At 58.5% G+C, this 56,680-nt stretch carries 56 protein-coding genes and 1 riboswitch (2 of these 57 running past the window's edge); of the genes, 38 read left to right on the plus strand and 18 right to left on the minus strand.

Annotated elements, in window-relative coordinates:
* Positions 1-584 carry the 3' portion of a ribokinase gene (locus ACR0J4_RS16860; RefSeq protein WP_170643424.1) on the plus strand. The gene continues 289 nt to the left of window position 1, outside the view, so only the last 584 of its 873 coding nucleotides appear in the window; its start codon lies beyond the left edge, outside the window; the stop codon is at positions 582-584.
* Here the strand turns inward: ACR0J4_RS16860 and msrA are convergent.
* Together msrA and ACR0J4_RS16870 are read right to left on the minus strand one after the other, a co-directional pair.
* Complete coding sequence (gene msrA, locus ACR0J4_RS16865) at positions 581-1,252, minus strand: peptide-methionine (S)-S-oxide reductase MsrA (RefSeq protein ID WP_170643425.1); 672 nt, start codon at positions 1,250-1,252, stop codon at positions 581-583. The genes ACR0J4_RS16860 and msrA overlap by 4 nt on opposite strands.
* A gap of 168 nt (positions 1,253-1,420) precedes the next feature.
* Positions 1,421-2,191, minus strand: coding sequence for a transporter substrate-binding domain-containing protein (locus tag ACR0J4_RS16870; RefSeq protein WP_170380216.1), 771 nt, complete (start codon positions 2,189-2,191; stop codon positions 1,421-1,423).
* A gap of 122 nt (positions 2,192-2,313) precedes the next feature.
* Here ACR0J4_RS16870 and ACR0J4_RS16875 point away from each other — a divergent pair, with 122 nt between their 5' ends.
* From ACR0J4_RS16875 to ACR0J4_RS16885, 3 genes are read left to right on the plus strand one after another with little or no spacing between them, the layout of a single operon-like run.
* Complete coding sequence (locus tag ACR0J4_RS16875; protein WP_170643426.1) at positions 2,314-3,054, plus strand: amino acid ABC transporter ATP-binding protein; 741 nt, start codon at positions 2,314-2,316, stop codon at positions 3,052-3,054.
* Between the two features lie 9 nt (positions 3,055-3,063).
* Entirely contained in the window at positions 3,064-3,822 is a 759-nt protein-coding gene (locus tag ACR0J4_RS16880; protein WP_170380218.1) for an amino acid ABC transporter permease, read from the plus strand.
* A gap of 11 nt (positions 3,823-3,833) precedes the next feature.
* On the plus strand, positions 3,834-4,175 hold the full coding sequence (locus ACR0J4_RS16885; RefSeq protein WP_170380219.1) for a carboxymuconolactone decarboxylase family protein: 342 nt from the start codon (positions 3,834-3,836) through the stop codon (positions 4,173-4,175).
* On the opposite strand, the gene ACR0J4_RS16890 is transcribed toward ACR0J4_RS16885, so the two are convergent.
* Together ACR0J4_RS16890 and ACR0J4_RS16895 are read right to left on the minus strand one after the other, a co-directional pair.
* Positions 4,172-4,453 carry an SCP2 sterol-binding domain-containing protein gene (locus ACR0J4_RS16890; protein WP_170550796.1) on the minus strand — a complete coding sequence of 94 codons (282 nt, stop codon included), beginning with the start codon at positions 4,451-4,453 and terminating at the stop codon, positions 4,172-4,174. The genes ACR0J4_RS16885 and ACR0J4_RS16890 overlap by 4 nt on opposite strands.
* A gap of 139 nt (positions 4,454-4,592) precedes the next feature.
* On the minus strand, positions 4,593-5,819 hold the full coding sequence (locus ACR0J4_RS16895) for an argininosuccinate synthase (protein ID WP_170550793.1): 1,227 nt from the start codon (positions 5,817-5,819) through the stop codon (positions 4,593-4,595).
* Between the two features lie 142 nt (positions 5,820-5,961).
* Between ACR0J4_RS16895 and ACR0J4_RS16900 the strand changes: the two genes are divergently transcribed.
* Positions 5,962-6,729, plus strand: a complete 768-nt coding sequence (locus ACR0J4_RS16900; RefSeq protein WP_170643427.1) for a hypothetical protein — start codon at positions 5,962-5,964, stop codon at positions 6,727-6,729.
* 56 nt (positions 6,730-6,785) lie between these two features.
* The gene (gene ilvA, locus ACR0J4_RS16905) at positions 6,786-8,012 is read left to right on the plus strand and encodes a threonine ammonia-lyase IlvA (protein WP_170643428.1); all 1,227 of its coding nucleotides are present in this window, start codon (positions 6,786-6,788) and stop codon (positions 8,010-8,012) included.
* On the opposite strand, the gene ACR0J4_RS16910 is transcribed toward ilvA, so the two are convergent.
* Positions 8,009-8,338, minus strand: a complete 330-nt coding sequence (locus ACR0J4_RS16910) for an Hpt domain-containing protein (RefSeq protein ID WP_170643429.1) — start codon at positions 8,336-8,338, stop codon at positions 8,009-8,011. The genes ilvA and ACR0J4_RS16910 overlap by 4 nt on opposite strands.
* Positions 8,339-8,495: 157 nt before the next feature.
* On the opposite strand from ACR0J4_RS16910, the gene ACR0J4_RS16915 reads away from it, so the two are divergent.
* The gene (locus tag ACR0J4_RS16915) at positions 8,496-9,767 is read left to right on the plus strand and encodes a SpoIIE family protein phosphatase (protein WP_170643430.1); all 1,272 of its coding nucleotides are present in this window, start codon (positions 8,496-8,498) and stop codon (positions 9,765-9,767) included.
* 99 nt (positions 9,768-9,866) lie between these two features.
* On the opposite strand, the gene ACR0J4_RS16920 is transcribed toward ACR0J4_RS16915, so the two are convergent.
* Positions 9,867-10,310: an NUDIX hydrolase gene (locus ACR0J4_RS16920; RefSeq protein ID WP_170643431.1), complete on the minus strand. Its 444-nt coding sequence runs from the start codon at positions 10,308-10,310 to the stop codon at positions 9,867-9,869.
* Between the two features lie 76 nt (positions 10,311-10,386).
* Here ACR0J4_RS16920 and hslO point away from each other — a divergent pair, with 76 nt between their 5' ends.
* The 8 genes from hslO to ACR0J4_RS16960 all read left to right on the plus strand — a co-directional run bounded on the left by hslO (position 10,387) and on the right by ACR0J4_RS16960 (position 19,617).
* The gene (gene hslO, locus ACR0J4_RS16925; protein ID WP_170643432.1) at positions 10,387-11,373 is read left to right on the plus strand and encodes an Hsp33 family molecular chaperone HslO; all 987 of its coding nucleotides are present in this window, start codon (positions 10,387-10,389) and stop codon (positions 11,371-11,373) included.
* Positions 11,366-11,962, plus strand: a complete 597-nt coding sequence (locus tag ACR0J4_RS16930; protein WP_170643433.1) for a CoA pyrophosphatase — start codon at positions 11,366-11,368, stop codon at positions 11,960-11,962. Before hslO ends, ACR0J4_RS16930 begins: the two co-directional genes overlap by 8 nt.
* The gene (locus ACR0J4_RS16935) at positions 11,959-13,113 is read left to right on the plus strand and encodes a CCA tRNA nucleotidyltransferase (protein WP_170643434.1); all 1,155 of its coding nucleotides are present in this window, start codon (positions 11,959-11,961) and stop codon (positions 13,111-13,113) included. Before ACR0J4_RS16930 ends, ACR0J4_RS16935 begins: the two co-directional genes overlap by 4 nt.
* Before the next feature lie 192 nt (positions 13,114-13,305).
* Positions 13,306-15,144: an ABC transporter ATP-binding protein gene (locus ACR0J4_RS16940; RefSeq protein ID WP_170643435.1), complete on the plus strand. Its 1,839-nt coding sequence runs from the start codon at positions 13,306-13,308 to the stop codon at positions 15,142-15,144.
* Entirely contained in the window at positions 15,141-16,973 is a 1,833-nt protein-coding gene (locus tag ACR0J4_RS16945; RefSeq protein WP_170643436.1) for an ABC transporter ATP-binding protein, read from the plus strand. Before ACR0J4_RS16940 ends, ACR0J4_RS16945 begins: the two co-directional genes overlap by 4 nt.
* 38 nt (positions 16,974-17,011) lie before the next feature.
* On the plus strand, positions 17,012-18,241 hold the full coding sequence (locus tag ACR0J4_RS16950) for a class I SAM-dependent RNA methyltransferase (RefSeq protein ID WP_170643437.1): 1,230 nt from the start codon (positions 17,012-17,014) through the stop codon (positions 18,239-18,241).
* A 14-nt stretch (positions 18,242-18,255) separates the two neighbouring features.
* Positions 18,256-19,041: an ion transporter gene (locus ACR0J4_RS16955; RefSeq protein ID WP_170550765.1), complete on the plus strand. Its 786-nt coding sequence runs from the start codon at positions 18,256-18,258 to the stop codon at positions 19,039-19,041.
* A gap of 57 nt (positions 19,042-19,098) precedes the next feature.
* The gene (locus ACR0J4_RS16960; protein WP_170643438.1) at positions 19,099-19,617 is read left to right on the plus strand and encodes a L,D-transpeptidase family protein; all 519 of its coding nucleotides are present in this window, start codon (positions 19,099-19,101) and stop codon (positions 19,615-19,617) included.
* On the opposite strand, the gene ACR0J4_RS16965 is transcribed toward ACR0J4_RS16960, so the two are convergent.
* The 7 genes from ACR0J4_RS16965 to cysQ all read right to left on the minus strand — a co-directional run bounded on the left by ACR0J4_RS16965 (position 19,614) and on the right by cysQ (position 27,596).
* Positions 19,614-21,035, minus strand: coding sequence for a nodulation protein NodH (locus ACR0J4_RS16965; protein WP_170643439.1), 1,422 nt, complete (start codon positions 21,033-21,035; stop codon positions 19,614-19,616). The genes ACR0J4_RS16960 and ACR0J4_RS16965 overlap by 4 nt on opposite strands.
* 6 nt (positions 21,036-21,041) lie before the next feature.
* Positions 21,042-22,742 carry a DUF5927 domain-containing protein gene (locus ACR0J4_RS16970; protein WP_170643440.1) on the minus strand — a complete coding sequence of 567 codons (1,701 nt, stop codon included), beginning with the start codon at positions 22,740-22,742 and terminating at the stop codon, positions 21,042-21,044.
* Positions 22,739-23,725: a glycosyltransferase family 2 protein gene (locus ACR0J4_RS16975; protein ID WP_170643441.1), complete on the minus strand. Its 987-nt coding sequence runs from the start codon at positions 23,723-23,725 to the stop codon at positions 22,739-22,741. The genes ACR0J4_RS16970 and ACR0J4_RS16975 overlap by 4 nt, the downstream gene beginning before the upstream one ends.
* Before the next feature lie 160 nt (positions 23,726-23,885).
* Positions 23,886-24,938, minus strand: a complete 1,053-nt coding sequence (locus ACR0J4_RS16980; protein ID WP_170643442.1) for a glycosyltransferase family 2 protein — start codon at positions 24,936-24,938, stop codon at positions 23,886-23,888.
* Between the two features lie 7 nt (positions 24,939-24,945).
* Positions 24,946-25,929 carry a UDP-glucose 4-epimerase GalE gene (galE, locus tag ACR0J4_RS16985; protein ID WP_170643493.1) on the minus strand — a complete coding sequence of 328 codons (984 nt, stop codon included), beginning with the start codon at positions 25,927-25,929 and terminating at the stop codon, positions 24,946-24,948.
* 69 nt (positions 25,930-25,998) lie between these two features.
* Positions 25,999-26,799, minus strand: coding sequence for a 3-deoxy-manno-octulosonate cytidylyltransferase family protein (locus ACR0J4_RS16990; protein WP_170643443.1), 801 nt, complete (start codon positions 26,797-26,799; stop codon positions 25,999-26,001).
* Positions 26,799-27,596, minus strand: a complete 798-nt coding sequence (cysQ, locus tag ACR0J4_RS16995; RefSeq protein WP_170643444.1) for a 3'(2'),5'-bisphosphate nucleotidase CysQ — start codon at positions 27,594-27,596, stop codon at positions 26,799-26,801. The genes ACR0J4_RS16990 and cysQ overlap by 1 nt, the downstream gene beginning before the upstream one ends.
* Positions 27,597-27,718: 122 nt before the next feature.
* Here cysQ and ACR0J4_RS17000 point away from each other — a divergent pair, with 122 nt between their 5' ends.
* Positions 27,719-28,540, plus strand: a complete 822-nt coding sequence (locus ACR0J4_RS17000; RefSeq protein WP_170643445.1) for an ABC-2 transporter permease — start codon at positions 27,719-27,721, stop codon at positions 28,538-28,540.
* Here the strand turns inward: ACR0J4_RS17000 and ACR0J4_RS17005 are convergent.
* On the minus strand, positions 28,537-29,139 hold the full coding sequence (locus tag ACR0J4_RS17005; RefSeq protein WP_170550739.1) for an alpha-ketoglutarate-dependent dioxygenase AlkB: 603 nt from the start codon (positions 29,137-29,139) through the stop codon (positions 28,537-28,539). The genes ACR0J4_RS17000 and ACR0J4_RS17005 overlap by 4 nt on opposite strands.
* Before the next feature lie 214 nt (positions 29,140-29,353).
* Between ACR0J4_RS17005 and dnaK the strand changes: the two genes are divergently transcribed.
* The 13 genes from dnaK to radC all read left to right on the plus strand — a co-directional run bounded on the left by dnaK (position 29,354) and on the right by radC (position 41,034).
* Positions 29,354-31,261 carry a molecular chaperone DnaK gene (gene dnaK / locus ACR0J4_RS17010; protein WP_170640934.1) on the plus strand — a complete coding sequence of 636 codons (1,908 nt, stop codon included), beginning with the start codon at positions 29,354-29,356 and terminating at the stop codon, positions 31,259-31,261.
* Positions 31,262-31,335: 74 nt separating this feature from the next.
* The gene (dnaJ, locus tag ACR0J4_RS17015) at positions 31,336-32,484 is read left to right on the plus strand and encodes a molecular chaperone DnaJ (RefSeq protein ID WP_170380244.1); all 1,149 of its coding nucleotides are present in this window, start codon (positions 31,336-31,338) and stop codon (positions 32,482-32,484) included.
* A 253-nt stretch (positions 32,485-32,737) separates the two neighbouring features.
* Positions 32,738-32,842, plus strand: a riboswitch (TPP riboswitch).
* 45 nt (positions 32,843-32,887) lie between these two features.
* Positions 32,888-33,691, plus strand: coding sequence for a bifunctional hydroxymethylpyrimidine kinase/phosphomethylpyrimidine kinase (thiD, locus tag ACR0J4_RS17020; protein WP_170643446.1), 804 nt, complete (start codon positions 32,888-32,890; stop codon positions 33,689-33,691).
* Positions 33,688-34,665, plus strand: a complete 978-nt coding sequence (locus tag ACR0J4_RS17025) for an FAD-dependent oxidoreductase (RefSeq protein ID WP_170643447.1) — start codon at positions 33,688-33,690, stop codon at positions 34,663-34,665. The genes thiD and ACR0J4_RS17025 overlap by 4 nt, the downstream gene beginning before the upstream one ends.
* Positions 34,649-34,843 (plus strand): sulfur carrier protein ThiS, encoded by a 195-nt coding sequence (gene thiS, locus ACR0J4_RS17030; RefSeq protein WP_170479983.1) that lies wholly within the window; start codon positions 34,649-34,651, stop codon positions 34,841-34,843. Before ACR0J4_RS17025 ends, thiS begins: the two co-directional genes overlap by 17 nt.
* A 2-nt stretch (positions 34,844-34,845) precedes the next feature.
* The gene (locus ACR0J4_RS17035) at positions 34,846-35,610 is read left to right on the plus strand and encodes a thiazole synthase (RefSeq protein ID WP_170643448.1); all 765 of its coding nucleotides are present in this window, start codon (positions 34,846-34,848) and stop codon (positions 35,608-35,610) included.
* Entirely contained in the window at positions 35,607-36,203 is a 597-nt protein-coding gene (locus ACR0J4_RS17040) for a thiamine phosphate synthase (RefSeq protein ID WP_170643449.1), read from the plus strand. Before ACR0J4_RS17035 ends, ACR0J4_RS17040 begins: the two co-directional genes overlap by 4 nt.
* Positions 36,200-37,162 carry a HesA/MoeB/ThiF family protein gene (locus ACR0J4_RS17045; protein ID WP_170643450.1) on the plus strand — a complete coding sequence of 321 codons (963 nt, stop codon included), beginning with the start codon at positions 36,200-36,202 and terminating at the stop codon, positions 37,160-37,162. The genes ACR0J4_RS17040 and ACR0J4_RS17045 overlap by 4 nt, the downstream gene beginning before the upstream one ends.
* A 20-nt stretch (positions 37,163-37,182) precedes the next feature.
* Complete coding sequence (locus tag ACR0J4_RS17050) at positions 37,183-38,118, plus strand: ABC transporter substrate-binding protein (protein ID WP_170643451.1); 936 nt, start codon at positions 37,183-37,185, stop codon at positions 38,116-38,118.
* Positions 38,115-38,789 (plus strand): thiaminase II, encoded by a 675-nt coding sequence (gene tenA / locus ACR0J4_RS17055; RefSeq protein ID WP_170643452.1) that lies wholly within the window; start codon positions 38,115-38,117, stop codon positions 38,787-38,789. Before ACR0J4_RS17050 ends, tenA begins: the two co-directional genes overlap by 4 nt.
* Positions 38,786-39,511 carry an ATP-binding cassette domain-containing protein gene (locus ACR0J4_RS17060; RefSeq protein WP_170643453.1) on the plus strand — a complete coding sequence of 242 codons (726 nt, stop codon included), beginning with the start codon at positions 38,786-38,788 and terminating at the stop codon, positions 39,509-39,511. The genes tenA and ACR0J4_RS17060 overlap by 4 nt, the downstream gene beginning before the upstream one ends.
* Positions 39,508-40,242 carry an ABC transporter permease gene (locus ACR0J4_RS17065; RefSeq protein ID WP_170643454.1) on the plus strand — a complete coding sequence of 245 codons (735 nt, stop codon included), beginning with the start codon at positions 39,508-39,510 and terminating at the stop codon, positions 40,240-40,242. Before ACR0J4_RS17060 ends, ACR0J4_RS17065 begins: the two co-directional genes overlap by 4 nt.
* Positions 40,243-40,278: 36 nt before the next feature.
* Positions 40,279-41,034: a RadC family protein gene (gene radC / locus ACR0J4_RS17070; protein WP_170380255.1), complete on the plus strand. Its 756-nt coding sequence runs from the start codon at positions 40,279-40,281 to the stop codon at positions 41,032-41,034.
* Positions 41,035-41,311: 277 nt separating this feature from the next.
* On the opposite strand, the gene ACR0J4_RS17075 is transcribed toward radC, so the two are convergent.
* From ACR0J4_RS17075 to secA, 3 genes are all read right to left on the minus strand, one after another.
* Positions 41,312-42,868: a phosphate ABC transporter substrate-binding/OmpA family protein gene (locus tag ACR0J4_RS17075; protein WP_170643455.1), complete on the minus strand. Its 1,557-nt coding sequence runs from the start codon at positions 42,866-42,868 to the stop codon at positions 41,312-41,314.
* Positions 42,869-42,892: 24 nt separating this feature from the next.
* Positions 42,893-43,801: a hypothetical protein gene (locus tag ACR0J4_RS17080; protein WP_170380257.1), complete on the minus strand. Its 909-nt coding sequence runs from the start codon at positions 43,799-43,801 to the stop codon at positions 42,893-42,895.
* Between the two features lie 100 nt (positions 43,802-43,901).
* Complete coding sequence (secA, locus tag ACR0J4_RS17085; protein WP_170643456.1) at positions 43,902-46,619, minus strand: preprotein translocase subunit SecA; 2,718 nt, start codon at positions 46,617-46,619, stop codon at positions 43,902-43,904.
* A 176-nt stretch (positions 46,620-46,795) separates the two neighbouring features.
* On the opposite strand from secA, the gene ACR0J4_RS17090 reads away from it, so the two are divergent.
* The 3 genes from ACR0J4_RS17090 to mutT are packed head-to-tail and all read left to right on the plus strand — an operon-like array spanning position 46,796 to position 49,272.
* Positions 46,796-47,644: a peptidylprolyl isomerase gene (locus ACR0J4_RS17090; RefSeq protein WP_170643457.1), complete on the plus strand. Its 849-nt coding sequence runs from the start codon at positions 46,796-46,798 to the stop codon at positions 47,642-47,644.
* 6 nt (positions 47,645-47,650) lie between these two features.
* A complete protein-coding gene (gene argJ, locus ACR0J4_RS17095) occupies positions 47,651-48,877 on the plus strand; it encodes a bifunctional glutamate N-acetyltransferase/amino-acid acetyltransferase ArgJ (protein WP_170643458.1) in 1,227 nt (408 codons plus the stop codon).
* Positions 48,874-49,272, plus strand: a complete 399-nt coding sequence (gene mutT, locus ACR0J4_RS17100; RefSeq protein WP_170550674.1) for an 8-oxo-dGTP diphosphatase MutT — start codon at positions 48,874-48,876, stop codon at positions 49,270-49,272. The genes argJ and mutT overlap by 4 nt, the downstream gene beginning before the upstream one ends.
* A gap of 91 nt (positions 49,273-49,363) precedes the next feature.
* On the opposite strand, the gene ACR0J4_RS17105 is transcribed toward mutT, so the two are convergent.
* Positions 49,364-49,774, minus strand: coding sequence for a nuclear transport factor 2 family protein (locus tag ACR0J4_RS17105; protein ID WP_170550672.1), 411 nt, complete (start codon positions 49,772-49,774; stop codon positions 49,364-49,366).
* 388 nt (positions 49,775-50,162) lie between these two features.
* On the opposite strand from ACR0J4_RS17105, the gene ACR0J4_RS17110 reads away from it, so the two are divergent.
* The 6 genes from ACR0J4_RS17110 to ACR0J4_RS17135 all read left to right on the plus strand — a co-directional run.
* The gene (locus ACR0J4_RS17110; RefSeq protein WP_170643494.1) at positions 50,163-52,106 is read left to right on the plus strand and encodes an AMP-binding protein; all 1,944 of its coding nucleotides are present in this window, start codon (positions 50,163-50,165) and stop codon (positions 52,104-52,106) included.
* A gap of 79 nt (positions 52,107-52,185) precedes the next feature.
* Complete coding sequence (locus ACR0J4_RS17115; RefSeq protein WP_170380262.1) at positions 52,186-53,004, plus strand: ABC transporter ATP-binding protein; 819 nt, start codon at positions 52,186-52,188, stop codon at positions 53,002-53,004.
* Positions 53,005-53,033: 29 nt separating this feature from the next.
* A complete protein-coding gene (locus ACR0J4_RS17120; protein WP_170462900.1) occupies positions 53,034-54,020 on the plus strand; it encodes a branched-chain amino acid ABC transporter permease in 987 nt (328 codons plus the stop codon).
* Between the two features lie 2 nt (positions 54,021-54,022).
* Positions 54,023-54,280 (plus strand): hypothetical protein, encoded by a 258-nt coding sequence (locus ACR0J4_RS17125; protein WP_170380264.1) that lies wholly within the window; start codon positions 54,023-54,025, stop codon positions 54,278-54,280.
* 3 nt (positions 54,281-54,283) lie between these two features.
* Entirely contained in the window at positions 54,284-55,360 is a 1,077-nt protein-coding gene (locus ACR0J4_RS17130) for a branched-chain amino acid ABC transporter permease (RefSeq protein WP_170380265.1), read from the plus strand.
* A 75-nt stretch (positions 55,361-55,435) separates the two neighbouring features.
* On the plus strand, positions 55,436-56,680 hold the 5' portion of the coding sequence (locus ACR0J4_RS17135; protein WP_170380266.1) for an ABC transporter substrate-binding protein. The gene runs 39 nt beyond the window's last position; only the first 1,245 of its 1,284 coding nucleotides appear in the window; the start codon lies at positions 55,436-55,438; its stop codon lies beyond the right edge, outside the window.

Below are 56,680 nucleotides of genomic sequence, written 5' to 3' on the forward strand. Positions count from 1 at the left end.
CGCAGGGTGAGAACCTGATCATCCTTTACCCCGGTGCCAACCACGCGTTGGATAGAGCGCAGATCGGGCAGGCGCTGGCCTCGGCCAACACCGGGGATATTCTGGTTTTGCAGAATGAAACCAACGCTCAGGTCGAAGCGGCCCGTCTGGGGCATGAGCTTGGCCTGACCGTTTGCTACGCCGCCGCGCCGTTTCAGGCGCAATCGGTGCAAGAGGTTCTGCCTTATCTGGATTTCCTGATCCTCAACGAGGTCGAGGCCGAGCAATTGCGGCAGGAAACCGGGTTGGATGCAGCGGAACTGCCGGTGCGCCATGTGATCGTTACGCTTGGGTCGAGGGGCGCGCGGTATCTGCAGCAGGGTTGTGATCCCGTGGATTTCGCCGCGCATAAGGTGCAGGCGGTGGATACAACGGGCGCAGGGGATACGTTTACCGGCTACGTTCTGGCCGGGATGGACCGTGGCATGCCGATGGAGCAGGCCATTCTACAAGCGAACCGCGCCGCGGCCCTGATGGTCACGCGGCACGGCACTGCAGATGTCATTCCGGATCTGAGGGAAGTCCGTGACGCGCAGTTGGATTAAGATCCGGCAAAGGGCGCGTCACTTCCCCAAAGCTGCTTCACCCGTGCATCCCGACCGCAGGCATTGCGGTAGGCTTTATAGGCGTTCTTCTGGCGTTTGGGGCCAAAGCGGGTGAACACCAGCTTGTCGCCTTTGTAGTAGTCCTGATGGTATGCCTCGGCCGGATAAAACGCGCCCTCCTGCAGGATCGGGGTTACGACCGTTTGGCCAAGCGCTCGTTGCGCGTTGGTCTTTGCCTGTTGCGCAAGCGCTTTTTCCCCTGCGTTAGACACGAAAATTGCCGTTCGGTAGCTCTCTCCACGATCGCAAAACTGACCGCCTGCATCTGTGGGGTCGACCGAGCGGAAGAACATGTTCAGAAGCGTTTCACGTGAGACGCGCGCGGGATCAAACGTGATCTGAACCGCCTCGTAGTGGCCCGTGCCGCCTTTGGTCACCTGATCATATGTCGGGTTCGAGACAGAACCACCCGTGAACCCGGACACAGCGCCTATGACGCCGGGTACGGATTCGAAATCGGATTCAACACACCAGAAGCATCCGCCGGCAACCGTCAGGGTCTCGGTCCCTGCAGCCGGGGCCGGAACGGCGCGCAAGGTTGCGGCCAGTGCAATCAAGGTGAACAACAGGGCAGGTTTGAGGTAGTCGAGATATGCAGTCCGGGTCATGGTATGTCTCCTTCCGAGACTCAAGGTGACCGGTGTTCTAACAAGTTGCAATTACCTGACATGGAATGTCACGCGCTGGTGACCTGAGTTTATTGACCGACCTGTTTACCCACTTACCCCCGCGACCGGCAAGAAAACGCCCGGCCGTGGGGCCGGGCGTTGGCAGGATCACAGACCCCATTTCTTTTGGTTTTCCTCAAAGAAGCCCTGGGCTTTCTTCACCTCGATCCAGTTGTTCACATAGTTGATCCAGACCTGATCGTCCTGCGGCAGGATCATTGCGATGGGTGAAGGGGAACGTGGTCCGGCGTTCTTCACACGCTCGATCGGGAACTTCTCTTCCAGGGTGGAGCCTTCGATGTTCGATGTGATGAACACATCGGCCCGTCCGGCGATCACCTCTTGAAAACCACGTGCGGGGGCTTCGACAACTTTGATCTCGGCATTCGGGAACCACTCGCGGACGCGCTTTTCAAAGGTGGTGCCCAGCGTTGTTGCGACCGTCACACCCGGCTGGTTGATCGACTCGTACCCGTCGAATTTGTCGGCCTTGTCCTTGGTCGTGTAAGGGAACAGCTCAACCGAGATATAACTGTCCGAGAATCCGGCGACCTTCATGCGCGGCGGCGAGATCGAGGCCGAGCCAGTCAGGTGGTATTTCTTCGCCACAACGCCATTCACTAGAGTTTTCCAATCGGTCGGGACGTATTCGACCTCAACCCCCAAATCGGCGGCGAGTTCGTTCATGATGTCGATGTCATAGCCTTTGTAGCTGTTCGTGGCCGGATCCCGCAGGGACATCGGGTTCCAATCACCGGTCGTGCCGACCTTCAACACACCGGAATCCAGGATTTCGTTCAGTGCCGATTGCGCCTGGGCTGCGCCTGACAAGACCAGACCAAGCGCAGCGGCTGCGGCTGCTCTCCAGATTGTGTTCATTTAATTCTCCTGTTGGTGGCAGCTGGGACTTGCTGCCATATATAGTTCGTTGTTTTAAGCGGGATAGGGGGCGCAGGCCCAATAAATCAATCCACCCGCGCAAACTAGGGACAGATCGACCAATGCCAGACCCCGCCATCGAGCTTGTCGATGTGAACAAGTGGTTCGATACGTTCCATGTCCTCAAGAATATCAACCTTACGGTCAATAGTGGTGAAAAGGTTGTGATCTGCGGGCCATCTGGCTCGGGCAAATCCACGGTCGTGCGCTGTATCAACCAGCTAGAGAAACACCAGAAAGGCACCATCCGCATTGACGGCGTCGAGCTGAAGGATGACGCCAGATCCGCAGCCACGATCCGGTCCGAGGTCGGCATGGTGTTTCAGCAGTTCAACCTGTTCCCGCATCTGAGCGTTCTAGACAACTTGACACTTGGCCCCATCAAGGCGAGGGGCCTGAGCCGAGCGCAGGCCGAAGAGCGCGCGCGCCATTATCTTGAGCGTGTTCACATCCCCGATCAGGCCGACAAACGCCCCATCCAACTGTCCGGCGGTCAGCAACAACGCGTCGCCATTGCCCGATCCCTTTGCATGGAGCCGAAAGTTCTTTTGTTTGATGAGCCGACTTCGGCCCTCGATCCAGAAATGATCGCCGAGGTGCTGGACGTTATGGTTGAGCTGGCGCATGAAGGCATGACCATGGTCGTGGTCACTCATGAAATGGGGTTTGCCCGCAAGGTCGCGGACAAGATGATCTTCATGGATGAGGGCGAGATCGTGGAGCAGGGCAAGCCGGAGCATTTCTTCACCAATCCAACCTCGGAGCGGTGCCGCAAGTTCCTCAGCCAGATATTGCAGCACTGAGTGGGTATGATGAAAAAAGCACTTCTCCTCATACCGCTTCTGCTGCTGGCAGGCTGTTCCTCATCCCAGACATGGGGCTGGTATGTCATCGACCCGCGAACTGACTCGGGCTGGACCAATGTGAAATTCCTGATCTCAGGCATGGGCGCGACGATCCTGATCTCTCTGATCGCGGCGGCGCTGTCGATTGTGATCGGCCTGTTGGTTGCCTTGCCCGGACTGTCCGAGAAACGCGGCTGGCGGCTTCTGAACAGGGTCTATGTCGAGTTCATTCGCGCGATTCCACTGCTGCCCATGCTGTTCTGGGTGTTCTACGGACTGCCGATCGTGTTCCAGTCGATGGGCCTGAACATCCCGATTGACCCATTCTGGGGCGCGATCATCACCCTGGCGATTTCCGACAGTGCCTTCACGGCCGAGATCTACCGCGCCGGCATCCAATCCATCGCGCGCGGCCAGCGCGAGGCGGCCCAGACCATCGGGCTGAACTACGTGCAAACGATGCGCTACGTGATCTTGCCGCAAGCGATCCGGCGCATCCTGCCGCCTTTGGCCAACCAGTTCATCTACATCGTCAAGATGAGTGCCTTTGCCAGTGTCATCGGCATGCAGGAACTGACCCGCCGCGCGAATGAGCTGGTGGTGACGGAATACCGCCCGCTGGAAATCTACACCTTGCTGATATTTGAATACCTGATCCTGGTTTTGATCATCAGCGCAGGGGTACGCTGGCTGGAACGCCGCATGGGCGCGGACGAACGCGGATAAGGAGGCACAGTATGGACTGGAAAGACTTCATGGCCGAGACCGAGGCCAATATCGGCACCTTCTCGAAAGAGGTCCCCGAAACGGTGCGCGGCTTCGGGATGATGGGCAAAGCGGCCAAAACCGATGGCGCCCTGAGCGAAAAAACCAAGGAGTTCATCGCGCTGGGCATTGCCATCGCCACACGTTGCGACAGCTGCATCGGGTTTCACGTGAAATCACTAGTGCGTCTTGGCGCCACTCGCGAGGAGTTGTGCGAGGCGCTCTCAATGGCGACCTATATGGGCGGCGGTCCGTCTTTTGCCTACAGCGCAAAGGCGCTGAAGGCGTTTGATGTGTTCTCGGAAGGCGATTAACCCAGCAACTGCCCCAGCTTCATCGCCACACCCATATTGCCCGAGATCTTGAGCTTTCCCAAAGCAACGCCTGTCATCGGGTTCAGCTTGCCGGTGAGCAGCTTGGTCAGGTTGTCCTGCGAGATGCGGATGGTGCAATCGGTATCCTGATCCTGCGTGGTAGCCTGATTGTCGGCCAGCACGATCACACCCGCGTCGCCGCAATCGAACTTGAGCGATCCGTCAAAGTTTTTGCCATTCAGCCCTTTTTGAATTCCGTCGGCGATCTCTTGCAGCATGGTCTGTCCTTTCAAACTTGACGTATGCGTAAAGACATGGCCCCACATTCGGCAAGCATGACGCTGGGTCCGGTGGGCAAAAGAAAACCCCGGCAACCGCGTGATTGCCGGGGTTTCGAATTCTAAGCTGTTGGCCAGGTTACTTGGACAGACGCTTGTCGCGCGCCGCCAGCAGTTTCAAACGCAGCGCGTTCAGCTGGATAAAGCCTGCGGCGTCGGTTTGATCATAGGCACCGGCGTCTTCCTCGAAGGTCACATGCGCCTCGGAATACAGCGAGTGATCGGACCAGCGGCCCACGGTCGAGGCAAGACCTTTATACAGTTTCACCCGCACGGTGCCGGTCACGTGTTCCTGCGATTTGTCGATGGCGGCCTGTAGCATCTCGCGTTCGGGCGAGTACCAGAAACCGTTGTAGATCAGCTCGGCATACTGCGGCATCAGCTGGTCTTTTAGGTGCATCGCGCCACGGTCCATGGTGATGGATTCAATACCACGGTGTGCTTCCAGCAGGATGGTGCCGCCCGGAGTTTCGTAGATGCCGCGCGATTTCATGCCGACGAACCGGCCTTCGACCAGGTCAAGACGACCGATGCCGTGCTTGCCGCCATATTCGTTCAGCTTGGTCAGGATGGTGGCCGGGCTCATTGTTTCGCCATTGATGCTGACCGCGTCGCCCTTTTCGAAACCGATCTCGATGAATTCGGGCTGATCGGGCGCGTCCTCAGGGTGGACGGTGCGCTGATACACATAGTCGGGGGCCATATCGGCGGGGTCTTCCAGAACCTTGCCTTCTGAGGAGGTGTGCAGCAGGTTGGCATCGACCGAGAACGGGGCCTCACCACGTTTGTCCTTGGCGATCGGAATCTGATGCGCTTCGGCCCATTCGATCAGACGGGTACGGCTGGTCAAATCCCACTCGCGCCACGGGGCGATGACCTTGATTTCGGGGTTCAGTGCGTAGGCAGCCAATTCAAAGCGAACCTGATCGTTGCCCTTGCCGGTCGCGCCATGTGCTACGGCATCGGCACCAGTTTCCCGAGCGATCTCTACCAGACGTTTCGAGATCAAGGGGCGCGCGATCGAGGTGCCCAGCAGGTACAGACCTTCATACTGCGCATTTGCACGGAACATCGGGAAAACGAAGTCGCGCACGAACTCTTCGCGGATGTCCTCGATATAGATATTTTCGGGCTTGATCCCCAGCATCTCAGCCTTTTGGCGGGCGGGTTCCAGTTCCTCACCCTGACCCAGATCAGCGGTGAAGGTGACGACCTCACAGCCATACTCGGTCTGCAACCATTTCAGAATGATCGAGGTATCTAGGCCACCGGAATAGGCCAGAACAACTTTCTTTGGCGCGGACATCTGACTTCCCCTTATTCGCAAGACGATTGGCCCCTAACGGGTTTTGTGGGCGGGGGCAAGCTGTGTGGATTGACGCAGGCTGGGAATTGGGGTGAAACGGCCGGGCAAAGAACAAGAAATAGTTGAGCAGGGGCATTTCCAGATGTTGGCGTTCGAGATTTTCATACATTCGATCAAGATGGTTTTGCGGAACCTGAAACAGGCGATTCAGATCACGCTGATCCCCGCACTGATCGGCGGTTTGGCCATCATCGCATTCAGCCTTCTTTTTGGTATTTCGTTCGAAGATATCTCGACCGAGCCAAACGGTCTGCCGGATGCAGCATCGCCAGGCGCGGTCACAGCGTTCCTGTTCTGCGTGCTGGCATCCCTGTTTGCGATCATGGTTTGGATTGTCGTGTCCTGGCATCGCTTTGTGCTGCTCGAAGAATACCCGGCCGGTTTTCTGCCCGCGTTCAGATCGGATCGAATGCTCGCTTATATTGGGCGGATGGTGATGCTGGCTTTGTTGGGTGTGGTCTTCCTGATCCCGGCAATGCTTGTCATCGGATTTTTGACGCAGGCCTCGGCTTCGATGGGCATTTTGGCGTGGCTTCTGGTTGTTGTGGGCCTATCCGTGGCCTTTTACCGGGTGTCCCCGATCATGCCCGCCGCAGCAATAGGCGAACCGTTGAAACTGTCGGATGCGTGGCGGGCAACTGACGGAGCGAACGGCACCATAGTGGCGCTGGTTGTGTTACTGGTGTTGTTCCAGATGGGGCTTCAGCTTCTGTTCGCGGCGCTTCTAATCATCCCGGTGATTGGCGCTTTGGTGGTGGTTTTTGCCAGCATGCTGATCGTGCCCCTAATCAATGTCAGCATCCTGACAACGTTCTACGGCGTCTTCATCGAAAAACGCGCACTGTCGTAGTTCGTACACACATGTATTCCTTGCCCTTTTGCCTAGGATAAGCCACTGAAATCGGCATGAGCGATTTCATGACCCGTGCCCGCGCTGCCGAACAGGCGATGCGCTCTGTGTTTCCGGCAACGCCTTTGCAGCGGAATGCCCATCTGTCTGACCGCTACGGTGCTGATATCTGGCTCAAGCGAGAGGACCTCAGCCCGGTCCGCTCCTACAAGATCCGGGGCGCGTTCAACGCCATGCGCAAACAGCAAGGGCAGGATTTGTTCGTCTGTGCCAGCGCGGGAAACCATGCGCAGGGTGTGGCCTTCATGTGCAAGCATCTGGATGTGAAGGGGGTGATCTTCATGCCGGTCACCACGCCTCAGCAGAAGATCCAGAAGACCCGTATTTTCGGCGGCGACAATATCGAGGTTCACCTCAGCGGTGACTACTTCGACGACACGCTTGCGGCGGCACAAGCTTGGTGCGCAAAGGAGGGCGGGCATTTCCTGTCGCCGTTCGATGATGAGGATGTGATCGAAGGCCAGGCCTCACTTGCGGTCGAAATTGAGGAACAGCTTGGCCGCATGCCCGACCATGTCATCCTGCCGGTCGGCGGAGGTGGCATGTCGTCCGGCGTGGCAACTTGGTTTGGCGATCGGACTCATTGTCTGTTTGTCGAACCCAAGGGTGGGGCCTGTTTGCATGCCGCGATGGCTACGGGGCATCCGGTTGCCTTGGATCACGTAGATAATTTCGTCGATGGCGCGGCGGTCGGCAAGATCGGTGCAAAGCCGTTTGAGCTGTTGAAAGACCGTCACCTGTCGGATGTGCTGGTCCTGTCTGAGGATCGTATCTGCACCACAATGATCGAGATGCTTAATGTGGAAGGCATTGTGCTGGAACCCGCTGGCGCATTGGCGATTGAGGCGGTAGCTGATGTGCAAAGCTTTATCCGTGGCAAGACGGTTGTCTGCGTCACCTCTGGCGGCAATTTCGATTTTGAGCGTCTGCCCGAGGTCAAGGAGCGCGCGCAGCGCTATTCCGGGGTCAAGAAATACTTCATCTTGCGCCTGCCGCAGCGCCCCGGCGCGTTGAAAGAGTTCTTGAACATCCTCGGACCCGAAGACGATATCGCCCGGTTCGAATACATGAAGAAATCGGCGCGCAATTTCGGCTCGGTATTGATCGGGATCGAGACTCGCAAGCCTGAGAACTTCGCCCGCCTCTTTGCGCACCTAGATGAGGCCGGGTTCACCTATACCGACATCACCGAGGATGAGACGCTGGCACAGTTTGTGATCTAGTGCAGATTGTCTTTAAGTTCGGTTTGAAACACTGATTTCGACGCAGCAAACACGGCGAGGATTTCGGATAGATCGACTTTTGCCGCCTCACCTGAGGCGGCCAGCCTTTCGCCATCCTGACAGAGCTTCGAGAACACCTCGAACCCAAGGCTTAAGGCGCTGCCTTTCAGGAAATGCAGGTTCTGTTCAAGATCCTGACGCGCGGTGTCTGCGTGCAGGCGGGCGATGACCTCTTGCACCTCATCCAGAAAGATCTCGACAACCTCATTGAACTCATCAGCGCCAACCTCGTCGCGTAGCTGTCGAACTCGGGGCCAGTGGATCATGGGTGGTGTCCTGCATCGGAATTGAATGGATCCGTGGTAGCCCGGCTTGAGTAAATGTCAGGTTAAGCGTCGGCCCCAATTGGCCTTCACTCGATGTTAAGCCCCGGACGCGTAGGGTCGCACCATCCCGATAAAAGGAAGCGTATGGGGTTGCAGAGTGCCAGCGGCAAGTCTTGAGGAAACCAGATCCGATCTGGACTTCGGTGCAATCCGGAGGGTGCTGGTTGTGGATGACAGCCGCCTGCAACGGCGCATTTTGGTGGCCTCGCTCAAGAAATGGGGTTTTGAGGTACTTGAGGCCGACAATGGCGAGGCGGCGATAGATATCTGCACCGAAGCCGCGCCTGACCTTGTTCTCAGCGATTGGGTCATGCCGGGGATGAGCGGGCTTGAGTTCTGCCGCGCTTTCCGTGCGCTTGAGGCGGAACATTACAGCTATTTCATCCTGCTCACCTCCAAAAGCGAAAAGCAGGAGGTGGCGCGGGGTCTGGACGCAGGCGCGGATGACTTCCTGATCAAACCGCTTGAGGCGGATGAGCTGCGCGCGCGTATCTCGGCCGGGGCGCGGATTCTGGATATGCAGCGTGAGTTGTCACAGAAAAATCGCCTGATCGAATCTGCCCTGCAAGAGTTGAAACTGGCGCATGAGGCCATCGACAAGGACCTGATCCAAGCCCGCAAGATACAGGAATCGCTGGTGCCGGACCTTACGCAAGAATTCGGTAAATCGCGTGTCAGTCTGTTGTTGAAACCCTGCGGGCATATCGGGGGCGATCTGGTGGGGATGTTCTCACCCGGTCCCAACCGCCTTGGGTTCTACAGTATTGATGTGTCCGGGCACGGCATCACTTCGGCGATGATGACAGCACGGTTGGGCGGCTATCTGTCCAGCAAACATTTCGATCAGAACGTCGCCATGGAGAAGCGGTTTGATAAATTCTACGCCCTGCTTCCCCCGGAAGATGTTGCGGGAATGCTGAATTGCCGATTGCTGGCGGATGCCGGGATCGAAGAATATTTTACGATGGTCTATGCCATTGTCGATCTGCGCAACGGGCATATCAGGATGGTTCAGGCGGGGCACCCACATCCGTTGATGGTCCGACGCGATGGCACGACTGAGTTCCTGGGCGAAGGCGGGCTGCCCATCGGGTTGATCCCGGATGTGAAGTTTCAGCAGATTGAGACGAAGATGGAGCCGGGCGACCGGTTGTTGCTGCATTCAGACGGGTTCACGGAATGCGCGTTGGCTGAAGGCGGAATGCTGGATGACGACGGCTTGCGGGACATGGCGCTCGACTGTGCGGCGGGTCGCGGTGGGCCTGAGTTTTTGGACGATCTGTTCTGGCGCCTGACACAGGTGATGTCACCTGAAAGCGGTATGGGCGACGATGTCTCGGCCGTGTTCTTCGAATATAATGGGGCCTAAAGCGTTTTGGATTTTACCTGAATCATCAAGTGAAACAAATGTCCCGAAAACGCTGAAAGCGTGGCAGGGTTTCGTGTCGCAGGTTTAACCCGAAACGATCTAAAGCCCGCGAAGATGCAACGTCGCGAAATGGCGATCGCCATCGTTGCCCAGCGTTTCAACCGCATCGGCGGCGTGCATCCAGAGCGCTTCGTGGAACGGCTCGGTTGGTGGCCCCAAACGACGTACCGGACGCGCTTGATAGATCAGGCAGATCTTCTCGGCCCAAAGGTCATATTCCGGCATATAGGTGAACCGACGGAACGCGCCGACTCGACGGGGTGCAGCGATCAGCCAGCCTGTTTCCTCGAACACTTCCCGGTGCAGAGCGGTTGTAGGCGATTCGCCCGGATCAATTCCACCACCAGGCAATTGCAGATCCGGCCCCGGTTCGGTCTGGCAGGTCAGAAGAAGGTGCCCGGCGCGGGGCAGCAAAGCGTAGACTCCGACCCGCCGAGTATACTTGCGCCCGGGTTCAGGGCTTTCGCCGAACCGTCTGATCATGTATGGCCCCTTACAACCCAATCTCTGCGACCTATATGGTGCCGGTATGCCAACCCTTGGCGTGTAAGGAAACCCCATGTCTCTTGGAACAAAAATCGCGTGGGACGATACCGTCCTGCCCTTTCAACTCGATGTATCGGACATGCGCGGGCGCGTGGCCCGTCTGGATGGCGTGTTGGACGGCATCCTGAAACAGCATGACTATCCGGAAAAGGTTGAGGCCCTGGTGGCCGAGATGGCCCTGCTGACCGCGTTGATCGGCCAGACTGTCTCGCTTCGCTGGAAGTTGTCGTTGCAGGTGCAATCCAAGGGTCCGGTGCGCATGATTGCCACCGACTACTACGCGCCACAGCAAGAGGGCGAACCGGCCCGCATCCGCGCTTACGCTAGTTTCGACCGCGATCGTTTGACTGATGGCGCGCCCTTCGATCAGGTGGGCGAGGGCTATTTCGCGATCATGATCGACCAGGGCGAAGGCACGCAGCCCTATCAGGGCATCACTCCGCTGGCCGGAGGCTCGATCAGTGCTTGTGCCGAAGCCTATTTTGCGCAGTCCGAGCAGTTGCCGACCCGGTTCTCGCTGAGCTTCGGCAAATCGACTGAACCGGGTGTGGGTGAGCATTGGCGCGCAGGCGGCATCATGTTGCAACATATGCCCAAAGCCTCGCCTTTTGCGGCGTCCAGCGAAGGCACCGGAGAGATCCTGACCGCCACTGATCTGGTAGATGGCAAAGAAGGTGAGAACTGGGGCCGTGTCAATATACTGCTGGACACGGTCGAGGATCTTGAACTGATCGGCCCCTCGATTGCGCCAACCGATCTGCTGGTCCGTCTGTTCCACGAGGAAAACCCACGGGTCTATGACGCGCAGCAGGTACAGTTCGGCTGTACCTGCTCGGAAGAGCGTGTGCGCCAAAGCCTGTCGATCTATTCGGCCAAGGACATTGAAAAGATGACCACGTCTGAGGGTCAGGTTACGGCCGATTGTCAGTTCTGCGGCGCGCATTACGTGCTGGATCCTGCCACTGTGGGTTTTGACGCCGAAGACAGCAAAAGTGTCTAAGTTAGAGACGCAACTCCGGACGGCTTTGGCTCGTCCGGGCCATGGGTCCAGTGATTTTGACCTGAACCCAGACACCGTGCTGCCGCCGGGGCGAAAACTGCGCCCGGCGGGAGTGCTGGTGCCGATCACGGTCGCGGACGAGATACCGCGGCTGATCCTGACCAAACGCTCCTCGGCGTTGAAGCACCATCCCGGCCAGATCGCCTTTCCCGGCGGCAAGCAGGATGAAGGTGACGCGGATGTCACCGCCGCTGCCCTTCGCGAGGCGCGGGAAGAGGTCGGTCTGCCCAGCGATCTTCTCGAGGTTCTGGGCTTTTTGCCCAAGCATGAAACCGTGACGTCCTTCTCTGTGACTCCGGTGGTGGCGATCATCCGGCAGGGCTTCGATCCGATGCCTGAGCCCGGCGAAGTCGACGAAATTTTCTCGGTCCCTCTTGCACATGTGCTGAACCCTGCGAATTATGTGATTGAGTCGCGCCGTTGGCAGGGGACAAGACGGAAGTATTTCGCCGTGCCCTATGGCCCTTATTACATATGGGGCGCGACCGCCCGCATATTGCGCGGGCTTGCAGCACGGGTGAGTGAATGAAGCAAATCAGCGCAGCTTGGGTTTCGGACCCTGCGACACAAAAAGTATGCGCGGCCCTAACGGATGGCGGCGCGCAAGCGCTGTTTGTGGGGGGATGCGTGCGCAACGCACTTTTGGGCGCGCCGGTGTCGGACATTGATATCGCAACGGATGCGCATCCCAAAAAGGTGCTGGAGATGGCGCAGAGCGCGGGGCTCAAGGCGATCCCTACTGGGATTGATCACGGAACGATAACTGTGGTCTGCAATCACATCCCGCATGAGATCACCACCTTTCGCCGTGACGTGGAAACCGATGGCCGCCGCGCGGTCGTGGCCTTCTCGGACAAGGTGGAAGAGGATGCAGCCCGGCGCGATTTCACCATGAACGCGATCTACGCAAAGCCAAATGGCGCCGTGTTAGACCCGCTTTTGGGCCTGCCGGACCTTCAGGCGCGCCGTGTGCGGTTTATCGGGACCGCAGAAAACCGCATCCGCGAAGACTACCTGCGATCCCTGCGCTATTTTCGGTTTCATGCCTGGTACGGAGATGTCGAGGCCGGGTTCGATCCGGATGCTCTAGCCGCGATAGCAGCGAATCTGAACGGTTTGTCCACCTTGTCGCGGGAACGTGTCGGGGCCGAGCTGTTGAAGCTTTTGGGTGCGCCCGACCCGGCCCCTTCCGTTGCCGCAATGCGCAGCACAGGGGTGTTGGCGCAGCTTCTGCCGGGCGCGGATGATCGCGCCCTTGCGCCTTTGGTTGCGATCGAGCAGGCCGCAGGTGCCGAACCGGACGCAGTGCGCCGGTTGGCCGCCATTGCTACGCCCGAGGACGCGGAGACGCTGCGCCTGAGCCGCAACCAACTGCAACGTCTGACCCGGATGCGGGAGGAGGCGCAGGCCTCGACCAGTGTGGCGGAACTGGGCTATCGCTACGGCGACGAGGGCGGCTTGCACGAAACACTACTGCGATGCGCACTCCTGGAGCGCCCCTGGTCAGAGGATCTGCGGATAGCACTGCATTCAGGGGCCGCGGCGCAGTTCCCGATCAAGGCAACCGACCTGATCCCCAATTTCTCTGGCCCTGCGCTTGGCAAGAAACTGGCCGATCTTGAGGCAAGCTGGATCGCATCCGGGTTTACCCTGACGCGCGAGGATTTGCTGGCAGGGTAGCGCTAAGTCTCAAAAGGGGATGACAAATCAGAACGTTTGTGCTTACGTGCGCCTGTCACATAGATGGAGGACTGCGAATGTATTACGGGATCTGGTTCGGCTAAAGCCGGGACGCTTACCCCGTATAGGGTGGTGTTCAGGCGCCATTCTTCTTCGCATGTCTAATTTTCTGCTCAATCGGAGCACTCCTCTATGTTTCGCTATTTCGAAAACCTCGTTGACCCTTTTGGCCCCTATAAAGAAGCCGACACCCCACCAACCAAGCTGTGGCCGTTCATGCTGGACTATTCGCGGCCCTTCTATCGTGTGTTTGCCTGGGCGGCGCTGATCTCGATCATCGTTGCCGGGGTTGAGATCGGGTTGATCGCCTACATGGGTCGCGTGGTTGACCTGCTGGGCGGAACCCCGGCCGAGGTCTGGCAGAATCACGGGACTGAGCTGTTGCTTATGGCTGCGTTTGTCCTGCTGCTGCGTCCGTTGCTGCATTTGATCGACGTACTGCTGCTCAACAACACGATCCTCCCGAATTTTGGCACGCTGATCCGCTGGCGGGCGCATAAGCACGTTCTGCGTCAGTCGGTTGGCTGGTTCGAGAATGACTTTGCCGGGCGGATTGCCAACCGGATCATGCAGACCCCTCCTGCCGCGGGCGAGGTGGTGTTTCAGGTCTTTGACGCGATTTCGTTCTCGCTGGCTTATCTGATCGGCGCGGCGATTCTGCTCTATGCGGCAGACCCGCGATTGCTGATCCCGCTGCTGATCTGGTTCGCGCTTTATGCGCTGTTGGTGCGCTGGACGATCCAGCGCGTTGGCCCGGCGTCCAAGGCGGCATCCGATGCGCGCTCGACCGTGACGGGGCGTGTGGTGGACAGCTATACCAATATCCATTCGGTCAAGATGTTCGCCCATGGCCGGCAAGAGATGGACTATGCCCGCGAAGCTATCGAAGAGACGCGCCGCACCTTCCAGATCGAAATGCGGATCTTCACCATCATGGACGCGGTTCTGGTCACTCTGAACGGTCTGCTGATCGTGGGCGTCGTGGGATGGGCGATTTCTCTGTGGATGCAAGGCACAGCTTCGGTTGGTGTTGTTGCTGCGGCGACTGCCTTGACCCTGCGCCTGAACGCGATGACCGGGTGGATCATGTGGGCGCTGACCAGCTTCTTCCGCCAGCTTGGCATCGTCGCTGAGGGGATGGAGACCATCGCCCAACCCATCGACCTGCTGGATGCGCCGACGGCGAAGCCATTGCAACTGAGCGAGGGTAAGATCGAAATCAACGATCTGTCGCACCACTATGGCCGCGAGGCCGGAGGTTTGGACCACATCAACCTGACCATTCAACCGGGTGAGAAGATTGGTCTGATCGGGCGCTCCGGGGCCGGAAAATCGACCCTAGTAAAGCTTCTTTTGCGGTTTTATGACGTTGAACGAGGGGCCATTCTGATCGACGATCAGAACATAGCGCAGGTCACGCAGGACAGTTTGCGCAGCCGTATCGGCATGGTCCAGCAGGACAGCGCCTTGCTGCATCGATCAGTCCGCGACAACATCCTCTATGGCCGCCCGGACGCGACCGAGGATCAGATGATCGCCGCCGCTAAACAGGCCGAAGCGCATGAGTTCATCCTCGACCTGCAGGACCCGCAGGGCAGAACCGGGTATGACGCGCATGTGGGTGAGCGTGGCGTGAAGCTATCAGGAGGTCAGCGGCAGCGGGTGACGCTGGCGCGGGTCATTCTGAAAGACGCGCCGATTTTGCTGTTGGATGAGGCGACATCCGCCCTAGATTCCGAGGTCGAAGCGTCCATTCAGGAAACCCTTTACGGTATGATGCAAGGAAAAACCGTTATCGCCATTGCCCACAGGCTCAGCACCATCGCGCAGATGGACCGTATTTTGGTGATAGATGCGGGTCGGATCGTGGAAGAGGGCGCGCATGCCGATCTTTTGGCGCAGGGTGGCCTTTACGCGCAGTTCTGGGCGCGGCAATCTGGCGGCTTCATGAATCCGGAGGCCGCTGAATGAGGGTTGCCGACCTCATCAACCCGTTCAAAAACATCGAGACGCCCCCACCACAAACGCTGGGGGCGTTCATTCGTTGGAGTCTGTCAGGCGCCTGGCCCATGCTGTTTGTCGCGGCGGCGTTCTCGGCGATCGCTGGCGCGATGGAGGCGGCCACCGCCTGGATTCTGGGCCGGGTGATCGACGTCGCCACCTCGGGCGGGCCCGAGCGTTTTCTGGCCGCTGAGAATATCTGGATGATTGTCGGCGCGGCAGCGTTCTTCATGGTGATCCGCCCAATCCTGTTCGGCCTGTCCTCGGTGTCGAACAACTACATCGTCATGCCGAACATCCCGCCCTTGGTTCTGGCCAAGCTGAACCGTTGGACACTGGGTCAGTCAGTCACCTATTTCGACGACGATTTTGCCGGTCGGATTGCGCAGAAACAGATGCAAACCTCGAACGCGATGGCCTCGGTCGTGTCGGAAACGATCAGTGCGATTGTCTTCGCTTTGGCGTCTCTTGTTGGATCTTTGCTTTTGTTAGGGTCTATTCACCCGTTGGTGATGCTGCCCTTTGCGGGTTGGCTGGTGGTCTATTTCATGCTGGTCCGCTGGTATCTGCCCCGCATTCGCAAACGCTCGGCCGCGCGGGCGGGCGCACGGGCGATGGTGTCGGGGCAGGTGGTGGATACGATCACCAATATCAAAACCGTCAAGCTGTTCGCCCACTCCGCTTATGAAGATCAGACAGCGCGAAACGCGATGGTCGACCTGCGCGAAAGGTCTCTGGATTTCGGCAAACTCTCTGCCGCGTTCCGGTTCATCCTCATGGTTCTGGCAGGGGTCCTGCCAGTGATGTTACTTGGTGCAACGCTATGGCTTTGGCAACTGGGCATGGCAACGGCCGGGGATATCGTGGCGTCAGGTGCGGTTGCGATCCGCATTTCCCAGATGACGGGCTGGGTCAGCTTTACGCTGATGGGTCTCTACGCCAATGTTGGCGAGATCGAAAACGGCATGAAAACGCTGGCCAAGCGGGATCGGGTTGAGGATGCCGCAGCAGCCAAGGACTTGGTTGTGTCTCTGGGCAACATCGCTTTTGAGGCGGTCAGCTTTGCCTATGGTCGGGATATTGGCGGGGTTTCTGATCTGAACCTGACGATCGCACCGGGCGAAAAGCTGGGCATCGTTGGGGCGTCAGGTGCGGGCAAATCCACCCTCGTTTCGCTGTTGTTGCGGCTCTATGACGGGGAAAAAGGCGCGATTTCGATTGACGGGCAGGATGTGTCGCAAGTAACCCAAGACAGCCTGCGCCGTCAGATCGGGATGGTCACGCAGGAAACCGCCATGTTCAACCGTTCAGCGCGCGAGAACATTCTGTATGGCCGCCCCGATGCGTCCGAGGCCGAGATGATCGAGGCCGCCGAGAAAGCTGAAGCGCATGAGTTCATCCTGAGCCTCGAAGACGCGCAGGGCCGGAAAGGCTACGACGCGCATCTGGGTGAGCGGGGCGTGAAACTCAGCGGCGGACAACGGCAGCGGATCGCTCTGGCCCGTGCCATTCTGAAGGACGCGCCTATCCTTGTATTGGATGAGGCGACTTCAGCGCTCGACTCCGAGGTCGAGGCCTCGATCCAGACTGCGCTGCATCGGGTGATGGAGGGTAAAACCGTGCTTGCCATCGCGCATCGCCTGTCGACCCTCAGCGAGATGGACCGGATTGTCGTGCTGGATCAGGGGCGGATCGTTGAGGCCGGCACGCATGAGGCGCTTTTGGATCAGGGCGGGCTGTATGCGCGGTTTTGGCATCGCCAGTCGGGTGGTTTCATTCAGGCCGAGGCCGCAGAATAAGGGTTTTGTTGCAGGCAAAGCCCGGCTATCAGGCCCCCATGACGCAGCAATTCACCATCAACCGCCTTGGTCATCAGGGTGACGGCATCGCAGACGGCCCTGTCTATATTCCCCGGACTTTGCCGGGCGAAGTGGTCAGCGGAACTTTGGTCGGCCAGCTACTGGAAGACATGCGGGTGGAAACCCCTTCAGATCAACGGGTTAAAGCCCCGTGCCGCCACTACAAAGCCTGCGGAGGCTGCCAGTTGCAGCACGCCTCGGACGCGTTTGTGGCGGATTGGAAGGTGGAAATCGTGCGCACAGCACTGTCAGCACAGGGCCTTGAGGCCCCGATGCGGCCGATCCACACTTCGCCCGAGCGGTCTCGTCGGCGGGCAACGATTGCCGTGCGGCGGACGAAGAAAGGCACGCTGGCCGGATTTCACGGTCGCGCGTCCGATACGATCACCGAAATCCCAGATTGCCATCTCCTGGACCCGGCCCTGATCGCCGCGATCCCGGTCGCCGAGGCGCTGGCGCTGCTGGGTGGCAGCCGCAAAGGTGTACTGGCGGTTACGCTGACCCTGTCCGAGGGCGGTCTGGATATCGCGGTGTCAGGCGGCAAGCCCTTGGACGGCCCGCTGGAGCTTGCCTTGGCACAAGCGACCGAGAAACACGGGTTGGCGCGCCTCAGCTGGGATGGTGAGGTGATCGCGATGCGGCAACCGCCTGTCCAGCGTTTTGGAACCGCCGGGGTCATCCCGCCACCGGGGGCCTTTCTGCAGGCGACAAAGGACGGAGAACAGGCTCTAACACAGGCTGTTTTGGAAGCCACGCAAGGTGCAAAGCGGATTGTGGACTTGTTTGCTGGCAGTGGAACCTTCTCTCTACCGCTCGCGCACGAAGCTGAGGTTCACGCGGTCGAAGGTGAATCCGCTATGACGCAGGCACTTGATCAGGGATGGCGCAAGGCGACGGGGCTGAAACGCGTCACATGTGAGGCCCGTGATCTGTTCTGGCGCCCGCTGATGCCGGATGAGTTCAAGGACTTCGATGCCGTGGTCCTTGACCCGCCGCGTGCAGGGGCCGAAGCGCAGGTGGCGGAACTGGCGCAGGCGCAGCCGTCGGTGATCGCCTATGTCTCGTGCAATCCGATAACCTTTGCGCGGGATGCAAAAACGCTGGTTGACGCAGGCTACACCCTTGAATGGGTGCAGGTCGTTGACCAATTTCGGTGGTCATCCCATACGGAACTGGCCGCGCGGTTTGTGCTGAACCCCGCACGTTAAGGAGACAGCAACCCATGGCGTTCAAACAGCGCTTGCAGAGCATCATCGAAGCCCCCCTCTTCGGGCAGTTCATCACGGCTGTGATCATTTTCAACGCAATTCTGCTGGGGATGGAGACCTCACCCACGCTGATGGATGCGGCGGGGCCACTGATCGTCATTCTCGATAAGCTATGCCTTGCGGTTTTCGTGGTCGAGATCGCGATGAAGCTCATCGTCTCTGGTCGCAACTTCTTCAAGAGTGGTTGGAATCTATTCGATTTCACGATCGTCGGCATCGCTCTGGTCCCAAGCGCGGGCGGTTTGTCGGTGCTGCGGGCCCTGCGAATCCTGCGGGTCTTGCGCGTGATCTCGGTTGCACCGCGCCTGCGCCGCGTGGTCGAGGGCTTTATCTCGGCCCTTCCGGGCATGGCCAGCGTGTTCCTGCTGATGGCGATCCTGTTTTATATTGGCGCGGTGATATCGACCAAGCTGTTCTCTTATTCCTTCCCGGCTTGGTTTGGGGATCTGGGCCTGTCAGCCTATACGCTGTTCCAGATCATGACGCTGGAAAGCTGGTCCATGGGCATCGTGCGCCCGGTGATGGAGGTTTACCCCTACGCCTGGCTGTTCTTTGTGCCTTTCATCATGGTCACCACCTTCGCGGTTGTGAACTTGCTGGTCGGTCTGATCGTGAATTCGATGCAGGATGCGCACCACGCCGAGGACGAAGTGAAGACCGATGCCTACCGAGATGAGGTGCTAGAGCGGTTGGAAGCAATAGAACGCCGTCTAATTGAGCAATCAAACATCAAAAAGTGATTTCAGTTTTTTCAGTTTTTGGCATAATACCCAAAAAAAAGCAGCAGGCAGTGAATCATGGATCGTCGAGCATTTGGATTGGGTGCAATGGCAACGCTGAGCCTTTCGGCTTGTGCCTCAGCCGGCCCCAGATTTCTGACATATGATGGACCCGAGGTGACCTCGCTGGTCGTCAACAAGAGCGCGCGCAAGATGTACCTTTTGCATCATGAGCATGTTTTGCGGGAATATGATGTTGATCTGGGCTTTGCGCCCAATGGCACCAAAACCAAGCGTGGTGATGGTCGGACCCCCGAGGGGAGCTATCTGATCGACCGACGCAACCCGAGAAGCCGCTATCATCTGTCTTTGGGCATTTCCTATCCCAACTCACAGGATGTAGCTCAGGCCAAGGCGGCGGGCGTTGATCCGGGTGGTGATATCTTTATCCACGGTCAGCCCAATCTGCGCTCTGAGTTGAAGCGCGCCAAGAAGACCCCGGACTGGACCGCCGGATGCATCGCCGTCAAGAATAACGAGATCGAAGAGATCTATGCGATGGTCAATCAAGGTACGCTGATCACCTTGCGCCCCTAACGCCAGGCATCAAACCCGAATTTCACATAGTCGCGCTGGTAGGCTTTTGCTGCCAGCGCCTCGAGTTGTGAGTCGTAGATCTTTTCCAATCCGTACGGCGTATCCGCGGTGCGACTTTCTGGCGTAGGCGGGTTTGTATGCCCCATACTTATGGCGAGATCGGGCAGAGCAGTCTGCAGGTCATCCTCTCGTAGGATCAGATCGGGCAGGGCGATGGGCGTCATGGCCTCAATCACCTTTGACTGGCTGCACCACATCGCATCGACCCGGATCGGGGTTTGGCCCTTTAAATTGTGATGCAGAAAGGTCAGGAAAGCCGCAAACGCCGCATGGTGCTGATCCTTCGAGTAGTTCTTTTCACGCAACTGTCCGGGGATCGGCAGTTTGAACCGATTGCGCAGCATGTGGCGGATATCGGCATAGTCGTCATGGTCCTTGGCCAGAACATAGTCGCAAAACGCAGTATGTGCGCGGGCGATCGGATGTTGCAGAACGGTGAATTTGCGGTGCCCGGGGTGGGTTTGCATCCAGCTTGCGACCGCGTCGGGGATGTCGTGCAATGCGCCCTTGTCGCACCCATCCAACCGGGTCAGCCACTGGGTAACAACAGGCTCTAACCCGCCAGGAACAGGTAAAAATACCAGTGGTGTTGTTGGGGCCGCGATGAGCTTTTGCAGCTTTGGCGCGCGTCGTGGTTCCAGATCTGGCGTGCGGTGCAGGGCGAAACGGTCCATCCCTGACACTGCACGCGCCATCTCGTCCGGGTTGGTCACTTTGGTCACGGCGGCTGACGGGTTCTGCGGCTTGAGCGTATCGTCCAGCGCATCCAACCGCCCATCGACTCCCAGCCACTTGGCGAGACCGTTCAAAACCTCAAGATCGCTCAGGTCATCATAGTTGATGTAAAAGGCGGTCTGGCCCGATCTTTGCAGGTGGTTAAGCAGAGACGTCTGGAAAGAGGCGAGGGTGTCGACGTAGTCCGAGAACTCAGCCGCGTCGAATGCGACTGTTTCCTCCAAACGACGCTTGATGTTCTTCAACTGCCATTGCTTGGTTTTTCGGACGATCTTCAGCGACAGATAGCTGTCCAGCGGATTGCGACTGAGGATGATCTTGGCGCAGAGCGGGTCGTTCAGGACCTCAGGCAGGACGCGCGGGTCGTGTTCCTGAAAATACCGAAACCCGTGCAACCCGTCCGGGGCTGCGCGTATGGCTGACAGAAGCCTGCCCGGATCTTTGTCCCTTTCGTCTAGTGTTAGACCCAGAATTTGGTCGGATTTCACCCGACCGATGAAATGCGGATTGAAGGCCTCGCCATGGCAGGTGAGGCCGTCGATCCGGTTCAGGTTGGCCTCTAGCAGGTTTGATCCGGTGCGCATCGCACCCAGGATCACGAACGATTCAAAGAGACTGGCCATCGGGGATCACTGCACCAGATAAGGTTTGCGGAAAGGCTTGGTGCGGGTTCCAAACACATCATCGACGGGGAAATCGCCCATCAGTTGCGGATGCATGCCCTGGTTTTTGAGGTTCTGAAGGAACTGCCCAAAGCCCGCCAGATCGACCATCAGCGGGGCCTCGGTCAGGTGGCGGGCCGTCTGCGGTGCGATCTCGTCCAGAATGGTTTGCAGAGGCTCCATCGGAGCCTCAATGAAATCTGCCAGTGTCCAGCTCCGTACACGCGCTTTTGTCCAAACCGAGCTCAGCACTTCAAGCTGTTTGCTCTCGATCTGTTGCAAACGGGCGGCTTCGCAACGGATATCGGCGAAGTTCATGTTTGACCGGAACAGCGGGATTGCCCACGCCCCGGTAATCACCGAGATCTGCGCGTTCTTGTCCCGCGCCAGAAACCAGTTGATGTCCTGCGTGTCTCGCGGGCCGAACTGGAAACACTGGCGCTGACCGCGTGTGTTCCAGATCAGGTTCGACAGGAACGCCTTGGGGTTATAGTCGCGCAACGTGGCACTGTCGCTGAGTGCGCCATTGGTGACCGTCTCACCCTGCGCGAATTCGGCGCGGTTCGGGGCAAAGAGGTGCCCGTGAACCCGCGTGTTGGTCGCTGTTTCCAGCCAGGTTTCGAACTCTTCAAACAGGTCCGAGAAGCCCTGAAACACCGAATAACCCGCAGCTGTCAGACCGTTCTCGCTGCCGTGGCGGGGAAAGCGGCTTTGCATATAGAGGCCATCGCGCCCATGAGTGCGCCGCTCGACCGCTTTAGAAAAGACACGGTCGATCTTGCCCGGGTTAGGCTCGGCCGGCCGCATCGCGCTGGACTGGTCGGTCAGGAAAGAGTGATAAAGTCTCTCGGCACGGGGCCAGATTTTACGGGCAACAAAGCAGTCCGACCGGCGCAGCAGTTGCAGATGATCATCGTAAAAGATGTGAGGCCGCCCCTGATAGTCGAATTTCGACAGGGTCAGGGACCGGCTTTCGATATGCGTGGAATAGAGCCGCGCAAGGGTCTGAAAATAGCTTTCATCCGGTATCCAGACATGGCGGAAATAGCGGTCATAGACCTTACGCCTGGGGTCCTGCAAAATGGCCGAGAGGGTCTGCCGCGTCAGGCACCACCATTGGCTGCCCATATGCGGAGTCAAACCGTCCGGGATGCGGCGGCGCATGCCGGTCGCCCGTTGCAGTTTCACATAGGCGTCAAACAGTTTGCGCTGATTGCGCCAGGAAAACGGGAACCGCAGGGTAAAGCGTTCGTGGTCCAGCCCTCCGATTGTCCAACTGACATCAGCGGTTGTGGCGCTTTCGATGAAATCGACGCGGGGACGGTCGGACAGGTAGTCGATCAGCTCTCGCACCGGGCGCAGAGGCAGACACGCGCCGGACGACAGGAAGACATGCCGCACATCCGGGTAGGACTCCAGCATCTGCTCGGATGCGGATTGAGACGCCGCAACGATACCCCAACGGCCCCAATCGCACGTATGACGATCCGAGAAACTGATCAGGGGATTGTCCGCGCAGGAGGCGACAAAGTTGGAATACGTCTTTTCGGCGACCTTGCTGTCCACATGGATCACAACCGGGCAGCCCGCAGCAGTCCAGTGGCGGGCGACCTGCTCGGCCCGGTCCAGAGCCGTGTGAACCAGCATGACGACACCCAGCGAACTCATGCCCAGTTGCCTTTCGACATGAGGCCCAGAATCTCAAGCTGTCGCCAGTTGATATATTGTTCGGACCAACCGCAGCTGAAAATGGGCTGCTCCTCCAGCTGTTTGGCGTAGGCCTTGTACTCACCGGATCCGCGATAGTGCTGCCTGCGCTGCATCTCTTCGCGCGCCTTGTCGCCCAGTGTGTTGATCAGCTTGGCATGCAGCAGCGCGCCACTGGTCTTTTCCCCACCCCATTCGTCATACACTTGGTTCAAACCCCTCGGCAGCAGTGAATGGGTCGAGCTGATGTAGACATAGCGCCGATCCCACTTCACCAAGGGTATCTTGTTCAGCGCCGGGGCCTTCCATGGGTTGTCCTGAAAGAAAACACGGGCCCTTGGGCCACCCTGAATCCAAAGGTTCTTGTATTCGGGGTTCTTGGAAATCATGTAATTCCCGGCATCGAACCAACGCGCGATTTCAAACGGATCCTGACCCTCGTGATAGGGTTCGTCGTCTACTGGACCCTCGGGATACATGTCGATCAGCATGGTGCCGAAACTTCGCACCGCACAGCTGTCCAGCCAATCCGTCAGCGCGCTGATCGGGCGAGTGTCGCAGTACGGATAGATGAAGAACTCATCAGGATCGACGGTCAGAACCCAATGGCCATGCGCGTATTTGCGCAGCAGATAGTTGGACCAGTCCAACCCGAACCCCGCCTTTTTGTAGCTGGTTTTCGTCTGCCAGACCGAGACATCGGGCTGCGCGCGCAGAAACTCGAGACTGCCGTCGTCGCTGTCATTGTCGACAACCAGAAAATGGTTCACGCCCAGCTTGCGGTAGTAGTCCAGAAAGAAGTGCAGGCGGATCTTCTCGTTGCGAACAACGCTCATCAGTAACACATCGTCCGGGCGGATGGCGGCGGTATTGGTGCTGATGGGCTTCAGCTCACGCCGTCTTTTGACGCAGCGCACGATACGGCGCTTGCGCCGCAACCTCATGCGATAAGACTCCAAAAGGCCCACGCGACTGCCCAACCCTTGTTATTGACGCGAGCTTCCCCGGATTGCTTGCTGAGTGTCCAACACCCGGGTTTTGCTGACTATGCCATTTTTTCATCTTGAGAGGCAATGCATTTACAACAGGTTAGTGATATGTGTCTCAGTCCTGCTGATCCGACCAGCCCCCTGCATTCATCAGCCCCAGCTGCTGTAGTTTTGGCCAGCCAGTATATGCCTCGGACTGGTCGGTCCACATATCCGGCTGCGCGATGATCCCATCATAGTATGTCTGGAATTGGTCGGGATCATGAAAATGCTGGCGGCGCTGTTTCTCGATTTGCGACTTTGTGGTGATCTCGGGCAGGAACTTCGTGTGCAAAAGCACGCCCGACGGCGCGGCTCCGTTCGGCCCATCATAAAGCGCATTCAGGCAACGCGGCAGCGCGGAATGGGTCGAGTTTACATAAGCATAGCGCCGAGACCACTTGACCAGAGGGATCTTGTTCAAAGTCGGTGAGCGCTGGCGTATATTGGCGAAAAACACCCGCTCGCGCGCGCCGCCCTGGACCCATAGATTGCCCATCGGGGTTTGCCGCTGCGCGCGATAGGGGCTGGCGTCGAAGCAGTTCAGGGTTTTGGTCGGATCACTTTCCGGGTCATGGGTTTGCGACCCCAGCGGGCCTTTCGGGTAGAGATCCAGCATCAAAGCACCGAACCCGACGCGGCCTTGCTCTTCCAGCCAGCGGGTCAGGTCCTGCAAAACTCGGGTATCGTGATGCGCGTAGATCAGCAGCTCATCCGCGTCGACAGTCAGGCACCAGTGACCGTGGCCATACTGGATTTGCAGAGAGGTCAGCCAATCCAGCCCAAAGCGTGCGGCGCGGTAGCTGGCCTGCGTGTGCCAGAGCGATACGTCAGATTGCTGCGCCAGAAACTCGGTCGATCCGTCGTCGCTGCCATTGTCCACGATCAGAAAATGGTCGACGCCCAAGGCGCGGTAGTGCCGGAAAAACCACGGTAGACGTTCCAACTCGTTGCGCAGGGTGACGAAGGCCAGAATATCTCCGCGCTGGATATCCAAGGTTCTGTTCTGCAAACAGGCCAACTGGTGCCGGCTGCGCCAGGATTGCCACAGCAGCCTGCGCCGTTTCCAGCGCAGCCGGTATTTCTGGGCCGGGCTGATGCGAGGAAGTTGGGCGCTGACGGGGGTCAACGGCGGCTCATTTCTCGTAGGCGCCGGTTTGATGCCAGCGCCACGCGTCAGTGATCATCGTCTCTAACGTTGAGCGTTTTGGCTTCCATCCCAGCTCATCTTCGGCGCGGAGTGAGCCTGACACCAGTTTGGTACAATCCCCTGCGCGGCGCGGTCCGACGGTGTAGGGAACGGCGCGATTGGTGACGGTTTTGGACTGCTCGATAACCTCAAGAACCGAGAACCCCGACCCGGTGCCCAGATTGAACACACGGCTGTCTTTACCCTGCCGCAGCCAGTTCAGGCCCAGAACATGCGCATCAACCAGATCGCAGACATGCACATAGTCGCGGATGCAGGTACCGTCCGGCGTGTCGTAGTCGGTGCCAAACACAGTCAGGCCATCCCGCTTGCCATCAATCGCATCCAGCATCAGCGGGATCAGATGGGTCTCAGGCCGGTGGAACTCTCCAACCTGGCCTTCGGGATCGGCACCGGCCACGTTGAAATAGCGGAAGATCACATGGCGCAGGCCATGAGCGGCCTCGAAATCCCGCAAGATATCCTCAATCGCCCGTTTCGAGGCGCCATAAGCGTTTATCGGGTGCTGAGGTGTGCTCTCGTCCAGCACAACATTGTCCTGATCGCCATAGGTCGCGCAGGTTGAGGAAAATACGAAATCCAGACAGCCTGCGGCCACTGCAGCTTCGATCAGAGTCAGCGAGCCAGTCACATTGTTCGACCAATAACGCGAGGGCTCTTTCATGGCCTCGCCAACCTGGCTGAGCGCGGCGAAATGCATCACGGCCTGAGGCTGATACTTGGCAAAAACCTCGTCCAGCCGCGCGCGGTCAAGCAGGTCGCCCTGTTCAAACGGGCCAAACTTGACCGCATCCTGCCAGCCGGTGACTAGGTTGTCGTAGGTCACCGGTACAAAGCCCGCTTGCGCCAACGCCTTGCAAGCGTGAGAGCCGATGTAGCCTGCGCCACCCGTGACAAGGATCGTTTTCATATCAGGTCCATTGGTCATATTTGGGCGCTTCTACGCCAGATTCGCAGGTTTGGTCAGGGGGAAAAGGGATCACTCCAGCCCCATATCCGCCATCATCGCTTCGATCTTGGGCACGTCCTGAGGGTTGTTCAGCTCCCAGAACTGGCGACCTTTGGCTTCGACCTCGACGCATAGAACCTTGCGGCCGTTTTCCATGAAGCGCAGCTGTTCCAGACCTTCCAACTGCTCCAGCGGGCCGGTAGGCCAGCTGGGGTAGGCGGACAACGCATCTGGGCGGTAGGCGTATACACCTACATGGTGAAACACCGGGGTTGGATCCGTTCCTGCATAGCTGTCAGACGTGAAGGGCACCACTTCTTTCGAGAAATACATCGCGCTGTTATCGCTTGCAAAAACGGCAGTCGTGCCGCCGACGCGCCCGTGTTTGCGATCATTGAGCAAGCTGTTCAGCGCATCCCCGTCGCAACGCAGAACGGGCGTCGCGACACCGGCCTCGGGCGCGTCGCGCAGGCCGGAGATCAGGTCCTCGACAAACCAATGCGGTGTCAGCGGCGCGTCGCCTTGCAAGTTTACGATGATCTCGTAGCCACCACTCAAAACCTCATGTGCCTCGGCACAGCGTTCGGTGCCGTTCTGGCAGGTTTCCGAGGTCATCACGACCTCGGCCCCGAACCCCTCGGCGGCGTCCCGGATGCGGTCGTCATCTGTGGCGACAACGACCTTGTCCACGCCTGACACAGACTTGGCCGCTCGCCATGAGCGCTCGATCAGTGTCATGGCTTTGCCCGTTGCGCCAGTCAGCGGCACCAAAGGCTTGCCCGGATAGCGGGATGAGGCGTAGCGGGCGGGAATGGCGATCAGAACGGACATCAGGCTTCCTTCAACTCAACACCCGGAGCGTAGGCGATGAAGAACGGGTTTGCATAGCCGTCCTTGCCATAGGTCAACGGTGTGTGGTCGTCGAACCGGACCACCTGACCACCAGCCCCTGCCAGTACAGCGTGCCCGGCGGCGGTGTCCCACTCCATCGTGCGTCCGACCCGTGGGTAGAGATCCGCCTCACCCGTTGCGACCAGACAGAACTTGAGGGACGAGCCCGCGCTCTTGCTGTCCTGCACCTGATATTTGTTGATGTAATCCTCGGTTGCCTGATCCCGGTGCGATTTGGAGGCGACGATCAAAAGGGCGGAATTGTCCGGATTAGAGACTGAAATCGGCGCGATCTCACCGGCGTGGGCCTTGTCCAATGCGCCTGTTTCCTCGACCGATTGCCCATCGGCTTGGGTGTAGAACATGCGACCGCGCGCAGGGGCATAGACGACGCCGCGCGTGGGGGTACCGTTTTCGACCAGAGCGATATTGACCGTGAAATCCCCGCGCCGATTGATGAACTCCTTGGTGCCATCCAGCGGATCAACGATAAGGAATGTCTCGCCCTTCTCGGAATGCGAGGCGGCCTGTTCTTCTGTCACCAGCAGGATGTCGGGGAAGGCCGCGCGCAGTCCTTCTGAGATCAACGCATCGGCGGCCTCATCGGCCTCGGTCACGGGGCTTTCGTCGGACTTGACCTTCACATCGAAGGTGTCCGAGTTGTAGATCTCCATGATCTTGTCACCGGCTTCCAGTGCCAGACGTCGGATGACGGGGATAAGGGCGTCGTAGGTCACAAAAAAGCTCCGATTTGGTGGTTTGTTGATCGAATGTGGTGACGGACTTATGATGTGCTGGTTACCGAACGGCAAGGTATTCGTGAAAGACTGAGGTCAACAGAGCAGGAAAGACCCGACACGTGTTCTATTTCAGGAATAACAAGACCCTGCTGGGTGGTGCCTTCACCACGGCGGAGCTGATCTTTCATGCGGTTGTGCGTGACATCCGGACCCAACACGCAAACGCGGTGGTCGCGATTATCCGAAGTGTTGTTCAAGTCCTTGCGATGGTTCTCGTGTTCTACCTGATCATGTCCTTTATGGGCACACGGGTGGCCAAGGTGCGAGGCGACATTGTTTTGTACCTCTTGTCGGGTGTGTTCCTGTTCATGTTGCACATCAAATCGGTAAAAAAGGTCGCGGGTGTCGGGGCGGGTAACAACCCAATGATGCTGCATTCACCTATGAATATGGTGATCACGATTTTGGCCACGGCTTTTGGGACGCTCTACACCATGATGGTGACGATGTTTGTCATCCTGTTCATCTACCATGCCGCGGTAAATCCATTGGTAATCGAACAGCCCGGGCCTGCCTTTGCTATGGTCCTTTTGTCATGGTTCACCGGATGTGCGGTGGGGCTGGTTTTGATGGCGCTGCGGCCTTGGTTTCCAATGACGGCAGGCATTCTGACCACGGTGTACCGACGGTTGCAAATGATCTTCTCGGGCAAGATGTTTCTGGCCAATGCACTGGGCGGATACATGTTGATGTTGTTCGCTTGGAACCCGCTTTTTCATTTGATTGACCAGTGTCGCGGTTATGTTTTCCGCAATTATTACCCGCGCAACACAAGCTGGGAATATGCGGTCTGGGTTGGCGTCGCGTTGGTGATGATCGGTCTGTTGGGCGTCTTCTTTACCAAAAAACACGTCTCACAAAGCTGGAGTGCGCGCCGCTAGAGCGCAACGCGCAGGGTTAGGTTGATCCGCCCGCCCTTGGGCAGCAGTTTGGATGATTTGAACCGGATGCGATCTACGCCATGATAGGTCAATCGCGCTGGGCCGCCCATGATCACCACATCGCCCGAGTTCAGCCAGATGGATTCCGTTTTGCCTCCGCGTGTTGTGTTGCCGATGCGGAACAGCGCATCATCGCCGAGCGAGACCGACAACACAGGCCACGAGAAATCGGCCTCATCTTTGTCCTGATGCAGGCCCATCTTCGCGTCTTCGCCATAATAGTTGATCAGGCAGCAATCCGGTGCGCGCTCTGGGCCCACCAGATCTTGCCAGATCGCAAGGACAAGTTCGGGGATCTTGGGCCAGTTCATGCCCCCGGGATGCTGGCCCTGATAGCGGTAGCCCGCCTTGTCCGTCACCCAACCCAAATCCCCGGCAGAGGTCATGCGCACCGACATCTCTTTGCCCGATGGTGTCACGGGGCGGAACAGGGGCGCAGATTTCAGAATCGGGCGCAGCGCATCGATCAGCCGGCTTTGGGCGGCACTGTTCAGATAGCCCTTCCTGATCTCGAATCCCCGTAAAAGCAGCCTAGCCATGCCGGATTCCCCATTCCTTACCTAATCCTTGCCAAAAAAGGCCGCAGATTCCCGAAAACCTGCAATTCAGAATGCTTGCAGGCCTCTGGTCCGGCCCTTATATACGCCGAGACGCGCGATGGTGTAGTGCTGTCGCGCACATCAGATCGGGGACGGGATGCCATAACGGGTCCGGCCCTCGGGACATCGCCTTGAAGAGAAAGGGATTGAAAATATGGGAAAAGTAATCGGGATTGACCTCGGCACCACCAACTCGTGTGTTGCGATCATGGATGGCTCGCAGCCGAAGGTCATCGAAAACGCCGAAGGGGCGCGGACCACGCCCTCGATCGTCGCCTTCACCGAAGATGAGCGACTGGTCGGTCAGCCTGCAAAACGTCAGGCGGTCACCAACCCCGACAACACGATCTTTGGCGTCAAGCGTCTGATCGGTCGTCGTGTGGATGATGCAGAAGTCGAAAAAGATAAGAAAATGGTGCCATATGCCATCGTAAATGGCGGCAATGGCGACGCATGGGTTGAAGCTCGCGGTGAAAAGTACTCCCCAAGCCAGATCTCGGCCTTCACTCTGGGCAAGATGAAGGAAACCGCAGAAAGCTATCTGGGTGAGGAAGTCACGCAGGCGGTTATCACCGTTCCGGCATATTTCAACGATGCTCAGCGTCAGGCCACCAAAGACGCCGGTAAAATCGCCGGTCTGGAAGTGCTGCGCATCATCAACGAACCGACAGCGGCTGCTCTGGCCTATGGTCTGGATAAAGAAGAAACCCAAACCATCGCGGTCTATGACCTTGGTGGCGGTACCTTCGACGTGACCATCCTGGAAATCGACGACGGCCTGTTCGAAGTTAAGTCGACCAACGGTGACACCTTCCTGGGTGGTGAAGACTTTGACATGCGCATCGTCAATTACCTGGCGGACGAGTTCAAAAAGGAACACGGTGTCGACCTGTCGCAAGACAAGATGGCCCTGCAGCGTCTGAAAGAAGCCGCTGAAAAAGCCAAGATCGAGCTGTCCTCGACCTCGCAGACCGAAATCAACCAGCCGTTCATCTCAATGGGTTCGAACGGTCAGCCGCTGCACATGGTCATGAAACTGACCCGTGCCAAGCTGGAATCGCTGGTTTCGGACCTGATCAAAAAGTCGATGAAGCCTTGCGCCGCCGCTTTGAAAGACGCCGGTCTGTCGGCTGCTGACGTGGACGAAGTTGTTCTGGTCGGTGGTATGACCCGGATGCCGAAAGTGATCGAAGAGGTCACCAAATTCTTCGGTAAAGAGCCGCATAAAGGTGTGAACCCGGACGAAGTGGTTGCCATGGGCGCGGCTATCCAAGCAGGTGTTCTGCAGGGCGACGTTAAAGACGTGGTTCTGCTAGACGTTACCCCGCTGTCGCTGGGTATTGAGACGCTGGGTGGCGTGTTCACCCGCCTGATCGACCGTAACACCACGATCCCGACCAAGAAGTCTCAGGTCTTCTCGACTGCCGAAGACAACCAGAACGCCGTAACCATCCGCGTGTTCCAGGGTGAGCGTGAAATGGCTGCGGACAACAAGATCCTGGGTCAGTTCAACCTCGAAGACATCCCACCGGCACCGCGCGGTATGCCTCAGATCGAGGTGACTTTTGATATCGACGCCAACGGCATTGTCTCGGTTTCGGCCAAAGACAAAGGCACTGGCAAAGAGCAGAAGATCACTATCCAGGCTTCGGGCGGTCTGTCCGATGAGGACATCGAAAAGATGGTCAAGGACGCCGAAGAGAACGCGGAAGCCGACAAGGAACGCCGCGAGCTGGTCGACGCCAAGAACCAGGCGGAAAGCCTCATCCACTCAACCGAGAAGTCGATGGAAGAGCACTCCGACAAGGTCGATCCGACCACCATCGAAGCCATTGAGCTGGCAATTGCCGCGCTGAAGGACGAGCTGGAAACCGAGAACGCCGACAAGATCAAGTCCGGCATCCAGAACGTCACCGAAGCCGCTATGAAGCTGGGCGAAGCCATCTACAAGGCGCAAGCCGAAGAGGGCGAGGAAGAGCCTGCAGCGGCAGATGCGGGTCCTGTGGATGATGACATTGTCGACGCCGAGTTCGAAGATCTGGACGACGACAAGCGTAAGTAACCGGTAACCGGGCCAATCTGGGCCGGTCCGCTTGCCGGGCCGGCCCGATTACGTTGAGGCAGAAGGGAAAACTGATGTCAAAACGCGACTACTATGATGTGCTTGGTGTCACCAAGGGCGCATCTGCGGATGAGATCAAGAAAGGTTTTCGCAAGAAAGCCAAGGAATTGCATCCCGACCGCAACAAAGACAACCCGGATGCCGAGGCGCAGTTCAAAGAAGCGAACGAAGCCTATGACGTGCTGCGCGATGCTGACAAAAAAGCAGCCTACGACCGTTTTGGTCATGCCGCTTTTGAAAATGGCATGGGCGGTGGTGGCCGTCCGGGCGGTGGCTTTGGTCAGGGTGACTTTTCCAGCGCGTTCTCGGATGTGTTCGACGATCTGTTTGGCGATTTCATGGGCGGCCAACGCGGTGGCGGCGGCGGACGTCGCGCGGCACGCGGGTCCGACCTGCGCTATAACCTGCGCGTAACGCTGGAAGAGGCTTTCTCGGGCCTGCAGAAAACCATCAACGTTCCTGCTGCCGTGGCTTGTTCGGCCTGTGATGGCTCGGGCGCTGAAGGTGGCGTTGAACCTACGACATGTCCAACCTGCTCCGGCATGGGTAAGGTCCGGGCGCAGCAAGGGTTCTTTACCGTTGAACGCACCTGCCCGACCTGTTCGGGCTTGGGACAGATCATCAAAAATCCCTGTAAATCCTGCAATGGCGCGGGCCGTGTGGAAAAAGAACGCGCCCTGTCGGTCAATATCCCTGCCGGTGTTGAGACCGGTACACGCATCCGCCTGGCGGGTGAGGGTGAGGCCGGTATGCGCGGTGGCCCTCCGGGTGACCTCTATATCTTTGTTGAGGTCTCGGACCACAAACTGTTCGAACGTGACAGCGTGAATCTCTATTGCCGCGTGCCTGTCAGCATGGCCAAAGCCGCGCTGGGCGGGTCCATCGAGGTGCCTACCATTGATGGCGGGCGCGGACGGGTGCAGATCCCGGCGGGCAGCCAGTCGGGTCGCCAAATGCGCCTGCGCGGAAAGGGCATGCCTGCTTTGCGGGGTGGTGGCATCGGTGACATGTTCATCGAACTGGCTGTGGAAACTCCGGTCAACCTCACCTCTCGCCAGAAAGAGCTTTTGCGTGAGTTTGATGATTTGGGTGAGGATAACCATCCAGAATCAAAAAGCTTTTTCTCATCCGTGAAGTCCTTCTGGGACGGGATGAAAAGCTAAGTTCAGGCCGCTCCAATTGGGGCGGCCTTTTTAAATCGAGACTCTGATCCCGCCGCCCCACAGGTATCTGTCGCCAGGTGGCTCGGTCTCGCAAACGATGTGATCCTTCATTCATCTGTCGCAAATAGCTTCAGAGCTTGCGGTAGTTACGCCGCAAACTCCACCGTTCTTCTGGCCTTATTTTATTGAAGATATTGGCCATACGATACGTGGATTGAGGCTTGATTTTCCAGACCGGTCCTGAGATTGTCCGCATCAACCGTTGGGGTGCCCTTATCGAAGGGCTGAGAGGCGCAAGCGCTAACCCATCGAACCTGATCCGGGCAATTCCGGCGTAGGGAACGGTCTAAAGCAAACAGACGTTTTCCATGCCCGAGTTGCTCACAATAGATGGAGCAACGACGTGGCACCTATTGCCTTGACCATAGCAGGATCCGACAGCGGCGGCGGCGCGGGCATTCAGGCCGATCTCAAGGCGATGTCGGCTTTGGGTGTTTTCGGGGCCAGCGTGATCACCGCCGTTACCGCTCAGAACACACAAGCGGTTACGGCCGTGCATGGCATCCCGTTAGAGGTGATCTCGGCCCAGATCGAAGCAGTCCTAAGCGATCTGGATGTACGCGCCATCAAGATCGGAATGCTGGCGACGCTAGAAATCATTGAAACTGTGGCGCAGGGGATTTCCGGGTTTCGAGGGCCAGTCGTTCTGGACCCCGTGATGATTGCGAAATCCGGTGATGCCCTTCTGGCCGATGAAGCGGTTCAAACCCTGCGCGATGTCTTGCTGCCTCGTGCAACCGTTCTGACGCCAAACCTGCCCGAGGCGGCATGTTTGCTGGATCAGGGTGATGCCCACACGCCCGAGGCGATGGTTGAACAGGGTAAAGCTCTGTGTGCGTTGGGTGCAAAAGCGGTCTTGATGAAGGGCGGTCATGGCAAGGGAGATATCTGCCATGATCTGCTGATCGACGAAACCGGGGTGATTGCCGAATTTCAGGCCCCACGGAAAGCAACCCGAAACACCCATGGAACGGGTTGCACGCTTTCTTCATCCATCGCTGCCGGTTTGGCCAAGGACCTGACGCTTGTCGATGCCGTGGCGGAGGCGCATGAGTATCTGCAGGGTGCAATCGCGCGGGCCGATGAGCTGAAGATCGGTGCGGGCCACGGGCCTGTTCATCACTTCCACCGGGTGTGGCCCGCGTGACGCTCTGGTCTGTCATAGGGGCCGGTGTCGCCGGTTTGGCCGTTGCCTCAGAGCTGGTCTCGCGCGGGGCAAAGGTGCAGGTTTTCGATCCAGGCGGCCCTCCGGGTCCGCATGGATGTTCCTGGTGGGCGGGCGGTATGTTGGCCCCGTGGTGCGAGTATGAAAACGCGGAGGAACCTGTCCTCAGGCTGGGTAAATCCGCCATTGACTGGTGGGCCTCCCGAACACCTGTGCAACGATGCGGCACTCTGGTCGTGGCAAATGCGCGGGACATTCCGGATTTGCGAAGATTTGCCCGCCGGACGAATTCCTATTCCGAGGTAGATCGGGCGAAAATCGCTAAATTAGAGCCTGATCTGCATGGATTCGGAAAAGGATTGTACTTCGATCAAGAAGCGCATCTCGACCCCCGTCAGGCGTTGCTCGACCTGCACCGAGGTCTCAAAGACAAGGGCGTTGAATTCCACCGCAAACTCGCACCTGCGCAGTTGGAAAACGCCATTGATTGTCGAGGGCTGCACGCGCGCGAATATCTGCATGATCTGCGTGGCGTAAAGGGCGAGATGCTGGTGGTGCGATGCCCTGATGTGATGCTGACACGCCCCGTACGCCTGTTGCACCCGCGGATGCCCCTCTACATCGTGCCGCGTGGTGAGGGCATTTACATGCTGGGCGCGACCATGATCGAAAGCGAAGACAGCAGCCGGATCACCGCGCGCTCGATGCTGGAACTGCTCAGCGCGGCCTACGCCTTGAACCCGGCCTTTGGTGAGGCCGAGGTGCTGGAAATCGGGGTCGATCTGCGCCCTGCCTTTCCCGACAACCTGCCGCGTATCCGGCGCTTGGGTCGGACGATCTATGCCAATGGCCTCTACCGCCATGGCTACCTGTTGGCGCCTGCCTTGGCACAGGGCGTGGCCGATCTGGCGCTTGAGAACAAACATTCGGAGATGGTCGATGAAGATCGTGCTTAATGGCGACCCCAAGGAGGTAAAGGCCTCTACCTTGGCAGAGCTGCTAGAGGAATGCGGTTTCTCTGGCCGTGTCGCAACGGCGGTGAACGAGGAATTCGTGCCCTCCAGCCTGCGCATTGCCCATGCCCTGTCCGAAGGTGACCGGGTCGAAATCCTGTCGCCGATGCAAGGAGGGTGAGGATGAAGAGCTTCTATGGCGTCGACCTGCCCAACCCGCTGATGCTGGGCACCGCGTTATATCCCAGCCCCGCTATCCTCGAACAGGCGTTCCGCGACAGCGGCGCGGGTGTGGCGACGGTCTCTTTGCGGCGGGAATCGGGGGCCGGGCAGACCTTTTGGCAGATGATCCGCGATCTGGGTGTGCTGGTGCTGCCCAACACCGCCGGGTGTCATACGGTCAAAGAGGCGGTGACCACCGCGCATATGGCCCGCGAAGTGTTTGAAACCAAGTGGATCAAGCTGGAGCTGATCGGCCATACCGACAGTCTGCAGCCAGACGTCTTCCAGCTGGTCGAGGCCGCGCGCATCCTGACCGAGGATGGGTTCGAGGTCTTCCCTTACACCACCGACGACTTGATCGTGGGTGAACGGCTGCTTGAGGCCGGGTGTGAGGTTTTGATGCCCTGGGGAGCGCCCATCGGCTCGGGCCGGGGGCTGAACAATGAATACGCCCTGCGCGCGATGCGGGCCGAGTTTCCGGATGTGCCGCTGGTGATTGATGCCGGGATCGGCCTGCCCAGCCATGCGGCCCACGCGATGGAGCTGGGCTATGACTCGGTATTGTTGAACACAGCCGTCGCTCGCGCTGGTGATCCGGCGTTGATGGCAAAGGCCATGATGCGCGCGGTTGAGGCAGGACAGCTGGCCCATCAGGCCGACCCGATCGAGGCCCGCGACATGGCTGAACCCTCAACCCCCGTTGTTGGAAAGGCGTTCCTGTCATGAGTTTGGACCGTTTCTACCCGATCTTTGACCACTCCGACTGGCTGCGGCGGATGCTGCCTTTGGGTGTAAAGCTGGTACAGCTGCGCATGAAGGATCAGCCGGATGAAGTTGTTCGGGCCGAGATCGCGACCTCTCGCGATCTGTGCAAAAAGCATGGCGCAGTTTTGGTGGTAAATGACTATTGGCAGGCCGCGATTGATGCGGGCTGCGACTGGATCCATCTGGGGCAGGAAGATCTGGATGACGCCGACCTCAAAGCAATCCAAAAAGCGGGTCTAAAGCTGGGCGTTTCCACCCATGACGATGATGAGCTAGAACGCGTTCTGGCCATGGACCCCGACTACGTCGCGCTGGGACCGGTCTATCCGACGATCCTGAAAAAGATGAAGTGGGAGCAGCAAGGACTGCCACGAGTCACGGAATGGAAAGCCCGAGTGGGCGACATTCCTCTGGTCGGGATCGGGGGTATGAGCGTCGAACGCGCGCCCGGCGTGCTTGAGGCGGGGGCAGACATTGTCTCGGTCGTCACAGACATCACCCTGAACGCCGTCCCCGAGGCGCGGGTGCGCCAGTGGATCGAGGCCACCAGATGAGCCGCTACGCCCGACAGATGATCCTGCCTGAGGTGGGGGCCGAAGGGCAGGCGCGCCTGTCCAAGGCGCGGGTTTTGGTTGTCGGGGCGGGTGGATTGGCGGCTCCGGTTCTGCCTTTGCTGACCGGGGCAGGCGTTGGCCATTTCACGATCCTTGATGCGGATGACGTAGCTCTGTCAAACCTGCATCGCCAGACGCTGTTTACCGAGGCAGATTGCGGGCGCCCAAAGGCCAAAGTTGCAGCCGATCGCTGCCGTTCTTTGAATTCTGATATCGACGTCGTCGCGCAAAAACAGGCTCTAACAAACGAGAATGCGGCCGGTTTTGTTTCACAGGCCGATGTGATTCTCGACTGTGCGGACAGCTATGCCGCCAGCTACACCTTGTCGGATGTTTGCCTGGCCTTGGGCAAACCTTTGGTCAGCGCCTCGGTGTTGGGCCTGTCTGGCTATGTGGGCGCGTTCTGCGGCGGTGCGCCTTCACTGCGGGCCGTGTTCCCCGACGCGCCAACCAGCAGGGCGAGCTGTGCCACGGCAGGCGTGCTGGGGCCGGTCGTGGGCATGATCGGTGCGATGCAGGCGCAAATGGCGTTGGCTTTGATCCTGGGCCTCGACCCGTCGCCTCTTGGCCTGATGGTGCAGGTGGATGCCCAGACCTTCCGAAGCTCCAGCTTCCGTTTTGATACAGCGCCTGAGCCTGAGCAATTCTTCGCCTTCGTTGCCGCCTCGCAGCTGTCTTCAGACGATGTAATTGTTGAGCTTCGGGACGAGGATGAAGCTCCTCAACCCATCCACCCTCTGGCACGTCGCCTAAGCGTGGAACACCTGAAATCAGAGCCTAACAAAGAAAAAAGGCTGGCTTTGTGCTGTGCAACCGGCCTGCGTGCCTGGCGCGCAGCTGAACAGATAGAACCGGATTGGTCGGGCGAGATTGTCCTCGTTGCGGCTTCAACCTCGTGAGTGAAAAGGAAACGCGAGACATGAAAAAGCTGATGACAGCCATCGCCCTTCTGGCCGCTGCGCCGGCCTGGGCCGAAGACAAGATGACCGTTCTGCTGGATTGGTTCATCAACCCCGATCATGGGCCCATCATCGTGGCGCAGGAAAACGGCTATTTCGCCGAGCAAGGGTTGCAGGTCGAGATCGTTCCGCCCGCTGATCCCTCTGCCCCGCCGCGTTTGGTGGCTGCTGGTCAGGCCGAACTGGCCGTATCTTATCAGCCGCAGCTGCACCTGCAGATCCATGAAGGCCTGCCGCTGAAGCGTGTCGGTACGCTGGTTGCGACCCCTCTGAACTGTCTGCTGGTTCTGGAAGACGGCCCGATCAAGTCGCCTGCGGACCTGAAGGGCAAGAAAATCGGCTTCTCGGTCGCTGGTGTGGAAGAGGCTGTTCTGACCACCGTGCTGGGCAAATATGGCGTGGCGCTGGACGATGTTGAACTGATCAACGTGAACTTCTCGCTCTCGCCGTCGCTGATGACCGGTCAGGTAGATGCGGTGATCGGCGCCTATCGGAACTTCGAGTTGAACCAGATGGATATCGAAGGCCGTCCCGGCACCTGCTTCTATATCGAGGAAGAGGGCGTGCCGTCCTATGACGAGTTGATCTACGTTGCTAACCCCGAGACGATGGACAAGGATAAGATCGCGCGTTTCCTGGCGGCGACCGAAAAAGCGACCCAGTACATTGTCAACAACCCCGAAAAAAGCTGGGAGATTTTCGCCGCGACTTCGCCCGAGTTGCAGGATGAGCTGAATGCTCGCGCTTGGGTCGACACCCTGCCGCGCTTTGCTCTGCGCCCGGCGGGTTTTGATGCAGGCCGTTATGCCCGATTTGAGACCTTCCTGAACGAAAGCGGCATGATCGACAGCGTTCTGCCGGTCAGCGACATCACCATCGACGTGACCGCACAATGAGCGACTATGGCAAAGCCTTCACGCTGATGCGTGGCGCGGCACAGGGGCCGTGGCAGGACTACACCCGCCACGCCTTTGTCGAAGGGATGAAGGACGGCTCTCTGCCCCGAGAGGCGTTCTTGCACTACCTGCGTCAGGATTATGTGTTCCTGATCCACTTCAGCCGCGCCTGGGCGCTGGCGGTGGTGAAATCGGAAACGCATGAAGAGATGCTGGCCGCATCCCGCACCGTCAATGGCCTGATCAGCGAAGAGATGAAACTGCATATTGGCGTTTGCGAAGCGGCGGGCATCTCGCAAGCTGAATTGTTCGCCACGCCTGAACGGCAAGAAAATCTGGCCTATACCCGCTTTGTCCTCGAAGCCGGGTATAGCGGCGATCTGCTGGACCTGTTGGCCGCACTTGCGCCCTGTGTGATGGGCTATGGTGAGATCGGCGCTCGGCTGGCCTCCGAAGCCACATCCGAGACGCATCGCGACTGGATCAATACCTATGCTGGTGAGGACTACCAGGGCGCGTGCAAGGCGGTCGGCGAACTGCTAGATTCGGCTCTAACACGACGGATTGGGGCAGATTTCGAGGCCTCTCCGCGTTGGGGTCGTTTGTGCCAGACCTTCCGCACTGCCACGGAGCTGGAGGTCAATTTCTGGCAAATGGGTCTGACTCCATGACCCCTGCGCCCGATCTCACCATCAGCGGACACGCGAGCATTGGTGATGCGCCCTTGTTCGCACCGCTGACCCTAACCCTTGGGGCGGGACAGTGGACTTGTCTGCTAGGTGGATCGGGCGTCGGCAAAACCACGGTTCTGCGCCTGATCGCCGGGTTGGAGACAGGCGCGGATTTCACCGGTCAGATCATGGCCAGCGATGGCCAAACCGTCCCGACTCGCGTGGCCTATATGGCGCAGGATGACTTGCTGCTGCCTTGGGCGACGGTGGCGCAAAACGTCTCGCTCGGCGCGCGGTTGCGGGGTGAGAAACCCGATCTGGATCGCCGGGACCGTCTGATTGAACGGATGCGCTTACAAGACCACATGGCCAAGAAGCCGTTGGAGCTGTCCGGCGGCCAACGACAGCGCGTCGCCTTGGCGCGGACCCTTATGGAAGATCGCCCCATCGTGCTTCTGGATGAGCCATTCTCGGCCCTTGATGCACGCACCCGTGCAGACATGCAGGATTTGGCCGCCGAGGCGCTGCAAGGCCGGACGGTCCTTCTGGTCACCCACGACCCGGCCGAGGCCGCGCGTCTGGGCCAATCCATCGTCGTGATGACGCAGCAAGGGCTGACCTCTTGCGCCCCGCCTGCCGCGCCTGCACCACGCCATGTGGATGATCTGGAAACATTGGAAACCCAAGGTGCGCTGCTGAAGCTGCTGAGAGAGGCGGCATGAAACTCCTCTCCGCCCTCGCCGCAACCTTGTTCGCTCTGGCCGTCTGGCAAGCGATTGTCAGCCTGACCGGCCTGCCCAAATTCATCCTGCCCGGCCCGGCGCTTGTGGCCGAGACCTGGTGGCAGAACCGCTGGGTGATTGCAGAACACACCTGGATCACAGCGGTTGAGGTCGTGATCGGCCTGGCGGTGGGTACCGTTCTGGGCGTCGTCACCGCGCTGCAACTGGCCAATTCGCGGGCCGCACGGGTGCTGGTGCAGCCGATGCTGGTTTTTACCCAGGCTCTTCCGGTCTTTGCGCTGGCGCCGCTGCTGACCCTGTGGCTCGGCTATGGCCTCTGGTCCAAGGTCGCGATGGCGGTTCTGATCATCTACTTCCCGATCACCTCATCCTTCTTTGACGGTCTGATGAGGACCCCACCCGGATATCTCGATCTTGCGCGAACGATGCAGGCAAGCCCGCGTTCGGTTCTGTGGCACATCCGTATCCCGGCGGCGCTGCCCTCGCTGGCCTCGGGGATGCGATTGGCGGCGGTCTATGCGCCGATTGGCGCGGTGATCGGCGAATGGGTCGGGTCCTCGCAAGGGTTGGGCTACCTGATGCTACTGGCCAATGGCCGGGCCAAGACCGATCTGATGTTCGCGGCCATGCTGACTTTGGGCGTGTTTTCGATCCTGCTGCATATGCTGGTGCGCCGCGCCACAGCGCGCATGGCCGGTGAGGCGCGTTAACCTTTCAGAAACCGATTCTGCGCCAAGGTAAGGCCCATGACACAGGACGCCTTTGCCGAAGCCCCAATGCTTTTCGATACGGACGAAGCGCCAGCGCAGCCGCTGCCGACGGGTCGGTTACCCTCCTACATCAAAGACCATCGCAAGCGGCTGCGCGAACGGTTCATGTCTGGCGGCTCGGGCGCTATGCCGGATTATGAGTTGCTGGAACTGGTGTTGTTTCGGTCCATCCCGCGTCAGGATGTGAAACCGCTGGCCCGGCTGCTGATGGATACGTTCGGCGATTTTAACCGCGTGCTGACCGCGCCCGCGGAGCGGTTGCGTCAAATCAAAGGCGTCGGGGAAACCGTCATCACCGATCTGAAAATCCTTGAGGCCTGCGCCCATCGCATGGCCCGCGCACGAGTGATGCAGCGCCACGTGATCTCAGGCTGGGATGCTTTGCTGGACTATTGCCACACAACGATGGCGCACCGTGAGATCGAGCAGTTTCGCGTGTTCTACCTTGACCGTAAGAACGTGATGATCGCGGATGAAGAGCAGGCGAAGGGCACTGTCGATCACGTACCGGTCTACCCGCGCGAGGTGGCGAAACGAGCGCTGGAGTTGAACGCCTCGGCCCTGATTTTGGTGCACAACCATCCTTCCGGCGACCCGACGCCGTCGCAATCGGATATCGACATGACCAACCGCATTCAGGATGCCTGCACGGCCTTGGGGCTGACCCTGCACGACCATCTGATTATCGGAAAATCAACCGAGCTGAGCTTTCGGTCAGAGGGGTATTTGTGACGGGCAAAGTCGCGCTTTCAGTTGATCGACCAAACGACTGAAATTGTCATCTGGGCTGAGAGCTCCACTTTGGCCGATTCATATCTATGAGGACAGATCCTCGCTTTCGCCCTTTTTGCCTTTATAAAATACGTCACAGGTTCTTTGCAAATTTTTGCGTCTCGCCTGAAAACCGCCGGCTATTCAGATATCAGATATGGTCTCCGCGCCTCTGCGTTGCACCCGCTTTGATGGCACAGGCGGTTTCGTTCGAGTTTCTGTCCGACATCGTCACTCTCTAGTTCACCCAAACCTCAACCCGGCGGTTTGTTTTTCGGCCCCACTCCGTGTCATCGCAGGCCATCGGCATCGCTTCTCCGAAACCTTCGGTTGTGATCTCGATACTGTCGGGGATTTCGGTCTCAACAGCGGCCAGAACCGCATTGCGCACCGTTTGTGCCCTGCGATGGGCGATCCGTGCATTGGCGCTGGCGCCTCCATCGCCGTCGCTGAACCCGGCAAAGACAAGCTTGCGAGGGGTCAAGCTGCCGGATTCAAGCGCCTGGGCCAATTGCAGAATATTGGACCGCGATTGTGCATCCGGGCGAGAGCTTCCTGGCTCGAACCGGAAGGAGATCGACAATCTAGACAATGGCCGCAGAGTTTCGACCATGTGTTGAAGCTCTTCCAGCCCGACCTCGGCTCCACCGGAAACGATGGCATTGGCGAGCCGATCCCCCTGCAGCCCCATGGGCAGATTCTCGGTCGCCTGATCGACAAACCCGGCCTGCCGTATTGCCATCTGCGCGTCGGCTGAGCGGGTATAGGCCAGAAACTGGCGCGCAATCCGTGGCAGGCGGCGTTGCGGCAGGTAGAGGAACATCGGAGAGGTCAGCGGGTAATCTTCGGTCTTGATGGACTGTCGAGTCGCAGCAAGGGCATGTCCGCAGCCTCCAGCCAAAGGCAGTGCGCGGGTCGAGCCTGAGGCCGCCTGCGTCGTGATGCCGATCGAAAACGGGTCATTGGCCACTGCATGTACAAGATCGCGATTGCGCTCGTGGCGGAGAACGCCTTCGGACAGCACTGCCTGAGCGGGGAAGAGTAGCTGATCCTCGACATCCTGGGACAAGCCTGACCCGGCGTCCGGCATGTGAAGGGCAATTGGAGCGTCCGGCCCTTCTAGGTCTGTCCAGTTGGTGATCTCGCCCGACAGAACACGGACCAGATCCGCAGGTGAGATCTGTTGAACGGTGTTCTCTGGCGCGACCACCGGCACGATCGCATCCAGAGCCACAATCCGAGTGCGGCGGGGATGGGCCAGATCGCCCAGACCTGCGGCCTCGGCAGCGTTGCGTTCCTCATCCCGGATTTCGCGTTGCGCCATCACGATATCAGCGTCGTTGTCCATCAGGTCGGCAAACCCCTGATCCGTCGTTCCAACGCGAAAGAACAGGCGGGCGAGGGGGGCCGTGCGGTCTGGCTGGCGCAGCTCATAGGCAAAGCTGCGTTCGTCCACGCGCGATGGGGTTGCTGTCAGACCTTCTTGCTGGGCGAAGCCGATGATCAGGGCAGGCAGGACCGTCTCGGCCATGACGGATGATCCTGAGAACCGGACCTCGGCCACGAAATCGGTTAAGCTGGGGCAGGCGGGGCCGTCGCATGTGACGCCAGAGCCATCGACTGTCAGTTCTCCGAACTGGGTGTCGACGCGGTAGAATTCACCGTCAAAGCCCAGCAGGGTGCCGGAGACTTCGATCTTGCCATCATGCGATGTCAGAACAATATCCTGCGCTGCGGCTGAAACAGCCAGCGAAACAGAAAACAGTACGGCCAGCGCCGCACGAATACGTGTCATGAGAAGGTCGAGCCTGCCTGCGGTTTAATTTGCCGCGATTGTCAGGTCTTGGAACAGATTATTCAACACCAGAAACTCACCGACTTCGGTACACATCGGCATCGTCAGGATCAGATCGCGCGACCGCAGCCGACGATCACTGCGCAGTTCCAAAGACTGGACGTTCAGATCGCGGCCACAATTGGCCTCAGTCACTTCGGTTTCAACCGTCAAAGCGACCGAGCCGGACTGTTCCGAACGTGCAGCCGGGAAAGAGTAAATTTGGATATTCTGTCCATCATGGAAGCCCGCACTTCCCAGATGGACCACAGAGCCCGCGCCCTGCGATGCGCTATTGGCCGAGATATGCCCCGGCTGCCCATAGCTTGCGCCGAACTCCAAGGCGTGGATTTGCAGATCGGTTTGACCCTGCCATTGCAATGCGACCCGGTCGAATTGGTCAATGTCCATGATGTGAGTGGTGGCGACCGTACCGGTCTGATCTTCGAATGAGATCAGGAAAATGGCGTACTCGGACAGGGCCGGGATGGTCAGATCCAAGGCGCCGTTTTCGTCGGTTTGCTGTGTCAGCGTCAGACCGCTGTGGTGGATTTCAACACGTTCATTGCTGCGGCAGGGGGCCTTGATCCGCAGCCGTGCATTGGCACCCATTTGGGCGGTGGCACGCGCGCTGACGCTGCAATTGATGTGCTTTTGTGCGGCCTTCGGCGCAGGGCGCTCAATCGGTTGAGAGGGGGTCTCGTCAGAGGAAGAGGTTTGCACGATACGCTCAAGCCCGGCAATGACCGAGGCCTGATCCGCGACAGAAGCCACGGCGACAGGTTCCTGCGCGCCATTCGGCTGCGCAGGCGCACCATATTGCATCAGGTAACCAATACCCAGGGCACAAGCGACCGTGCCGCACATGGTCACGTAATTTCTGACTACGAACAAAACACCCTCCCCAGTTGAAGGAGCGAGTCGCACTCTCGTTAAAAATCGCGGCCAATTTGTGGCCGCGAAGCGGAGCGATTGTGACTGGTGTTTGTTGACGTTAGGTCAATCGGCCGTGGCAGTGTTTGAATTTCTTGCCTGAGCCACAGGGGCAGGGATCGTTGCGCGAAGGATTGCCCCAGGTCGACGGATCGTTCTCGTCAAAGCCGGGCAGTGCATCGCCCGACGCGACGGCCTCGGCCTTGGCCTCGGCAGCGCCAGCAGCCTGATCAACGGCCTGCTGAGCTTGCGCTTGCTGGGCCGCCATCTGTGCCAGCATCTCGCGCTGTTCTTCTTCGGTCAGCGGGCGCACGCGCGACAATTGCTGGGTCACGGTTTCGCGCAAACTGTCCAGCATGCCTTCGAACAGCTGGAAGCTTTCGTTCTTGTACTCGTTCAGCGGATCGCGCTGGGCGTAGCCCCGGAATCCAACGACCGAGCGTAGATGTTCAAGGGTCAGCAGGTGCTCGCGCCATTTGCCATCGATGGTCTGCAGAAGGACCTGCTTTTCGATGTTACGCATGTTCTCGGGGCCGAATGCGACGGCCTTTTGCGCCATCATCTCATCAGCGGCCTTAACCAGACGCTCGCGCACCTGTTCGTCATCTACGCCTTCTTCGGCGGCCCAATCCTGAACTGGGGCATCAATGGTCAGCTTTTCCTTGATTGCCTCATGCAGCCCATCGGTATCCCACTGATCTGCATAGGATTTCGGCGGCATATATTCGTCGATCAGGTCGTCGATCACCTGCTCGCGCATGTCCGAGACGATCTCGGACAGGTCATCGGCTGACATGATCTCGCGCCGTTGGCTGAAGATCACCTTACGCTGATCGTTCATAACGTCGTCGAATTTCAGAACGTTCTTGCGCATGTCGAAGTTGCGGCCTTCGACCTTGGACTGCGCGCGTTCCAGCGATTTGTTGACCCAGGGGTGAACGATGGCTTCGCCCTCTTTCATGCCCAGTGTGGTCAACACCTTGTCCAGACGTTCCGAGCCGAAGATGCGCATCAGATCGTCTTCGAGGCTCAGGTAGAATACCGTGCGTCCCGGATCGCCCTGACGGCCCGAGCGGCCGCGCAGCTGGTTGTCGATGCGGCGGCTTTCATGGCGTTCCGAGGCCATGACATAGAGACCACCCGCATCCAGAACCTTTTGTTTTTCCTCGGCGTGCTTGGCCTCTTCCGCGGCACGCAGTTCGGCTGGGTCGGCCTCGGGCTTTTCGGCCAGGGCCTGCAGAACCTTCATTTCCACATTGCCGCCCAGCTGAATGTCAGTACCACGACCGGCCATGTTGGTGGCGATGGTAACCGCACCGTAGCGGCCCGCATCGGCCACGATCTGGGCCTCTTGTTCGTGCTGGCGGGCGTTCAGAACGTTGTGTTCGATCTTTTCCTTGGTCAGCATCTGGCTGAGAACTTCGGATTTCTCGATCGAGGTGGTGCCGATCAGAACCGGTTGACCCTTTTCCTGGGCCTTCTTCGCCTCAGAGATAATCGCGCCGTATTTCTCCATTGCGGTACGATAGACCTGATCGTCTTCGTCCAGACGTGCAATCGGACGGTTGGTGGGGACTTCGACCACGCCCAGACCGTAGATTTCCTGGAATTCTTCGGCTTCGGTCAGCGCGGTCCCGGTCATGCCGCCCAGCTTGTCATAGAGGCGGAAATAGTTCTGGAAGGTCACGCTGGCCAGAGTCACGTTCTCGGGCTGAATCTGGACGTTCTCTTTCGCCTCAATGGCTTGGTGAAGACCTTCCGACAAGCGACGACCCGGCATCATGCGGCCAGTGAATTCGTCGATCAGAACCACATTGCCGTCACGTACGATGTAGTCCTTGTCGCGTTGGAACAGTTTATGCGCACGCAGGCCCTGATTGACGTGATGCACCACGGTGGTGCTTTCGGGATCGTACAGAGAATGCCCCTCGGGGATCAGGCCCGCGGCGATCAGTTGCTGTTCCAGAAACTCGTTACCCTCATCGGTGAAGGTCACGTTGCGGGATTTTTCGTCCAGCGAATAGTGATCGTCACTTAGGCTCGGGATCAGCGCATCAATCGCTGTGTACAGATCCGACCGGTCCTGCGCTGGACCCGAGATGATCAGCGGCGTCCGCGCCTCATCGATCAGGATCGAGTCGACCTCATCCACAATCGCGAAATTGTGGTATTTCTGATAGATATCGGCCATATCGGCCTTCATGTTGTCGCGCAGATAGTCGAAGCCAAGTTCGTTGTTGGTGGCGTAGGTCACGTCACAGGCATACGCGGCTTTCTTCTCGGCATCGGGCTGGCCTGACCAGATCACGCCGGTGGTCATCCCGACGGACGCAAAAACCTTACCCATCCATTCCGAGTCACGCTTGGCGAGATACTCGTTCACTGTGACGACATGCACGCCCTTGCCGGTCAGCGCGTTCAGGTAGGCGGGGAATGTCGCCACAAGCGTTTTGCCCTCACCCGTCTTCATTTCCGAGATATTGCCCTGATGAAGGAAGGTGCCGCCCATCAGCTGTACATCAAAGGCCCGAAGACCCAGTGCGCGTTTGGCACCTTCGCGCACGTTGGCAAAAGCTTCGGGCAGCAGGTCATCCAGGCTCTCGCCATCCAGCGCACGTTTGCGCAGTTCGGCGGTCTTTTCGATCAGACCCTCGTCAGAGAGTTTTTCGAACTCGGGCTCCAGCGCGTTGATCTTTTCGATCAGGGGGCGGGTCGCCTTGATCTTGCGGTCGTTCGGTGTTCCGAACACCTTTTTGGCGAGCGTTCCGAGTCCCAGCATGTTCACTCCAGCGGATCTGTTCTTGTCTTGGTTGCGACAGGCTTGCCCACCTTGCGCGCAACCCATAGATACGGGGGGTGAAAGGCGGCCCTGTCCAAGGCTTCAAAGCGATGTAAGCGGCAGGTTCTGAAGTGTCAACGCTGCGCCCTGTCGCGGCAAAGAAATAGGATGATTCCATGCCCAAAGGCCTCACTTTTCTGCCATCGCTGGCTTTGACCGCCGTGATGGCGCTGCCGCTGGCCGCCGAAACCAAGCCCGATGCAGGTACCGTTCTGGCTACGGTCAACGGTGACGAGATAACATTGGGTCACGTAGTCGCCACCGTCGCAGCATTGCCGCAACAATATCAGCAGATCGAGGATGATGTGCTGTATGACTTCGTGCTTGAGCAACTGATCCAGCAGCAACTGCTGGGCCAACAGCAGGAAGAGCTGACCCAGCAAAACGCGCTGACGCTGGATAATGAGACGCGTTCATTGCTGGCGGTGCAGACCGTGAACGCCCTGACCAACGATGTTGTGACGGATGAGGCGGTACAAGCGGCCTATGACGCGCAGTTTGCCGAATTTGAAGGCGAAGACGAGTTTGACGCCAGCCATATTCTGGTTGGGTCCGAGGACGAGGCCAAAGCCCTCAAGTCGCAACTTGATGACGGCGCCGACTTTGCCGAGATGGCGCGCGAGCATTCGACCGGGCCGTCCGGCCCCAATGGCGGTGCGCTGGGCTGGTTCGGTAAGGGCCAGATGGTGCCTGAGTTTGAAAACGCCGTGCTGGGTCTTGAAAAAGGTCAAATCTCAGACCCGGTGCAAACGCAGTTCGGCTGGCATTTGGTGATCCTGAACGACAAGCGCAAATCTGAAGCCCCCGCGCTTGAGGCCGTGCGCGATGAACTGGCCCAGACCATTCAGCAAGAAGCTATTCAGGCCCGTATTGATGAGTTGACCCAACAGGCTCAGATCGAACGCACCGCCCTTGAAGGAGTTGGTCCTGAAGTCATCCGCCAGCTGGACCTGATTCAGGAGTAAAAACCCGTGGCCACGATCACCAAAACCTCGCCACTGGCCCCTGCCGGTTTCCCCGACCTGCCAGCGATTGACGGAGTGCGTTTTGCAACCGTCGAGGCAGGGGTGCGCTACAAAGGTCGGACCGACGTCATGTTGGCGGTTCTTGATCCCGGCACTTCCGTGGCCGGGGTTTTTACGCGCTCGGCCACACGCGCCGCTCCGGTGCTGGACTGTCAGGACAAGATCGGTGGTTCCAGCGATGGGTCTGCGGCGATTTTGGTGAATTCGGGCAATGCCAATGCTTTCACCGGCCACTACGGCCAAAACTCGGTCGCTGAGGTGACGCAAGCGGTTTCCAAGGCGACCGGCGTTCCGGTTGAGAGGGTCTTCACCTCATCCACCGGGGTGATCGGCGAACCGCTGCCGCATGATCGCATTGTCTCGCAGCTTGAGACGCTGAAATCTGGTCTCAGCCGTCATGCGATCGAGGACGCGGCGCGGGCGATCATGACCACCGATACCTTCCCGAAAGGGGCCTCGGCGCAGGTCGAGATTGACGGCAATACAGTCTCAATTGCGGGGATTGCCAAGGGTTCCGGCATGATCGCGCCCGATATGGCGACGATGCTAGTCTATATCTTCACCGACGCTATGGTTGACCAATCGGCGCTGCAATCCATGCTGGGCGCGCAGACCGACCGGACATTCAACTGCATCACTGTCGATAGCGATACCTCGACATCGGACAGCCTTTTGCTGTGCGCTACCGGTGCGTCGGGTGTTGATGCTACCAGGAACGAGGCCTTCGCCGAGGCGTTGGAAAGCGTGATGCTGGACCTTGCGCAGCAAGTTGTGCGCGATGGCGAAGGGGCGACGAAATTCGTAGAAATCCGCGTGACCGGAGCCGCCTCGGACGCAGATGCCAAGGTGCATGGGCTGGCGATTGCGAACTCCCCTCTGGTGAAAACCGCCATTGCGGGTGAGGACCCAAACTGGGGCCGCGTCGTCATGGCCATCGGCAAATCCGGTGCCGCCGCCGACCGCGACCTGCTGAGCATTTCCTTTGGCGATATTCTGGTCGCTGAAAAAGGCTGGGTCAGCCCCGACTATCGTGAAGAAGACGCGGCCGCCTACATGAAAGGCCAAGATCTTGTGATCGGAGTCGATCTTGGGCTGGGCGAGGGGCAATCCACCGTTTGGACCTGCGACCTGACCCACGGCTACATCGAGATCAACGCGGATTATCGCTCGTGAAAACAGTTCTAGTATCCGCTGTCGCCCTGATCGACATTGAGGGCCGTGTCCTGCTGGCCCAACGCCCAGAGGGCAAATCCATGGCCGGTCTGTGGGAATTCCCCGGCGGCAAGATCGAACAAGGCGAAACCCCCGAGGCCGCCTTGATCCGCGAATTGCACGAGGAACTTGGTATCGACACCTGGGCCTCCTGCCTCGCTCCGCTGACCTTCGCCAGCCACAGCTACGACGATTTCCACCTGCTCATGCCGCTGTTTGCCTGCCGCAAATGGGAGGGGATACCGCAGTCCAAAGAAGGTCAGGCGCTGAAATGGGTGCGGGCTAGTGATCTGCGCAATTATCCGATGCCAGCGGCGGATGTACCGCTGATTCCGATACTGCGGGATTGGTTGTGAACATCTGGCAAAACCAGAGTTAAGGTCTCCAAATGAAAGAATAGAAAAGAAACCCAGCGGGATTTTCCGCAGGGTTTCCTATCTTCGAATGTTAAGCCCAGCCAAGCTGTTTCAAGGAATGCGCATCGTTCCAGATTTTCGTCATATGCCGAATTTTGTCGCCATCGAATTCAATCGCGTAAACGTAGTCGGCCGCGATTGTTTTGCCGGTGGCCGGAACCGGACCATCTACTGAATGGGTTCCGTGGAAAACAGCAAATGCATTCACGATTCCACGTTCATCGTCAGTCGAGAAAGATTTTAGCTCATAGTGCCCATCTGGAATCGGACTTAGCAGCCCCTTCATCCAGTCGGCGTAGCCTTCTAGTGTCGTCACATCGACCAGAGCATCGGCTTGCGCTGAAAATGTGGCCCCGTCGTGACAGAAGTCCTTACAGCCGTCCCAGCCTTTGCCGGTTTCGCATGCCTCAAAGAACTCTCGTGCAGTTTTTTGAATGGACATTGGTTTCCCCCTTAAACAACGGCCAACTAAATTGGCCACTCAGTCACCCAACACCAATCAGAGTACGCTGAAACGTGTGTATCTCAAAATGGCCCAGGATAAACCTGCAAGGCCGCGCTGGAGTGACGTATGCTCAAATGTGTGCAGATATTCGATTGCGCTGAACTTTAGAGCGCATGTTCGATCGTGCGAAACGAGTCCGTCTGACCCTGTTACAATTCGTAAGAATTGAGAAAACATCAGGCAAAACTTGACGCTGATCGTGACTGTGCTCCTAATCGGGGCATTGGCGTTCGGGCACCATCCCGGACCCGCCGTTTCCGACCCGGGGAGGGGTCGGGTGGGGAGGAGAAAGAGATTGGCTCAGACGCAGTTGGGCGCCGAAGGGATGACGTCTCTTCCGGCGCTGCTACATCGCAATGCGACAGAGTTCGGGGATGCCCCGGCTTATCGGGAAAAGGAATTTGGGATCTGGCAATGCTGGACCTGGGCGGAAGCCGCTAAGGAAATCCGCGCCATCGCGCTTGGGTTCCTGGAGTTGGGCGTTGAGAAGGGCGACCACATCGCCGTCATCGGCCGCAACCGTCCGGCGCATTACTGGTCGATGGTGGCCGCACAGATGGTGGGCGCGGTTCCGGTGCCTCTGTATCAGGACTCGGTCGCCGAAGAGATGGCCTATGTACTTGAGCATTGCGGCGCGAAATTTGTCGTCTGCGGTGATCAGGAACAGGTCGACAAGGTCATCGAGATTCAGGAAAACCTGCATCAGGTCAAACACATACTTTATACCGACAAGCGCGGGATGCGGAAGTATGACCACTCTCAGATGAACGCGCTTGAAGACATCACGGCCGAAGGCAGCGCTGGGCACGCGCGGTTCGATACCGAGCTGGACAAGCGCATCGCGGCGATCACTTATGACGATACTTGCGTGATGCTCTACACCTCCGGCACGACGGGCAAGCCCAAGGGTGTTGTGCTGTCAAACCGGAATGTCATTGAAAGCGCCAAGAACTCGGCCGAGTTCGATCATCTGACGCGGAACGAAGACATTCTGTCTTACCTGCCGATGGCCTGGGTGGGTGATTTCATCTTCTCGATCGGTCAGGCCTATTGGTGCGGCTTCTGCGTGAACTGCCCCGAAAGCGCCGACACGATGATGACGGACCTGCGCGAGATCGGACCGACCTATTTCTTTGCCCCTCCGCGTGTTTTTGAAACGCAGCTGACCAATGTGATGATCAGGATGGAGGATGCGGGTAAGCTGAAGCGCAATATGTTCCACCACTTCATGGCCCATGCCAAGAAGGTCGGGGGGCTGCTGCTGGACGGCAAGCCGGTGGGCTTTGGCGACAAGCTGAGATATGCGCTGGGCAATATGCTGGTTTATGGCCCGCTGAAGGATACGCTTGGATACGGACGGTTCCGCGTAGGCTATACCGCGGGTGAAGCTATCGGGCCGGAAATCTTTGATTTCTATCGCTCTTTGGGCATCAACCTCAAACAGCTTTATGGTCAGACCGAAGCGACCGTCTTTATCACGCAACAGCCGGATGGCGAGGTGCGCGCGGATACGGTCGGCGTTCCGGCCCCTGCGGTCGAGTTGAAAATCGACGATACGGGCGAGATCCACTACCGCTCACCCGGTGTGTTTGTCGAATATTACAACAACCCGGACTCGACGGCCTCGACCAAGGATGCTGAGGGTTGGGTTGCGACTGGGGATGCCGGTTTCATCGAGGAAAGCTCGGGCCATTTGAGGATCATCGACCGCGCTAAGGATGTGGGTAAAATGGCTGACGGGTCGATGTTCGCGCCGAAATATGTCGAGAACAAACTGAAATTCTATCCCGATATTCTAGAGGTTGTGCTGTTTGGGAACGGCAAGGATCGCTGCGTGGCCTTCATCAATATCGACCTGACGGCGGTCGGAAACTGGGCTGAGCGTAACAACGTGGCTTATGCGTCATACCAGGAACTGGCGGGCCATCCGCGTGTGTTAGAGACGATCAAATCCCACGTGGAAGAGGTGAACAAGTCGGTCGCAGCGGATGAGATGCTGTCGGGTTGTCAGGTGCATCGCTTTGTGGTTCTGCACAAGGAACTGGACGCCGATGATGGCGAGATGACCCGGACCCGCAAGGTGCGGCGCGGTTTTGTCGAGGACAAGTTCCACGATATTATTGCCGCGCTTTATGACGGATCCTCGAGCGTTTCGACGACAACCGAAGTGACCTATGAGGATGGGCGCAAAGGGTCGATTTCCGCAACGCTAGAGATCGTTGATGCGCCGGTTGTGTCGGTCGCGCAGCACAAGGTTGCGGCGGAATGATGGGCCGTTCGAGCGCCGCTCGACCTGCGGTCATCGCCCCGCCCGCCGTCCCGTTTTCGCGTAAGTCTGGGAGAGGCTGATGCTGGATAATTCCGAAGGATATGTCACCGAAGACGGCCGCAAGATCGGCGGCGTGGTGATGGAGATGAAAAACATCACCCTGCGATTTGGCGGCGTGGTGGCGATCAAGGATATCTCGTTTGATATTCGCGAGGGCGAAATCCGCGCCATTATCGGGCCGAACGGGGCTGGCAAGTCCTCGATGCTGAATGTGATCTCGGGGTTCTATGTCCCACAGGAGGGGGAGGTTTGGTTCCACGGCTCCAAGCGTCCTCCGATGCGGCCGTTTGAGGTAGCGCAGCAGGGGATTGCGCGGACTTTCCAGAACATCGCCCTGTTCGAAGGCATGAGCGTTCTGGACAACGTCATGACTGGGCGTCTGAGCTTTATGAAGACCAATATCCTTCAACAGGCTTGGTGGAAGGGGAAGGCCGAAGCGGAAGAGACCGAGAATCGTGAGGCGGTTGAGAGGATCATCGACTTCCTCGAGATCCAGCACATCCGTAAGACGCCGGTGTCGCGCTTGCCTTACGGGTTGAAAAAGCGGGTGGAACTGGCGCGCGCTTTGGCGGCGGAGCCGAAGCTGCTGCTGCTGGATGAACCCATGGCGGGCATGAACGTCGAAGAGAAAGAGGACATGAGCCGCTTCATCCTCGACGTGAATGACGAATTTGGTACCACCATTGCTCTGATCGAGCACGACATGGGCGTGGTGATGGACCTGAGCGACCGGGTCGTCGTGATGGATTACGGCAAGAAAATTGGCGACGGCACGCCCGACGAGGTGCGCAACAACCAAGAGGTCATCGACGCCTATCTGGGGGTCAGCCATGACTGACTTCGGGGTAGTAAATTGGGGAGGCGCCTATGCCTGAACAACTCGTATTTGCGATGGAGGTCATCCTCAACGGTCTGATGGCCGGGGTGCTTTACGCGCTGGTCGCCCTGGGCTTTGTACTGATCTACAAAGCGTCGGGGATTTTCAATTATGCCCAAGGGGTTATGGCGCTTTTTGCGGCGATGACACTGGTAGGGATCATGAAGGGGCAAGTGCCTTTTGCCCACCTGATCAATGCAATTTTCGGGACTCATATCCATTACTTTGGCTGGAACGTGCCTGCGCTCTTGGCGATCCTTTTGACCATGGCGGTGATGGTATTGCTGGCCTGGGCGGTGCAGCGCTTCGTCATGCGCCATCTAGTCGGACAAGAGCCGATCATTCTGTTCATGGCCACCATTGGTCTGGCATACTTCCTTGAGGGCGTGGCCGACCTGATGTGGGGGTCTGAGATCAAGACGCTTGACGTAGGTCTGCCGCAAGGCATCAACCTGTGGATTGATGAAACGACCTACAACATCTTCGACTACGGCTTCTTCATCGACAATCTGGACATCGTGGCGACGATCATCGCGGCGCTTCTGGTGGCAGCTCTGGTCGCATTCAGCCAGTACACCAAACAGGGCCGGGCGATGCGCGCTGTTGCAGATGACCATCAGGCAGCGCTGTCAGTTGGCATCTCATTGAACTTCATCTGGGTCATGGTCTGGTCGGTGGCCGGGTTCGTGGCTCTGGTCGCGGGGATCATGTGGGGCACCAAATCAGGCGTGCAGTTCTCGCTATCGCTGATCGCGCTCAAGGCGCTGCCGGTATTGATGCTGGGCGGCTTCACCTCGATCCCCGGAGCCATCGTCGGCGGGCTGATCATCGGCGTGGGCGAGAAGCTGTTCGAATTCGCCTTAGGACCTGCGCTGGGCGGCGCGACTGAGAACTGGTTTGCCTACGTGCTGGCGCTGATCTTCCTCGTGTTCCGACCTCAGGGCCTGTTCGGCGAGAAGATCATCGAGAGGGTTTAGCGATGACCAAGCTGATCGCCATCATCAACGTCATCGCATGGGCCGGGTTCTGGGCGTTTGGGTATATAGCCCTGACCTCGGACGATCTTTCCGAAGGCCAGCTGACCATCGCGGCAATCCTGGCTTTTGCGGGTCTGATCATGGGCGTTCTGGCCTATTTGAAACTGGTCCGCGCGTCTGAGGCGAGCGGATACGCCAAGGGCTCAAACCAATTGGACGCCGCGGCCCGGAACCGGGCGCAGGAAGAATGGGGAAAGTAAGACATGTTCTATCGTGAGGCCGGGGATTTCAAAACCTCGTACATTGCTGACAGCCAGACTTTCCCGATCAAGTTTGACCGGTACCGCTACTATGTCGTGCTGGCGGTGGCGTTCGGGATCATTCCCTTCATCATCAACGACTATTGGGCCAACGCGCTGCTGCTGCCCTTTCTGATCTATGCCATCGCGGCGATCGGGCTGAACATCCTTGTTGGTTATTGCGGGCAGGTCTCGCTGGGCACCGGGGGGTTCATGGCTGTGGGTGCCTATGCCTGCTACAAGCTGATGACCGCTTTCCCGGATGTCAGCATGTTCATCCACGTGATCCTAGCAGGAGGCATCACGGCCTTTGTGGGCGTGTTGTTCGGCCTGCCGAGCCTTCGGATCAAGGGGTTCTATCTGGCGGTGGCGACGCTGGCGGCGCAGTTCTTTCTGGTGTGGCTGTTCAACCGAGTGCCGTGGTTCTACAACTACTCGGCCTCCGGACAGATCAACGCGCCGGAACGGGATGTGTTTGGTATCATCATCACCGGCCCGAATGCTCCGGCATGGGCGACATATCTGTTCTGCCTGATCTTTCTGACCGTCTGCGCCATCCTCGCGCGCAACCTGACGCGGGGCACCACGGGCCGGACCTGGATGGCGATCCGCGACATGGATATCGCTGCCGAGATCATCGGCGTGAACCCCCTCAAGGCCAAATTGACCGCCTTTGCCGTCAGCTCGTTCTTTGTGGGCATCGCGGGGGCGCTGTTCTTTGCGGTCTATCTGGGCGCGGTCGAAGTCGGTGAGGTCTTTGGCATTCAGAAATCATTCCTCGTGCTGTTCATGGTCATTATCGGCGGATTAGGGTCTATTTTCGGGTCCTTTGCGGGGGCTGCTTTCCTTGTGCTGTTGCCAGTCGTGCTGAAGCTGATCGGCGTAGACCTGCTGGGTTGGCCCACGGACATCGTGGCGCACCTGAACCTCGTGATCGTAGGCGGTCTGATCATCATGTTCCTGATCCTCGAACCGCACGGGCTGGCGCAGCTGTGGCGTGTCGCCAAGGAGAAACTCAGACTCTGGCCGTTCCCGCACTAAGGACAGGCCCAATCAAAAAAGACGGGTGCAAACGCCCGAAACCACCATCGGATCAATCAAGGGAGGAGACACCCGATGAACAAGAAACTGGCAACCCTGGCGCTGGGCGCCGTGATGGCCGCAGGTCCGGTCATGGCCGACCTTGTGTTCCCGTCGCTCAGCTACCGGACGGGCCCCTACGCGGCAGGCGGTATTCCGTTTGCCGACGGTTACGCCGACTATTTCACCCTGCTGAATGAACGCGATGGCGGCATCGGGGGTGTTCCAGCCAAGGTTATCGAATGCGAAACCGGCTATAACACTGAAAAAGGTGTGGAATGCTATGAATCGACCAAGGGCGAAGGCGCGTTGGTCTATCAACCGCTCTCCACCGGAATTACCTATCAGCTGATCCCGAAAGTGACGGCAGATGGCATTCCCCTGCACACGATGGGATATGGCCGGACCTCGGCTGCGAATGGCGAGGTGTTCAGCCACGTGTTCAACTATCCGGCCAACTACTGGAACGGAGCTTCGGGCGCGATCAACTATCTGCTGGATGAAAACGGCGGAGACTTGAGCGGCAAGAAAATCGCGCTGGTGTACCACAACTCTGCCTACGGCAAAGAGCCGATCCGCACTCTGGAAACGCTGGCCGAAAAGCACGGCTATGAGCTGTCTCTGCTGCCCGTCGACCACCCAGGTCAGGAGCAGAAGTCGCAGTGGCTGCAAATCCGCCGCGAAAAGCCCGATTTTGTGATCATGTGGGGCTGGGGCGTCATGAACCAAGTTGCGGTTCAGGAAGCGGCCAACATTCGCTTCCCGATGGAGAACTTCATTGGCGTCTGGTGGTCAGGTGCTGAATTCGATGTCGAACCTGCAGGTGAAAAGGCCACCGGCTACAAGGCCCTGACCTTCACGGGCCTAGGTATGGACTATCCGGTCTATGACGATCTGCAGAAATACGTCGTCGATGCCGGTAAAGCCGCAGGCGCAGGGGATCAGCTGGGCACGGTTCAGTATAACCGCGGTCTCTATGCTGCGATGTTGGCGGCTGAGGCGGTAAAGACTGCGCAGGAGATGCACGGCACGGCCGAGATCGACGCGTCGATGATGCGCGATGGCATGGAAGCGTTGGAAATCACCAATGCCAAGATGGAAGGTCTGGGCATGGTCGGTTTCGGGCCTGAATTCTCGGTTTCCTGTGAAAACCATGGCGGCCCCGGCCTTGTGGGCGTGGTCCAGTGGGATGCAGCAGCCGGAACCTGGAACCCGGTTCAGGACTTCAAACCGACAGATGCCGAGGTCATCAATGCTCTGATCGCAGAAGACTCGGCGGCT

The sequence above is a fragment of the Ruegeria sp. B10 genome, assembly GCF_056539825.1.

Bases quoted from the DNA above. Each gene is read 5' to 3' on its own strand.
- hslO (WP_170643432.1), top strand. From the start codon at position 10,387: ATGTCTCTTGGAACAAAAATCGCGTGGGACGATACCGTCCTGCCCTTT.
- ACR0J4_RS17005 (WP_170550739.1), bottom strand. From the start codon at position 29,139: ATGGCTAGGCTGCTTTTACGGGGATTCGAGATCAGGAAGGGCTATCTG.
- ACR0J4_RS16900 (WP_170643427.1), top strand. From the start codon at position 5,962: ATGTTGGCGTTCGAGATTTTCATACATTCGATCAAGATGGTTTTGCGG.
- ACR0J4_RS16895 (WP_170550793.1), bottom strand. From the start codon at position 5,819: ATGTCCGCGCCAAAGAAAGTTGTTCTGGCCTATTCCGGTGGCCTAGAT.
- ACR0J4_RS16910 (WP_170643429.1), bottom strand. From the start codon at position 8,338: ATGATCCACTGGCCCCGAGTTCGACAGCTACGCGACGAGGTTGGCGCT.
- ACR0J4_RS16875 (WP_170643426.1), top strand. From the start codon at position 2,314: ATGCCAGACCCCGCCATCGAGCTTGTCGATGTGAACAAGTGGTTCGAT.
- secA (WP_170643456.1), bottom strand. From the start codon at position 46,619: ATGCTGGGACTCGGAACGCTCGCCAAAAAGGTGTTCGGAACACCGAAC.
- ACR0J4_RS16975 (WP_170643441.1), bottom strand. From the start codon at position 23,725: ATGAGGTTGCGGCGCAAGCGCCGTATCGTGCGCTGCGTCAAAAGACGG.
- ACR0J4_RS17115 (WP_170380262.1), top strand. From the start codon at position 52,186: ATGCTGGATAATTCCGAAGGATATGTCACCGAAGACGGCCGCAAGATC.
- ACR0J4_RS17045 (WP_170643450.1), top strand. From the start codon at position 36,200: ATGAGCCGCTACGCCCGACAGATGATCCTGCCTGAGGTGGGGGCCGAA.
- ACR0J4_RS16965 (WP_170643439.1), bottom strand. From the start codon at position 21,035: ATGGCCAGTCTCTTTGAATCGTTCGTGATCCTGGGTGCGATGCGCACC.
- ACR0J4_RS17075 (WP_170643455.1), bottom strand. From the start codon at position 42,868: ATGACACGTATTCGTGCGGCGCTGGCCGTACTGTTTTCTGTTTCGCTG.
- ACR0J4_RS16940 (WP_170643435.1), top strand. From the start codon at position 13,306: ATGTTTCGCTATTTCGAAAACCTCGTTGACCCTTTTGGCCCCTATAAA.
- ACR0J4_RS17065 (WP_170643454.1), top strand. From the start codon at position 39,508: ATGAAACTCCTCTCCGCCCTCGCCGCAACCTTGTTCGCTCTGGCCGTC.
- galE (WP_170643493.1), bottom strand. From the start codon at position 25,929: ATGAAAACGATCCTTGTCACGGGTGGCGCAGGCTACATCGGCTCTCAC.
- ACR0J4_RS17125 (WP_170380264.1), top strand. From the start codon at position 54,023: ATGACCAAGCTGATCGCCATCATCAACGTCATCGCATGGGCCGGGTTC.
- ACR0J4_RS16960 (WP_170643438.1), top strand. From the start codon at position 19,099: ATGGATCGTCGAGCATTTGGATTGGGTGCAATGGCAACGCTGAGCCTT.
- ACR0J4_RS17035 (WP_170643448.1), top strand. From the start codon at position 34,846: ATGAAGAGCTTCTATGGCGTCGACCTGCCCAACCCGCTGATGCTGGGC.
- dnaJ (WP_170380244.1), top strand. From the start codon at position 31,336: ATGTCAAAACGCGACTACTATGATGTGCTTGGTGTCACCAAGGGCGCA.
- ACR0J4_RS17040 (WP_170643449.1), top strand. From the start codon at position 35,607: ATGAGTTTGGACCGTTTCTACCCGATCTTTGACCACTCCGACTGGCTG.
- ACR0J4_RS16955 (WP_170550765.1), top strand. From the start codon at position 18,256: ATGGCGTTCAAACAGCGCTTGCAGAGCATCATCGAAGCCCCCCTCTTC.
- ACR0J4_RS17110 (WP_170643494.1), top strand. From the start codon at position 50,163: ATGACGTCTCTTCCGGCGCTGCTACATCGCAATGCGACAGAGTTCGGG.
- ACR0J4_RS17105 (WP_170550672.1), bottom strand. From the start codon at position 49,774: ATGTCCATTCAAAAAACTGCACGAGAGTTCTTTGAGGCATGCGAAACC.
- thiS (WP_170479983.1), top strand. From the start codon at position 34,649: ATGAAGATCGTGCTTAATGGCGACCCCAAGGAGGTAAAGGCCTCTACC.
- ACR0J4_RS17130 (WP_170380265.1), top strand. From the start codon at position 54,284: ATGTTCTATCGTGAGGCCGGGGATTTCAAAACCTCGTACATTGCTGAC.
- ACR0J4_RS17060 (WP_170643453.1), top strand. From the start codon at position 38,786: ATGACCCCTGCGCCCGATCTCACCATCAGCGGACACGCGAGCATTGGT.
- ACR0J4_RS16885 (WP_170380219.1), top strand. From the start codon at position 3,834: ATGGACTGGAAAGACTTCATGGCCGAGACCGAGGCCAATATCGGCACC.
- ACR0J4_RS16890 (WP_170550796.1), bottom strand. From the start codon at position 4,453: ATGCTGCAAGAGATCGCCGACGGAATTCAAAAAGGGCTGAATGGCAAA.
- ACR0J4_RS16870 (WP_170380216.1), bottom strand. From the start codon at position 2,191: ATGAACACAATCTGGAGAGCAGCCGCAGCCGCTGCGCTTGGTCTGGTC.
- ACR0J4_RS16945 (WP_170643436.1), top strand. From the start codon at position 15,141: ATGAGGGTTGCCGACCTCATCAACCCGTTCAAAAACATCGAGACGCCC.
- ACR0J4_RS17120 (WP_170462900.1), top strand. From the start codon at position 53,034: ATGCCTGAACAACTCGTATTTGCGATGGAGGTCATCCTCAACGGTCTG.
- dnaK (WP_170640934.1), top strand. From the start codon at position 29,354: ATGGGAAAAGTAATCGGGATTGACCTCGGCACCACCAACTCGTGTGTT.
- ACR0J4_RS16920 (WP_170643431.1), bottom strand. From the start codon at position 10,310: ATGATCAGACGGTTCGGCGAAAGCCCTGAACCCGGGCGCAAGTATACT.
- ACR0J4_RS16935 (WP_170643434.1), top strand. From the start codon at position 11,959: ATGAAGCAAATCAGCGCAGCTTGGGTTTCGGACCCTGCGACACAAAAA.
- radC (WP_170380255.1), top strand. From the start codon at position 40,279: ATGACACAGGACGCCTTTGCCGAAGCCCCAATGCTTTTCGATACGGAC.
- ACR0J4_RS17050 (WP_170643451.1), top strand. From the start codon at position 37,183: ATGAAAAAGCTGATGACAGCCATCGCCCTTCTGGCCGCTGCGCCGGCC.
- msrA (WP_170643425.1), bottom strand. From the start codon at position 1,252: ATGACCCGGACTGCATATCTCGACTACCTCAAACCTGCCCTGTTGTTC.
- ACR0J4_RS16950 (WP_170643437.1), top strand. From the start codon at position 17,012: ATGACGCAGCAATTCACCATCAACCGCCTTGGTCATCAGGGTGACGGC.
- ACR0J4_RS16880 (WP_170380218.1), top strand. From the start codon at position 3,064: ATGAAAAAAGCACTTCTCCTCATACCGCTTCTGCTGCTGGCAGGCTGT.
- ACR0J4_RS17090 (WP_170643457.1), top strand. From the start codon at position 46,796: ATGCCCAAAGGCCTCACTTTTCTGCCATCGCTGGCTTTGACCGCCGTG.
- ACR0J4_RS16970 (WP_170643440.1), bottom strand. From the start codon at position 22,742: ATGAGTTCGCTGGGTGTCGTCATGCTGGTTCACACGGCTCTGGACCGG.
- tenA (WP_170643452.1), top strand. From the start codon at position 38,115: ATGAGCGACTATGGCAAAGCCTTCACGCTGATGCGTGGCGCGGCACAG.
- ilvA (WP_170643428.1), top strand. From the start codon at position 6,786: ATGAGCGATTTCATGACCCGTGCCCGCGCTGCCGAACAGGCGATGCGC.
- ACR0J4_RS16990 (WP_170643443.1), bottom strand. From the start codon at position 26,799: ATGTCCGTTCTGATCGCCATTCCCGCCCGCTACGCCTCATCCCGCTAT.